Source organism: Thomasclavelia saccharogumia DSM 17460 (assembly GCF_000686665.1).
Taxonomy (GTDB): Bacteria; Bacillota_I; Bacilli_A; order Erysipelotrichales; family Coprobacillaceae; genus Thomasclavelia; species Thomasclavelia saccharogumia.
The window spans coordinates 115,343-163,247 of sequence record NZ_JMLH01000001.1 but is presented as its reverse complement, the minus strand read 5'-3'; the positions used below and the strand labels follow the sequence as shown (position 1 = coordinate 163,247).

Annotated in this window: 44 protein-coding genes (1 of these 44 only partly in view); 31 read left to right on the top strand and 13 right to left on the bottom strand. The window is 28.9% G+C overall.

Annotated features, from left to right (window positions below):
- The 5 genes from BR82_RS0100750 to BR82_RS0100730 all read left to right on the top strand — a co-directional run.
- On the top strand, positions 1-472 hold a 472-nt coding region (locus BR82_RS0100750; protein ID WP_027088580.1), incomplete at its 5' end, for an LPXTG cell wall anchor domain-containing protein.
- 621 nt (positions 473-1,093) lie between these two features.
- Positions 1,094-1,942, top strand: coding sequence for an RNase adapter RapZ (gene rapZ / locus BR82_RS0100745; protein WP_027088579.1), 849 nt, complete (start codon positions 1,094-1,096; stop codon positions 1,940-1,942).
- An 8-nt stretch (positions 1,943-1,950) separates the two neighbouring features.
- Positions 1,951-2,898: a DNA-binding protein WhiA gene (gene whiA, locus BR82_RS0100740; RefSeq protein ID WP_027088578.1), complete on the top strand. Its 948-nt coding sequence runs from the start codon at positions 1,951-1,953 to the stop codon at positions 2,896-2,898.
- A gap of 1 nt (position 2,899) precedes the next feature.
- Positions 2,900-3,112: a helix-turn-helix domain-containing protein gene (locus BR82_RS0100735; protein ID WP_027088577.1), complete on the top strand. Its 213-nt coding sequence runs from the start codon at positions 2,900-2,902 to the stop codon at positions 3,110-3,112.
- 28 nt (positions 3,113-3,140) lie between these two features.
- Positions 3,141-3,425, top strand: coding sequence for a hypothetical protein (locus BR82_RS0100730; protein WP_027088576.1), 285 nt, complete (start codon positions 3,141-3,143; stop codon positions 3,423-3,425).
- A 26-nt stretch (positions 3,426-3,451) separates the two neighbouring features.
- On the opposite strand, the gene BR82_RS0100725 is transcribed toward BR82_RS0100730, so the two are convergent.
- The gene (locus BR82_RS0100725) at positions 3,452-4,798 is read right to left on the bottom strand and encodes an MATE family efflux transporter (protein ID WP_027088575.1); all 1,347 of its coding nucleotides are present in this window, start codon (positions 4,796-4,798) and stop codon (positions 3,452-3,454) included.
- A 225-nt stretch (positions 4,799-5,023) separates the two neighbouring features.
- Here BR82_RS0100725 and rnmV point away from each other — a divergent pair, with 225 nt between their 5' ends.
- From rnmV to BR82_RS0100695, 6 genes are all read left to right on the top strand, one after another.
- Complete coding sequence (rnmV, locus tag BR82_RS0100720) at positions 5,024-5,545, top strand: ribonuclease M5 (protein WP_027088574.1); 522 nt, start codon at positions 5,024-5,026, stop codon at positions 5,543-5,545.
- Between the two features lie 10 nt (positions 5,546-5,555).
- Positions 5,556-6,362, top strand: a complete 807-nt coding sequence (gene rsmA / locus BR82_RS0100715) for a 16S rRNA (adenine(1518)-N(6)/adenine(1519)-N(6))-dimethyltransferase RsmA (RefSeq protein ID WP_027088573.1) — start codon at positions 5,556-5,558, stop codon at positions 6,360-6,362.
- Between the two features lie 27 nt (positions 6,363-6,389).
- Positions 6,390-7,133 (top strand): sporulation peptidase YabG, encoded by a 744-nt coding sequence (locus BR82_RS0100710; protein WP_027088572.1) that lies wholly within the window; start codon positions 6,390-6,392, stop codon positions 7,131-7,133.
- A gap of 4 nt (positions 7,134-7,137) precedes the next feature.
- Complete coding sequence (ispE, locus tag BR82_RS0100705; RefSeq protein ID WP_027088571.1) at positions 7,138-7,995, top strand: 4-(cytidine 5'-diphospho)-2-C-methyl-D-erythritol kinase; 858 nt, start codon at positions 7,138-7,140, stop codon at positions 7,993-7,995.
- Between the two features lie 94 nt (positions 7,996-8,089).
- Positions 8,090-9,469: a bifunctional UDP-N-acetylglucosamine diphosphorylase/glucosamine-1-phosphate N-acetyltransferase GlmU gene (gene glmU, locus BR82_RS0100700; RefSeq protein ID WP_027088570.1), complete on the top strand. Its 1,380-nt coding sequence runs from the start codon at positions 8,090-8,092 to the stop codon at positions 9,467-9,469.
- Between the two features lie 9 nt (positions 9,470-9,478).
- The gene (locus BR82_RS0100695; protein ID WP_027088569.1) at positions 9,479-10,435 is read left to right on the top strand and encodes a ribose-phosphate diphosphokinase; all 957 of its coding nucleotides are present in this window, start codon (positions 9,479-9,481) and stop codon (positions 10,433-10,435) included.
- Between the two features lie 269 nt (positions 10,436-10,704).
- On the opposite strand, the gene BR82_RS0100690 is transcribed toward BR82_RS0100695, so the two are convergent.
- Complete coding sequence (locus BR82_RS0100690; protein WP_027088568.1) at positions 10,705-11,463, bottom strand: AIM24 family protein; 759 nt, start codon at positions 11,461-11,463, stop codon at positions 10,705-10,707.
- 473 nt (positions 11,464-11,936) lie between these two features.
- On the opposite strand from BR82_RS0100690, the gene BR82_RS0100685 reads away from it, so the two are divergent.
- Entirely contained in the window at positions 11,937-15,608 is a 3,672-nt protein-coding gene (locus BR82_RS0100685) for a glycoside hydrolase family 3 C-terminal domain-containing protein (RefSeq protein ID WP_027088567.1), read from the top strand.
- Positions 15,609-15,832: 224 nt separating this feature from the next.
- Here the strand turns inward: BR82_RS0100685 and BR82_RS0100680 are convergent, their stop codons facing one another.
- The gene (locus BR82_RS0100680; protein ID WP_027088566.1) at positions 15,833-16,399 is read right to left on the bottom strand and encodes an NAD-dependent epimerase/dehydratase family protein; all 567 of its coding nucleotides are present in this window, start codon (positions 16,397-16,399) and stop codon (positions 15,833-15,835) included.
- A gap of 151 nt (positions 16,400-16,550) precedes the next feature.
- Between BR82_RS0100680 and BR82_RS0100675 the strand changes: the two genes are divergently transcribed.
- Positions 16,551-16,913 (top strand): winged helix-turn-helix transcriptional regulator, encoded by a 363-nt coding sequence (locus BR82_RS0100675; protein WP_027088565.1) that lies wholly within the window; start codon positions 16,551-16,553, stop codon positions 16,911-16,913.
- Positions 16,914-17,008: 95 nt separating this feature from the next.
- Here BR82_RS0100675 and BR82_RS0100670 read toward each other — a convergent pair whose 3' ends face one another.
- The 3 genes from BR82_RS0100670 to BR82_RS16235 form a co-directional block, all read right to left on the bottom strand.
- Complete coding sequence (locus BR82_RS0100670) at positions 17,009-18,694, bottom strand: sensor histidine kinase (RefSeq protein WP_027088564.1); 1,686 nt, start codon at positions 18,692-18,694, stop codon at positions 17,009-17,011.
- Positions 18,681-19,907, bottom strand: a complete 1,227-nt coding sequence (locus BR82_RS0100665; protein ID WP_027088563.1) for a response regulator transcription factor — start codon at positions 19,905-19,907, stop codon at positions 18,681-18,683. The genes BR82_RS0100670 and BR82_RS0100665 overlap by 14 nt, the downstream gene beginning before the upstream one ends.
- A 306-nt stretch (positions 19,908-20,213) precedes the next feature.
- Complete coding sequence (locus BR82_RS16235; protein ID WP_027088562.1) at positions 20,214-21,248, bottom strand: helix-turn-helix transcriptional regulator; 1,035 nt, start codon at positions 21,246-21,248, stop codon at positions 20,214-20,216.
- Positions 21,249-21,481: 233 nt separating this feature from the next.
- On the opposite strand from BR82_RS16235, the gene BR82_RS0100655 reads away from it, so the two are divergent.
- From BR82_RS0100655 to BR82_RS14920, 15 genes are all read left to right on the top strand, one after another.
- On the top strand, positions 21,482-22,294 hold the full coding sequence (locus BR82_RS0100655; protein ID WP_027088561.1) for a helix-turn-helix domain-containing protein: 813 nt from the start codon (positions 21,482-21,484) through the stop codon (positions 22,292-22,294).
- Positions 22,295-22,511: 217 nt separating this feature from the next.
- Positions 22,512-24,101: an NEAT domain-containing protein gene (locus tag BR82_RS0100650; RefSeq protein ID WP_027088560.1), complete on the top strand. Its 1,590-nt coding sequence runs from the start codon at positions 22,512-22,514 to the stop codon at positions 24,099-24,101.
- On the top strand, positions 24,092-25,000 hold the full coding sequence (locus BR82_RS0100645; protein WP_027088559.1) for a heme-binding Shp domain-containing protein: 909 nt from the start codon (positions 24,092-24,094) through the stop codon (positions 24,998-25,000). Before BR82_RS0100650 ends, BR82_RS0100645 begins: the two co-directional genes overlap by 10 nt.
- Positions 24,978-25,868, top strand: a complete 891-nt coding sequence (gene isdE / locus BR82_RS0100640; RefSeq protein WP_027088558.1) for a heme ABC transporter substrate-binding protein IsdE — start codon at positions 24,978-24,980, stop codon at positions 25,866-25,868. The genes BR82_RS0100645 and isdE overlap by 23 nt, the downstream gene beginning before the upstream one ends.
- Positions 25,855-26,838, top strand: a complete 984-nt coding sequence (locus tag BR82_RS0100635; protein WP_027088557.1) for a FecCD family ABC transporter permease — start codon at positions 25,855-25,857, stop codon at positions 26,836-26,838. The genes isdE and BR82_RS0100635 overlap by 14 nt, the downstream gene beginning before the upstream one ends.
- Positions 26,828-27,589, top strand: coding sequence for an ABC transporter ATP-binding protein (locus BR82_RS0100630; RefSeq protein WP_027088556.1), 762 nt, complete (start codon positions 26,828-26,830; stop codon positions 27,587-27,589). Before BR82_RS0100635 ends, BR82_RS0100630 begins: the two co-directional genes overlap by 11 nt.
- A gap of 295 nt (positions 27,590-27,884) precedes the next feature.
- Positions 27,885-28,334: a hypothetical protein gene (locus tag BR82_RS0100625; RefSeq protein ID WP_027088555.1), complete on the top strand. Its 450-nt coding sequence runs from the start codon at positions 27,885-27,887 to the stop codon at positions 28,332-28,334.
- A 290-nt stretch (positions 28,335-28,624) separates the two neighbouring features.
- Positions 28,625-29,308: an N-acetylmannosamine-6-phosphate 2-epimerase gene (locus BR82_RS0100620; RefSeq protein ID WP_027088554.1), complete on the top strand. Its 684-nt coding sequence runs from the start codon at positions 28,625-28,627 to the stop codon at positions 29,306-29,308.
- 296 nt (positions 29,309-29,604) lie between these two features.
- Positions 29,605-30,363, top strand: coding sequence for a TatD family hydrolase (locus BR82_RS0100615; protein WP_027088553.1), 759 nt, complete (start codon positions 29,605-29,607; stop codon positions 30,361-30,363).
- Positions 30,364-30,374: 11 nt separating this feature from the next.
- A complete protein-coding gene (locus BR82_RS0100610; RefSeq protein WP_027088552.1) occupies positions 30,375-31,304 on the top strand; it encodes a G5 domain-containing protein in 930 nt (309 codons plus the stop codon).
- 165 nt (positions 31,305-31,469) lie between these two features.
- Positions 31,470-31,943, top strand: coding sequence for a hypothetical protein (locus tag BR82_RS17395; RefSeq protein WP_051592708.1), 474 nt, complete (start codon positions 31,470-31,472; stop codon positions 31,941-31,943).
- Positions 31,944-32,126: 183 nt separating this feature from the next.
- Entirely contained in the window at positions 32,127-33,989 is a 1,863-nt protein-coding gene (gene mnmG, locus BR82_RS0100600; protein WP_027088551.1) for a tRNA uridine-5-carboxymethylaminomethyl(34) synthesis enzyme MnmG, read from the top strand.
- A gap of 3 nt (positions 33,990-33,992) precedes the next feature.
- Positions 33,993-34,694: a 16S rRNA (guanine(527)-N(7))-methyltransferase RsmG gene (gene rsmG, locus BR82_RS0100595; protein ID WP_027088550.1), complete on the top strand. Its 702-nt coding sequence runs from the start codon at positions 33,993-33,995 to the stop codon at positions 34,692-34,694.
- Positions 34,695-34,702: 8 nt separating this feature from the next.
- Positions 34,703-35,473 (top strand): nucleoid occlusion protein, encoded by a 771-nt coding sequence (gene noc, locus BR82_RS0100590; protein WP_027088549.1) that lies wholly within the window; start codon positions 34,703-34,705, stop codon positions 35,471-35,473.
- A gap of 61 nt (positions 35,474-35,534) precedes the next feature.
- A complete protein-coding gene (locus BR82_RS14920) occupies positions 35,535-35,930 on the top strand; it encodes a Spx/MgsR family RNA polymerase-binding regulatory protein (protein WP_084300631.1) in 396 nt (131 codons plus the stop codon).
- A 193-nt stretch (positions 35,931-36,123) separates the two neighbouring features.
- Here the strand turns inward: BR82_RS14920 and BR82_RS0100575 are convergent, their stop codons facing one another.
- Positions 36,124-36,945 (bottom strand): MerR family transcriptional regulator, encoded by an 822-nt coding sequence (locus BR82_RS0100575; protein ID WP_027088548.1) that lies wholly within the window; start codon positions 36,943-36,945, stop codon positions 36,124-36,126.
- 83 nt (positions 36,946-37,028) lie between these two features.
- Here BR82_RS0100575 and BR82_RS0100570 point away from each other — a divergent pair, with 83 nt between their 5' ends.
- Together BR82_RS0100570 and BR82_RS0100565 are read left to right on the top strand one after the other, a co-directional pair.
- Entirely contained in the window at positions 37,029-38,759 is a 1,731-nt protein-coding gene (locus tag BR82_RS0100570; protein WP_027088547.1) for an ABC transporter ATP-binding protein, read from the top strand.
- The gene (locus tag BR82_RS0100565) at positions 38,752-40,527 is read left to right on the top strand and encodes an ABC transporter ATP-binding protein (protein WP_027088546.1); all 1,776 of its coding nucleotides are present in this window, start codon (positions 38,752-38,754) and stop codon (positions 40,525-40,527) included. Before BR82_RS0100570 ends, BR82_RS0100565 begins: the two co-directional genes overlap by 8 nt.
- Positions 40,528-40,550: 23 nt before the next feature.
- Here the strand turns inward: BR82_RS0100565 and BR82_RS0100560 are convergent, their stop codons facing one another.
- From BR82_RS0100560 to BR82_RS0100550, 3 genes are read right to left on the bottom strand one after another with little or no spacing between them, the layout of a single operon-like run.
- A complete protein-coding gene (locus BR82_RS0100560; protein WP_027088545.1) occupies positions 40,551-42,221 on the bottom strand; it encodes an ATP-binding cassette domain-containing protein in 1,671 nt (556 codons plus the stop codon).
- A complete protein-coding gene (locus tag BR82_RS0100555; protein WP_027088544.1) occupies positions 42,214-44,193 on the bottom strand; it encodes an ATP-binding cassette domain-containing protein in 1,980 nt (659 codons plus the stop codon). Before BR82_RS0100555 ends, BR82_RS0100560 begins: the two co-directional genes overlap by 8 nt.
- A gap of 52 nt (positions 44,194-44,245) precedes the next feature.
- Positions 44,246-44,638 carry a hypothetical protein gene (locus tag BR82_RS0100550; RefSeq protein WP_027088543.1) on the bottom strand — a complete coding sequence of 131 codons (393 nt, stop codon included), beginning with the start codon at positions 44,636-44,638 and terminating at the stop codon, positions 44,246-44,248.
- Between the two features lie 195 nt (positions 44,639-44,833).
- Here BR82_RS0100550 and BR82_RS0100545 point away from each other — a divergent pair, with 195 nt between their 5' ends.
- Positions 44,834-45,529, top strand: a complete 696-nt coding sequence (locus BR82_RS0100545) for a LytTR family DNA-binding domain-containing protein (RefSeq protein WP_027088542.1) — start codon at positions 44,834-44,836, stop codon at positions 45,527-45,529.
- 194 nt (positions 45,530-45,723) lie between these two features.
- Here BR82_RS0100545 and BR82_RS0100540 read toward each other — a convergent pair whose 3' ends face one another.
- The 3 genes in view from BR82_RS0100540 to BR82_RS0100530 are tightly spaced (at most 40 nt apart) and all read right to left on the bottom strand, a layout consistent with a single transcriptional unit that may run on beyond the window.
- Positions 45,724-46,236, bottom strand: coding sequence for a dUTP diphosphatase (locus BR82_RS0100540; protein WP_024721360.1), 513 nt, complete (start codon positions 46,234-46,236; stop codon positions 45,724-45,726).
- A 40-nt stretch (positions 46,237-46,276) separates the two neighbouring features.
- Complete coding sequence (locus BR82_RS0100535) at positions 46,277-47,599, bottom strand: HAMP domain-containing sensor histidine kinase (RefSeq protein WP_027088541.1); 1,323 nt, start codon at positions 47,597-47,599, stop codon at positions 46,277-46,279.
- Positions 47,592-47,905 carry the final stretch of a response regulator transcription factor gene (locus BR82_RS0100530; RefSeq protein ID WP_024721358.1) on the bottom strand. The gene runs 388 nt beyond the window's last position, so 314 of the gene's 702 nt are visible here — the last part of the coding sequence; its start codon lies off the right edge, out of view — the gene reads right to left on this strand; the stop codon is at positions 47,592-47,594. The genes BR82_RS0100535 and BR82_RS0100530 overlap by 8 nt, the downstream gene beginning before the upstream one ends.

Below are 47,905 nucleotides of genomic sequence, written 5' to 3'. Positions count from 1 at the left end.
AGATGAAAATGCCTTCCAAGAAGAAGTAGATGAAGCATATGATGGATTAGCAAGAGCATATTTAAGCTTAAGATTAATTCCAAATAAAGACTTATTAAATGACCTAATTAATAAAGCAAACGGATTAAACAGTGCAAGCTACAGTCCAGAATCATGGGCAGCAGTAAGCTTAGCATTAGAAAATGCAAATGAAACAATGGCCAATGTTAATGCAACAGAAGAAGAAGTAAATGCAGCAGTAACAGCATTGAATAGTGCAATTGAAGGATTAGTAGCTAATACTGAAGCACCAGTAGAAACAGAAGTACCAAGTACAACAGTAAATGAAGGAGTAAGCAGTGCAGTAAAAGCTGGAGATACAACAGCAAGTATCAAGACAGGAGATAGTGCAAGCTTAGGATATTCATTAGCAGGATTAGCAATAGCTTCAGTGGTATTAGCAGCAAACAAAAAAAGAAGAGCACATAAATAATACTCTAGATATAGATTAATAAAATAGAAAAGCATGAATTTAATTTCATGCTTTTCATTTTAAAAAATGTGTTTTGTGGTATGTTTAATTCAAATTTTTAAAATAAATATTATTAGAGATAAAGGCAGTGATTAAAGTGGCAAGAATTAAGATTGTGATATAAGTTTGGTAAGGGAACACTTTATACTTTATCTTACATCTTTAGCTCATTGTCATTCTTTGCTAAATACTGCAGGGGTAAATAGCTAAAACAAGAAATATCGTTAGTTGAAAATGAGTTATATGTAATTATTAGAAGTTATGGTGTTAAAAGATTTTAATCAAAATTTTAAAGATTTGATAATCGATGATTAACCTTTATATGATAAAAAAGCTTATTTATCAAAGATGGTTTAAAGTCATCCAAAGTTTGAATTTGAAAAAGTTAAAGGATGATACATAAAGTTTTATTATGTTTATAAGTTATGATCATGGTTTAATTACTAAAGTTTTTAAAATTAGGCTAAAAAGTAGGCATAATAGTAAAAAATATTTATTAAAGTAGTTGAGAAAAATCTAAAAATAAAGTACACTTATCGTTGTAGATTTGATAAAATAATTATAGAAAGCGAAGTGAGGATGATGGATCAAGTAGAGATTGTAATTGTTACAGGAATGTCAGGTGCTGGAAAAACTAGAGCAATGGCTTGTTTTGAAAATTTAGCATTTCGTTGTATTGACAATTACCCAGTTTCTCTGTTAACAGAGTTTGCAGAATTGGTACAAGATGATTCTAAATATCAAAGAGTTGCTATGGCTGTAAGTTTAGATGATGCATTAAAAGCAATTAGATTATTATCTAATTTAGACTGGATTCATTTATCAGTGGTATTTTTAGATTGTGATGATGAGGTATTAGTTAAAAGATATAAAGAAACGAGAAGATCTCATCCATTGCTTATTTCTAATAAGGCATCATCTTTATTAGAAGCAATTGAATTTGAAAGAAGATTAGCGGAGCCGATTTCTAAATTAGCTAATTTATCAATTGATACTACAAAATTAAAAGGAAGTAGATTTCAAAATCTTCTAGAAGACTATTTTAGTAGTGGTAAAGTAGATCCATTTAGAATTACATTTGAATCATTTGGATATAAACATGGGGTACCTAAAGATGCCGATTTATTATTTGATGTCCGTTTTTTACCAAATCCATTTTATATTGAAGAATTGCGAACATTAACCGGAAATGATAAAGCGGTTTATGATTATGTTATAGAAAAAGAAGAAACAAAAATATTTATCAAGAAGATGACAGATTTATTTGATTATTTATTAAAAGAATATGAAAAAGAAGGCAAAATGCATTTAATTATTGGTATTGGCTGTACTGGAGGACAACATCGTTCAGTTACTTTAACAAATTATTTTGCTGATTATTATAGCAAATTTTATCAAGTACACCGTTTACATCGAGACGCTGACCATTAGGAGTTATTATGATATCTTTTTCGCGAATTGTAAAAGAAGAAGTAGTTTTTAATGATTTTGAATCATGTTGTCAAAAAGCAATGCTGTGTGCAGTAATTAAAATCAATGGTACATTATCACTATCAAGTTATGGGCTTTCTTTAACGATTAGAACAGAAAATGCTAAAATTGCATCTAAGATTCATAAAATGTTAAAGGAAGAGTACGACCCACAAATAGAGTTTTTGGTTTCACGGAAAATGAAATTAAAGAAAAATAATGTCTATATACTAAGGGTTACTAAAGCTAGAGAAATTTTAGATGATTTATCATTGATGGATGGTATGGGTTTTAATCTAATTCCTGATAAAAATATTCTTGCAAAAGAATGTTGTGTTAGAGCATATTTAGCAGGAGCATTTCTATCATGTGGAAGTGTTAATAATCCTGAAACTTCTAATTATCATTTAGAAATGAGTTTTAATGAAGAAGAGTTTGCTGTTTTTATTGCTAAGATAATGAATAATTTTGAATTAAATGCAAAAATAATAAAGCGTCGTAATAAATATGTAGTTTATTTAAAATCATCAGAGAAAATTGGAGATTTTTTAAGAGCAATAGGTGCAAGTCAATCAGTTATGAATTTTGAGAGCACTAGAATCGATCGAAATATGTCAAATACAGTCAATCGCTGGAATAACTGTGATATAGCTAATGAAATAAAATCATTGTCAACCGCTAATAAACAGATCGATGATATTAATATAATTGAAATGTTTATGGGACTTGATATGCTCGATGAAAAGACGCGTTCAGTTGCATTGATTAGGAGAAAATATCCAGAAATGACATTAAAGGAGTTAACGGAAGCCTATTATGAAGAAACAGGGCAGACTATTAGTAAGTCTGGGTTACACCATCGATTTAAAAAAATAAGTGAAGAGGCTAAACGATTAATTCAAATGGAGAATGATTGATATGGATAAAATTGAAATTAGATTTGGTCATCGGGTTAAAGAAATACGGGTAAAACAAAATATTTCTCAAGAGGAATTAGCTTTTCGTTGTGGTTTATCAAAAAATTATATTTCAGATGTTGAAAGAGGAACAAGAAATATTTCTTTGCGGTCAATTGAAAAGATTGCTGATGGTTTTGCTATTAGTATTAAGGAATTATTTGAGTTTAAGTAGTATATTAATAAATTAAGGAGCTGAGATCATGGGATTTTATTATGCTATATTAGTAATTTTAATTATAGTAATAGTATTAAGTTTACTTTTAAATCTTTTAACTAGTCCGATTACTTGGATTATTATAGCAGTATTAGTAATTTGGTCACTTATAAAAAGATATCTCTATCAAAAACGTTTAGAGGAATTTAATAAAGAATTTCAACGTAAAACTGAAGAAAAGCGTAAAGCTTATTATAGTCACGAAGAATATCAGCGTGGTAATGATGATGTTATTGATGTTGATTATAAAGAATATGAAGATGATAAATAGTCATCTTTTTATTTAGAATAAAAGACTCAACAGCGTTTTTTAAATTTTACTAATTGCTTTTTTAGTAAGATTATAGCTGTAATACTGGCAATAAATTCAGATATTACAAATGATAACCAAACACCATTTAAGCCTACCAGTGACAATAAAATATAGGCTAAAGGTAGAGTAATCACAAGTTGTCTTAACAATGAAATGATCAATGAATATTTACCGATTCCTAAAGATTCAAATACTCCAGAGATAACAATTCCAAAAGTCGAAATAATAAAAGCTAATGAGAAGATTCTTAACCCAATAACACCAATTTTAATTAATGAATCAGTTGCATTAAACCATGATAAAATAAATTTAGGGAAAAGGACAAAAATAAGAGCACCGCTACATAATATTATTGAAACAACGATTAAAGAAACTTTAATAATTTTTTTAACTCGTTCAAAATATTGAGCTCCATAATTATAACTAATCAGTGGACGCATTCCTTGAACCAATCCATTTGCTGGCATATAAACAAATGATTGTAATTTAAAATAGATACCAAAAAAAGCAATCGCAGTTTGACTAACAGTAGCCAAAAGACTATTCAACAATGCTACTAATATAGAAGGCATAGCAGTCATAATTCCTGAAGGAATAGCAATAGAATATATAGCTTTGATAGTTTGAAATTCTGGTTTAAAATTTTTAAAAGATATTTTTAAAATAGATTTTTTTCTAAATAGAAAAATTGCTAATAAACAGGCACTCATTTGACCAATAATAGTAGCAATTGCTGCTCCTGCGACACCTAATTCAAGAAAACCATTGATTCCAAAAATGAGAATAGGATCTAAAATGATATTAACTACAGCTCCAATTATTTGCAATATCATCGGAATCAACATATTTCCGGTAGCCTGAAACATTTTTTCAATAGCTATATGAATTATCGAGCCAAAAGTAAAAGTAATGACAATCCCGCCATATGTAATTGCATAATTCAATATTACTGAATCATTAGTAAACATCAAAAAGAATGGTTTTATCAAAAAAACACCAATAAAAACAAAAATCAAAGAATGGATCAAAGATAGAAAAATCCCATGATCACAAATATTATCTGCTCTTTTTTTATTATTAGCACCTAAATTTTGAGCAATTAAAGCATTAATGGCAACGCCTAAACCAACAGAAAAAGCTAATGATAAATTTTGTAAAGGAAATGCAAGTGATAATGCTGTTAAAGCCTTTTCTCCTAATTTAGCTACAAAAATACTATCAATAATGTTATACATTGATTGAATCAACATAGATATCATTGGTGGTATAGCCATTTTCATTAATAAAGGAAAGATTGGCTTATGAGCCATATTGTTATATTCTTGATTCATAAAGTCTCCTTTCATAAAAAAAGCTATAGCCGCTTGTTTATAAATCAGAAACAAGTAAAAGCTATAGCTTTATTAAAGCAAATTATTAATTTACAAGAAATAGGATACAAGAATAATCGATCACTGTCAACATAAATAGTTAAAAGCATATCTTTTATTTTATGATAAATAGGTTATAATTATAAATAACCAAATTATCTTGGTTAGAGTTGTGTGGGAGGAATAATGAAAAAAATAAAAGAAATAGTAATAGTTGAAGGTAAAACTGATACAGCTTTGTTAAAAGAATTATTTGTAGTAGATACAATTGAAACCCATGGGTTAGCACTAGATAAAAAAACATTAGAATTGATCAAAGAAGCCAGTAAAAATAGAGGAATTATTATCTTGACCGATCCTGATTATCCTGGGAAAAAAATTCGTGATCAAATTCAAGCCGCTGTACCAAATTGTAAGCATGCATTTGTATCAAAGAAGGATGCTACAGGTAAAAAGAAATTAGGGATTGCTGAAGCTAAAAAAGAAGCTGTTATTGCTGCGTTAGAAAATATGGTTAGTTTTGAAGCTGATAGACAAAGTATTACCTGGAAAGAATTTTTAGAGTTAGATATTATCGGTAATAAACAAAAAAGATTATTAGTTTATGAATTATTTAATCTTGGATATGGAAATGTTAAGACTTTATTCAAACGTTTAAATATGGTTGGAATCACAAAAGATGAAATATTAAAAAAACTAGAAAATTAAGGTGGATCGAATGAAAGATATTGCAACTCTTACAACAACAAAATATATATTAAATAAGTATAACTTAAATGCTCTAAAAAAATTTGGGCAAAATTTTTTGATTGATGCAAATATTGTAAATAAAATTGTTGCTCAAGCGAATATAAATAAGAATATTGCTGTAATTGAAGTAGGACCAGGAATAGGGGCTTTGACACAAATATTGGCACGTCATGCAGGAAAAGTAATCTGTTTTGAAATAGATGAAAGATTTAAACCAGTGTATGATGAATTTTTGAATATCGATAATGTTGAAATAATTTTTGGTGATTTTATTAAACAAGAGTTAGAACCAATTATTGAAAAATTAAAACAAGATTATTCTCAAGTCTATTTGGTGGCAAATTTACCTTATTATGTTACAACAGCGATAATCGAAAAAGTTATTTTTAGTAATGATAAAATAGATGAATTGATCATTATGGTACAAAAAGAAGTCGCATTAAAAATGACCAGCAAATATAAAAATCCATTATTATTAATGATCGAAGATATGGGGAAGATCGAATACTTATTTACAGTTAATAAAAATGTTTTTTTACCAGCTCCACATGTTGATTCTGCAATTATAAAAATTTCATTAATTAAAAAACCAGATTTAAAGTTATATAATATATTAAATATATGTTTTAAGCAGCGTAGAAAAACAATACTTAATAATTTAAAACAAGAATATGATAATGCTTATGAAATATTAGTAGCTTGTGGAATTGATACTAATAAAAGATGTGAGGAGTTATCATTAGATGATTTTAAAAATATCACCGATAAAGTTTAGAACGCATATAATATATTGGTGATATTGATGAAGATAGGTGATATTGTTTGCCGAAAAAAATATGGTAAAGATATTTGTTTTAGAATAACGGATATTAAAGATGGTATTTACTATTTGACGGGAATAGAATATCGCTTAGTTGCTGATAGCGATGAAAGTGATTTAGAACCAAGTGATTTTAATAGTGAAAAGAATGATATAATAGTAGAAAACAAACCATGTTTAAAAGGTAGTGTCTTGCATATTGATGGTGATAAAAATTATTTGGAAATGTGTTTAGCTAAATATAAAGAATTTAATATAAATGTATATGGGTATTATATGAAAGAACATGAAATCAAAGATAAAATTATTCCACTTTTAGAAAAACACAAACCAGATCTACTAGTTATTACAGGACATGATGCAATGAAAAAAAACGGTGATCGAAAAAATATAAATAGTTATTTGCATACAAAAGATTTTGTCGAAGCGATTCGTAAAGCTAGACTATATCAGGATGATAAAGATAGTTTGATTATTTTTGCAGGGGCTTGTCAGTCATACTATGAACTATTATTAGCTAGTGGAGCTAATTTTGCTTCTAGTCCAAGTCGTAAAAATATTCATGCTTTAGATCCAGTTTTTGTTGTTAGTCAAATTGCTAATGCAAGTATTAAAAATTATGTTGATTTAGAAAAAATTGTTGCTAAAACTTCTAATAAACATTTAGGAGTTGGGGGAATCGATACAAGGGGAGTAGCAAGAAAAATTTATCCGACAAGCAGGTGAAATAATGAAAGTAAAAGCATACGCAAAAATAAATCTAGCATTAGATGTAGTAAGAAAAAGAGAAGATGGGTATCATGAATTAGAAATGATCATGGCACCAGTTACTTTACATGATTTAATTTATATTAATACGATTGAAGAAGGAATTGAAATTGAGTCTAATAGTAAGATCATGCCTACTGATCAGCGTAATATTATGTATAAGGCAGTGTCATTGATCAAAGAACGTTATGGAATAAAAAAAGGAGTAAAGATTTATGTATATAAACACATTCCTACGCAGGCTGGTTTAGCGGGAGGAAGTGCTGATGGAGCAGCTGTTATAAAAGCTATGAATAAACTGTTTTATTTAAATTTAACTAATGAAGAAATGGCAGCTTTAGGCAAAGAAATAGGTGCTGATATTCCTTTTTGTATATATCAAAAATTGGCATTTGTTAGTGGAATCGGCGAAAAGCTGAGTTTTATAGATGTTCCATTTAAGTGTAAAGTATTGTTGGTCAAACCCCGAAAAGGTGTTTCTACAAAAAAATCATTTAATAGTTTAAATTTAAATAAAACAAGCCATCAAAATTGTAATTTAATGATAAAGGGAATTGAAGAGAATGATTATCAAGCTGTTATTGATAATTTACAAAACACTTTAGAAGCACCTTCTATTAAAATGGTTCCTGAAATTGCAAAAATAAAAGAAGAAATGTTAGCGATAGGATTCGATGGAGCATTAATGTCAGGTAGTGGATCATGTGTTTTTGGACTTACTAGAAGTGATTTAATATTAGAAAAAGGGTTTAAGTTTTTCAAAGGAAAATATTATTTTGTGAGAAAAACAGAAATATTGAATGAAAAAGAAATCATTTGAATGATTTCTTTTTGTATTATAAGCTTTTTTATCTTTTTTTTCTTTAATTAATGAGGATTTTTTGTTATTATGTTGTTGTTAAAGAGGTGTTAAGATGAAAACTTATGCGGTAGTGATGGCGGCTGGTAAAGGAACCAGAATGAAATCGGACAAACCTAAGGTTGTCCATGAAGTTTTATATAAGCCAATGATCAATCATATTGTAGATGAACTTAGACAAGTTGGGGTCGATGAAATCTATGTAATTGTAGGTCATAAGGCTGAAGAAGTTGAAAAATTGTTAGATGATGTAAACATTATCTATCAAAGAGAACAATTGGGAACTGGGCATGCTTTAATGCAATGTAAAGAAGCATTGGCTAATAGACCAGGAACAACAGTAGTACTAAATGGAGATGCACCATTAATTACAAGCGAAACATTAAAAGATTTAATTGCTTATCATAATGATAATCAATTAAAAGGAACGATCATGACTTGTGATTGTGATTTAGACAAAAAATTTGGCCGAGTAATTAGAGTAGATGATCAAGTTAAGGGAATCGTTGAATTCAAAGATTGTAATCCTGAGCAAATTAAGATCAGTGAAATGAATTGTGGTGAATATTGTTTTGATAATATTGCTCTATTTGAAGCATTAGAAAAGATAACTAATGATAATGCTCAAAATGAGTATTATATTACAGATGTCATTGGAATTATGAATGATGATAATCTAAAAGTTGGTGGTTATAAGATTCCTGATCTTGCTGAAGTAGGTGGAATTAATGACCGAGTGGAATTGGCTGAAGCCACAAAAACATTACAATTAAAGGTAAATAAAAAACATTTATTAAATGGCGTTAATATTATTGATATCGACAATACTTATATTGGTGTAGATGTTACTATTGCGCCTAATACAACTATTGAACCCGGATGTATTATTAAAGGAAAATCAAGTATTGGTGCTAATTGTCATATTGGTCCATACTGTGAATTTACAAATGTAGAAGTTAAGGATAATGTAGAAATCAAATTTTCTGTTATTTCTGATTCAATTATTGAAAATGGTGTTGATATTGGACCGTTTGCACGATTAAGAACAAATTGTCATATTTTAGAAAATGCTCACATGGGTAACTTCGTTGAAATGAAAAAAGCTGTTTTTGGAAAAGGTAGTAAGGCATCGCACTTAACATATGTTGGTGATGCTACAGTTGGAAGTAATGTTAATATGGGGTGTGGAACAATTACTTCAAATTATGATGGAAAAAATAAATTTCAAACAGTTATTGGTAATAATGCTTTTATTGGATGTAATAGTAATTTAGTAGCACCAGTAACAATAGGTGATAATGCATATATAGCTGCAGGTTCAACTATTACTGATCAAGTCGAAGATGATGCGTTTGCTATAGCTCGTGCACGTCAAGTTAATAAAGATGGATATGCTAAAGTATTAGAAGAAAAAAGAAATCAAAAAGGAAAATAGGAGAGAAAAATGAAAAATAAAATAACTGTCTTTGCATTGTCAGCTAGTGGTCAATTGGCTAATGATATTGCAGAAGAATTAGGAACTAAAGTAGGAAAAAGTAAGGTACATCATTTTGCGGATGGCGAAATTTTAGTTGAAATTGATGAATCAGTACGTGGTAAAGATGTTTTTATTGTTCAATCTACTTCTAATCCAGTTACTGAAAATTTAATGGAGATATTGGTTTTGGCTGATGCTTTAAAAAGAGCTTCGGCTAAGGAAATTACAGCAATTATTCCTTATTTTGGATATGCACGCCAAGATCGTAAAGCTAAACCACGACAACCAATTACTTCTAAACTAGTAGCTGATTTATTAACTGTAGCAGGTGTCACAAGAGTTGTTACAGTTGATTTACATGCAGCTCAAATTCAAGGATTCTTTGATATTCCTGTTGATGAAATGCAGGCGTTGCCATTAATTTCAAATTACTTTAAGAAAAAAAATTTAAAAGATATTTGTATAGTTTCACCTGATCATGGTGGAGCTACAAGGGCTCGTAAATTAGCAGTTGCTTTAGACGCTCCCGTAGCCATCATTGATAAAAGAAGACCTAAACCAAATGTTGCTGAAATAATGGGAGTTTTAGGAGATGTATCAGGTAAAAATTGTATTATGGTTGATGATATGATTGATACAGGAGGAACAATTATTGCGGGAATTGAGATGTTAAAGGAAAAAGGTGCTAAGTCTGTTTATGTAGCATGTACACATCCAGTATTTTCAGGACCAGCTGTAGAAAGACTACAAAATTCTTCAGCTGATGAAGTAGTTGTAACGGATACAATTAAATTACCGGAAGAAAAAATATTCCCTAAACTAAAGACAGTTTCTGTAGCCGGATTACTTGCTAAAACTATTGAAAATATTGAAAACTGTTTACCAGTTTCTGATGTATTCCAAATGTTTGATTTTGATAAATAGATATAAAATGTATTTTTAAACCAGAAGTCATATCATATAGGTATTGCTTTCTGGTTTTTAATTTGTACAAGTTAAAAAGATGTAGTCTTGAAACTACATTTGTTCAGTTAAAGTATACGATAATTTTAGTTTGACATGTCGCTTGTATTTTTTATCAAGGTAAATTAGTAGAATCAGATATTATATTGGTGGGTATTTCCCACTTTTTTATTAAAGCTAGATAATAAAAAAAGGCTATAGCACACAAACATGTGTTATAGCTTATTAAATTATGCTAATGGAGCAATTAATATTTTACCAGTTCCGCGATAAACATTTACCAATCCTTCACCAGAAACAGCTGAGCCAACAAGATTCTTAGTAGATTTTTCAACTTTGAATTCAAGATTTCCAGACCATGCAATTGCATAGTTGCCATCAATTCTAATTTCATCATCTTGTAAATCAATTTCAATTAATTCTTCACGAGGGACAGGACTTTCTAAGACAGCTAGACCATTGCCTGAAAGCATTAAATTAAAAAAACCTTCATTTCCCAAAACAGCACTAGATAGATTAGAACGAGATTTTATTTTTTGATTTATTTGAGATTGACAAGCTAAAAATAGTCCGTCATCTAAAACTAAGCCGCCTTGCCAGTTACTCACATCTTCAATAAATAAATATTTAAAAGTTGGTTCAAGCATTAAATATCCAGTTCCTTGATATCGAGGTTTTACTGCTGATTCTTTTGTGACTGCACCTTTAAGAGTTTTTCCAAAAAAATCCCCCACACCTTTTACATCAGCACTTGCTTTAACGTTACCAGCCATCCATTGCATTGCACCTTGTGAAATTGTGTACGAATCATTATTTAAAGTAATTAAAACTTGATGTTTATGAATATTCATTTTTGAAGCATAATAAGCATTTATGGCTGTATCTTCAGTTACACTCAAATCTTTGATATATTCAATAATCATAATTCCTTCTTTTTTATCTATAACACGAATATTGTCATTGTTTGTTAAATTATTAATTTTAATCATTACTATTTTTCCTTCTTTTTCTAATATTATAGCATGTTTCTATTAAATTTTTATAATATTATATTTTTGAATTTAAGTTGATTTTATCGTTGAAGAAATCAATGATGATTATTTAATCATGTGATAATATCCTTTCAATCGATAATATTTCTAGTAAAAGGTTTAAAGATCAAAATGATTTTCAGACAGTTATTAATGACTGGCATAGTAGGATTAATCATAATGGATAATTACATCAATTATAATTTATGTTTACTCTATAAAGAGTGATAAAGTTTAATAGTATTGTTATCGTTTTTTTAGGATAATAGAGATATCAATTTTTAGCTCTTATTTAAGAATAATTTAACTTAATTTTAATTAAAAAAGACAAGGTGCAAATTTGATTGTTATAAATATATGTGTCCCTTTTAGAATGTTGTCTTAGTTAGTACAATAATTACAGATAGAAAATTGTAAAGGAGGAAAAAAACATGAAAAAAGGCGGGGGAGTAAAAGCCTTGTCAGTAGTCGCAGCGACAGTAATGGCAGTTAGTTCAGTAAGTATGACAGGTTCATCTATATTGCAGGCAAGTGGAGATGATGAATCTTTAAAAGCAATTGCTAATGAAGTTGCTGATGAAAGTATGGTTTTATTGGAGAATAACAATGATGTTTTACCATTAAAAGCAGGATGTACTATTTCATTTTTTGCAAATGGAAGTTATTTAATGTCAGGAGGAGGATCTGGAACGACTTCAGCAAAAGATTCTGATAAAGTAACGATTGAAGAAGGATTAAATGCAAGCTTTGATGTTGTTAATACGATTAGTAATTACAACAATTTAACTGAAGAAAAAGTAGCAGAATACGCAGCTAATTCTACAGCAGCAGTTATTCAAATAACTCGTTCTTCTGGTGAGTCATCAGATCGTAGTGTAAAAGAAGGAGATTGGTATTTAAGCAGTTCAGAAAAAAATATGCTTTCTTTAGTTTCGAAAGCATTTGATAAAGTTATTGTTGTATTAAATACAGTTGGTCCAATTGATATGGCATGGGTAGATGAATATCAAATCGATGGTGTTATTTATGCTGGAACACCAGGTCAAGAAGGAGGAAATGCAGTAGCTGACGTTATTAGTGGTGTTGTTAACCCTTCAGGAAAGTTAACAGATACTTGGGCAACGATTGAAAGTTATCCATCTACTGAAAATATTGATTCATTTATTTTAGGAACAGAAACATATACATCAGGAAGTGATGATACAGAAAAGCATTTCCCTTATTGGGGTAGTGTTCCAAATCCTTCTACAGGATATGATGAAGGTGAATATACACGACCTATAGATGAATATATGTATTCAAAATATGAAGAAGGTGTTTATGTAGGTTATCGCTATTATGATACATTTGATACAATTATTGATGGTTTAGATGATCAAGTATACTATCCATTTGGTTATGGATTATCTTATACTGATTTTGAAATGACAGTGGTTGATATGGATTATGATACGGTAACACAAGATCTAACTAATAATGATGGTCAAATCACAGTTACTGTTACAGTAGAAAATACCGGTGACGTAGCTGGTAAAGAGGTTGTTCAGTTATATTATAATGCTCCAGATGTTGATTTAAGCAGTGGTGAAATAATTGAAAATCCCGATATTGAATTAGCAGCTTATAGTAAAACGGACTTATTAGAGCCAGGCGAAAAGCAGACGATAACATTGTCATATGATATTTGTGATATGGCATCATATTATGAAGCTATTGCAAGTTATGTTATGGGAGATGGTTCTTATACAGTATATGTTGGAAATGATGTTAAAGATGCTCAAGATAGAAAAGCAGGAACTTATAGTGTTCAAACATATGGTTCAAGCTTAGACTATAACATTGTTGAAGAATGTACAAATTTATCAGGATTAGATCAAGAAAATGGTACATATGCAAAATATTTGGAAGAATATCCTGAAATAGAATTAACAGAGTTATCTAAATATGATTATGAAAATACAAAACCAGATGCATCAGAAAGTTTACGTGCATCAGATTATCAATTATCATCAATTCTAAATGCTGGACAAGGAAATCGTTATAATAAATGGAGCAAATCATCTACATATAGCAATGTAGTTAATGAAGCTATTCAAGAATCTCTTGCTTTAGGTGATGCAGAATATAAATTAATTGATGTATATAATGGTACAGTAGATATGGATACATATCTTAATCAATGGACACCAATTGAATTAATCACATTTATTGAAGGGGCTGGAAATATTGGACAGCTTTATGGTGGAACAAGTGCTGGAGGTAGTTCAAGTAATACACAAGAAATTTCAAGATTAGGAATTACATCTTTTGGATTATCAGATGGTCCTGCTCAAGTTGGTGGAAGTGGAAGTAATGGTTATTCAATTGCTTGGCCAACAGCAACAAATATGGCAACGACTTGGAACGAAGAGTTAATTGAAAAAGTTGGAGAAGCAATTGGTCAAGAAGCAATTGAAAAAAATACTGATTACTGGCTTGGCCCATCATTAAATATTCATCGTACACCACTTTGTGGACGTAATTTTGAATATTTTTCTGAAGATCCAATAGTATCTGGAACAATGGCAGCTGCTTTAACAAGAGGAGCACAATCACAAGGTATTTCTGTGGCATTAAAACATTTTGCAGCTAATAACCAGGAAGTTGAAAGATGGAATCACTATGATTCAATAATGTCTGAAAGAACAATGCGTGAAATTTATTTAAAAGGTTTTGAAATCGTAGTTGAAACAGCTGATCCATGGGGAATCATGAGTGCTTATGGTCAATTAAATGGAGTACATTGTGCTAAATCAACGGAGTTATTTGAAATTGTTAGAGATGAATGGGGATTTGATGGTACCATCATGACAGACTGGGAAGGGGATTTTGGTAATGCCGTCAGATCAATAAATTCAGGAAATAACGGATTATTCCCATCATTTACAGGAATGACTAGTTATTTGTACAATGCATATATGATTACAACTACCGGAAAAACATTAGATGGTGAAGAAGTGGCTGCTGATGCTGATGGAAATTATACTTTAGATTATGCTAATGCAGCAACTGATGAAGAAATAGGAGCATCATTAACAAGAGAAGCTTTAGAAAATGCGGCAGCAGGTATGTTGGAAACAATGATGAAAATGTATAGTTTTGTTGATGATAACGGTATAGAGTATGTAAATCCATATAATCAGGAAGAACATAGTACTTGGTTTGAAACAGTAAAAGAAGATCCTGTTAATGATGGTGACGATGATACAGATGATTCAACAATTAGTGGTAAAACAGCGCTAAAAATTGCCGTAGAAGTAGCTAATGAAATTACTGATGAAGATTTAGCTAACGTTGTCCCTGCAGTTGTTACAGAATTTAAAGCAGCGTTAGAAGAAGCAACAACAGTATTAAATAATACGGAGGCAACACAAACTGAAATAGACGATGCATTTGATCGATTAGCAAATGCAATTCAGATGTTAGATTTTATTAAAGGAGATATAACTCAGTTACAAGCTTTTGTAAATAAGGTCAAAGATTTGAGTGAAAGTTCATATACTACAAGTACATGGCAAACATTTGCTACAGCCTTAAGTAATGCACAGGAAGTATTGAATAATGAAAATGTATTACAGGATGAAGTAGATGAAAGTTATGATACTATAGTTAGAGCATATCTAAGCTTAAGGTTGAAACCTAATAAAGATGCATTAAATGATTTAATTAATAAAGCTGGAAGCTTAGTTGCTGCAAATTATACAGAAGCATCATGGCAAGTATTAGAAGCAGCACTAGAAGAAGCTGAAGCAGTATACATGAATGAGGAAGCAACAAGTCAAGAAGTAACAGAAGTTCAAAATGCTTTATCAAAAGCAATTGATGAATTAGTAGAAAATACTGTTAATAATTCTTCTGTTGACTCAAATATATCTGATTCTGTTGATTCAAGTGTATCTGATAGTGATAAAACTACTACAAATAAAGTAGTAAAAACAGGAGATACAACAGCTAGTATAAAAACAGGAGATACTACTAATTTAGTATATCCAGTTGCAGGATTAGCACTTGCTTCAATGGTATTAGTTGTAAATAAAAAAAGAAAAGGTTTATTTAGTAAATAAGTATTTAATAAATTCTCTCTCAAAATATTATAAAATAAAATTTTCTCTCTCAAAAATAAAAGCTATTTTCAATTAATTTTGAAAATAGCTTTTTAGCATTATGAATAAAAACATCTAATGAAAAAAGTTTATTATATATAGATATTATTAAAAATATGCAAAATATTTAGTAGTAAAAATAAAAGGGTGATGATATTTTACACTTGATAACAATAAAATCATTATTAGTTTAAAAGTTTTGAAATTAATTCATCAGCTAAATCATCAACTTTAACGGGTTGCATTTTCTTAGAAAATATACCCATAAATTTTAATAATGGTACCATCTTAGATAAAAAATCATTGCGCCCATTTCCATATACAAGAGTAGGCTCTACGTAAGAAATTTTATGATTACTAGAACAGAGCATTTGAATAACAGAAGACTTACTATTTGTAAACTCTTTTGGACCCATTACGCCACCAATATATCCTAAGCCCTTAATAGATTTTTTCTCAGCTATTTTTAACATTACTTTTGCAGGTAAAACATTATATTTTTCAAGCTGTTTCTTATCTTTTGTATAAATACCAACACAATCAATAATATAATCTATGTATTCTGGAAGAACAAGCTGTACTTCTTCAAGATTAGTAACATCTGCTTTCAAATAATGAACGTTAGGTTTTGAAATTTGCCCTTTCCCTGAACGAGATAGAGAGAAAAATTCAGCGTGTTTATCTTTTTCTAACCATTTTTCAATAATTACATTTCCAATATATCCATTTCCACCAAAAACAACTATATTCATACTGTTATCTCCTTTACTAATATTTTTAATTTTCCGATAAACTTTTTCTTGACTACTTAGTAGTGTTATAATACCATCAATAAAAAAGATAAACAAGTACGCAGATTTAAACGACTTAGTAGTTTTAATGATACTAATGGAGGGAGTATTTATGAAATCAGACTTAAGTGCTGAACAATATCTAAAAAAAGTTTTATCGACAGAAGTTATTGATGAACAATGTCCGGTTCATCGGACATTAAATATTTTAAATGGGAAGTGGAAGACACATATAATTTTTGAACTATGTAAGCATGATTCTCTACGATTTGGAGAATTGAAGAAATTAATTCCTAAGATTACAAATTCTATGCTTACGTCTACGCTTAAAGATTTAGAAGAACTAGGAATAATTGATCGTGAGCAATTTAACGAAATTCCGCCACATGTAGAATATTCTTTAACATCAAAAGGAAAAGAATTAATTCCCATTTTTGTTGAGATATCTAAATGGGGAGAAACAAATTTAGATTAGTTAAAATTATTTTTTTAGTAAGATTTTTAAAAATCGTAATAGATTAAAGCTTATTTTAGATAAAAAAAGAATTCAATTTGTAATTGAACTCTTTTTTAAATATTATCGTCTTTTTTAAGCGGTAGACGAATTTTTATTTTTGTGCCTTTATCAACTTCACTAATAATAGTAACACCATATTCTTTACCAAAACATATTTGAATGCGGTCATTAACGTTGCGAATACCAACATGATTATTATTTTTATTATCATTTTTTAAAATTGATTCACATTTATCTTTTGTCATACCAATACCATTATCTTCAACCCATATATATAGGGCATCTTCTTTAGTAACACGGACAATGATTTTTCCTTTTTCAATTTCACTTTCCATACCATGATAAATAGCATTTTCTAAAAATGGCTGAATAATAATTCGACAACATAAGTAGTCCATTACATCTTCTTGAGCAATAATTTGCCAATCAAATTGACCGCTAAAGCGATATTCCTGCATTGACATATAACTGCTAGCATGTAGTAATTCTTCACGAATCGTAATTAATTCTTTTCCTCTGCTTAAACCAATCCGATAAAATTTTCCTAGAGTAGCAGTCATTTTTGCTGCTTCTTCATTTTTTCCGGTTTTACATAACCATTGGATCGAAGTTAAAGTATTATAAAGAAAATGAGGATTTATTTGTTCTTGAAGAACGTTTAATTCTGTTTTTCGTAAGATTTCATGGTCTTCGTTCATTTGTTTTACGAATTCTTGATTTTGTTTTGCCATATCAATAAATGCATCTTGAAGTGTATCTAGTTCTGAAATATACATAGGATCAAAGTTTAACAGTTTAAGGTCATCATTAACATTAAATTTTTCGATATTTTTAGCTAATTTAGTGACAGGACGTGAAAATAGCCAGCTAATTATCCAGCTGATACTAGCAATAACAACTAGCAGTAGTATTAAAACAAATAAAAAATATAATGTTATTTGTTTTAGTGGTGTTGCAACAGTCATTTTTAAATTTGTTACAGTAATTGTCTTAAAACTGGATTCATTGTTTGAAAAAATATGATACCAGTTCTCATTTTTTTTGGAAATACCATCAGGCTGTTTAATTGCCCAATCATTATAAGTTTCTAATTCTGATTGAATCGTTTCTTTTGAAGTATATAATAGTTCGCCCCATGAATCTACGACATAAGAATATCTATATTTACCACGACCAATACTTTCCACTAAATTTCGAATATAGCTATTGTTGCATTCTAGAATCATATAAATAGTTTTGTCTTGGTATGACCAGTCTGTTTTAAAAGGAAAATTGATATTATATGAGCCATTTGTTGAACCAATACAAAGATGATTTTTTGCTGCCGTTGATAGACGTGAAAGGTCAATACTTAACATATCAGTATCATTGTATGTAACTACTGCTCCGTTTTCGATTTTCCAGTAATTCCCATCTTCATTACAGAACCAAACAGTTAGAAGGTCTTCACGAATGTTATTTTGTTCTTCTATTAATTTCCATCCTTCATTAAGACCGGTTGTTGCAATAGTTTGATTGATTTCTGAAAGAATATTATATATTTCATTTGTGTAATAAGATAATTGAGTTGTAATTGTTCCTGTTACTGCCCAACTCATATCAGAAGCTGTTTCTTCTAAAGTAGATCTATAATTCTTAATGATGACAGCATACAATATTTCTAAAGATAATAATACTAATATAATACTAAAACTAAATAATAATTTACTAAAAGAAATTTTTTTATTATATTTTTTCATCATTGATCTCCCTAGCTTTTTTTGGTGAGATGCCATAATGACGCTTAAAACAGTAACTAAAATAATGTTGATCATTATACCCGCATAATTCAGAAATTTCTAAAATTTTTAAATTAGTATTTAAAAGATAGTTTTTTGCAATAGTCATTCTTTTTGCGGTCAATAATTTAACAAAACTAGAAGAATATATTTTTTTTAAAAGTATGCTTAAATAGCTGGTGCTAATATGTAATCTTTCGCTAATATCAATTACTGATAAAAAAGGATTGCTATATTCTTCTTCAATGATTTGAATTGCTTTTTTAGCAAGTATATCGGGAGTTTCGATATTAATATTTTCAGCATATACAATAGGGCTTTCAATTTCTGTTTTAAAAGCAGATAACATGCTGTTATAAGCTTTTATTAGTTCAGAAATATTAGAAAAGGGTTGACTTATACATATTCTAACGTTGATGTTTAATACTTTTTTTAGTCCTTGAAGTATTTCGTCAGCGATTAATTGTTTATAATGTTGAATGTTTTTGGGATCATCGTCAATAAAAATTAGAATTTTATTACTAATTGTAAATGAAATAAATTGACCATATCTTTTTAATATATCATTAATAATACTGTTAATTAATTGCTCATTAATTAAAATTTCAGAGCTATATGGTTTAATTAACATAAGAAGATAGTTATTATTTTTATCGTTTTGATAAAACTCAAGAAGGGTTAGCTTTTCATCGATGCTTTGATCATGATGATTAAAAAAAATATCTTTAAGAATATTTTTACGTTTTTCATAAAGAATTTCTGTTGGTGTATTAGGTAATTTAATATGTTGAGAATATTTTTCATCTAATTTATTTTTTATTTTCCATATTTCTTGTTCCAATTCTTCTTTAGATTGCGATTTTAAAATATAACTGATTACACTATATTGAATAGCTTTTTTTGCATACGTGAACTCCTCAAATGCAGTTAGAAAAGCAATATCCATAAAGGGATTGACTTCTCTTACTCTACGTGCTAATTCAATTCCAGATATATAAGGCATTTGGATATCTGTCAAAAGCAGGTCTGGCTGATATTCTTCAACTAATTCTAATGCTTCCATTCCATTTGCAGCTACACCTTTAACATTAAACCCTAGTTTATGCCAATTAAGCTCATTTTTTAAAAATTCTCTAATGATTTTTTCATCATCAGCAATTATCACATTATACATTTTTTCACCCCAAGTTCTTTTGTGCATTAAATTTATTATTCTATGTAAAAATTATATCAAATCAATTTTTCTTTTCAAGATTATATAATAACGAAAAATGCTTGAATAAATCAAAGAAAAATATTTTTATTAACATATTATAATTAAAGTAAAAGAAAGAATTAATTTTATTGATAAAACTAATTCTTCCAAAAATATTAATAATGTACAATGTATCCTTTTTATGGGTTTGGTTATGTATTTATTTGTATTACTAAGTTTTAATATTAAGATTCATTTTTAACTGTATTAATTATTTAATTTTGATCATGCAGTATGCATACAGCGATATTCACTAGGTGTGATACCGTAAGTTTGTTTAAAGGCTCTACGTAAATTTTTACTGTCAAGATAGCCGGATGTTTGAGCAATGTTTTCAATTGTTTCATTTGAATTTATAAGCAGATGACAAACATTTTTTAGTCTTACTTCTGATAAATATTGATTTACTGGCTTACCAGTTTCCTCTTTAAATACAGTACGCATATAAGATATACTAAGACCTAAATATTCTGCCATTTGATAGGAAGTCAAATTTTTATTTGAATAGTTTTTCCGAATATAGTGAATCAAAATAGAAGTATAATAGGAATAACTGGACATTTGTTCAGTGTCTTGGGTAAGTAAAATGTTTTTTTCAATAAGTAGTTTTGAAATATCTTGAAGTGTTTGTATTTTTTTCCACTCATCATTAGAAATAATAGAATTAAACATTTTATTTTCTTCTTTAGAAAAATGTTCATTTAAATACATGATCATAAGAGACAAACATTGAATATAATTTTTAGCTTCTTTTTTTATTTCCATACGATTAAATTCTTTTTCGAATTTATTACTATTATTTGGCTTTGTGAAAAGTGAAATAAATTTATAAGGAAATTGCTCTTTAACAGATTTTTCATTGTTTAAAGGAATATCTATTATACCAGTTTTTTCAAAAAAACGTTTAATAAAATGAGGATACAGATGAGTATATGTATTTAAAATTTTATCTGCTTTTACTTTTCCGATCATCCAGCCGCAAATTTGTTTTTGAGGGGCTTCAAGCATATCTAAAAAGTTATAAAAACTTTTTTTAAAATAAAATTCACTTTTTATATCATCAATAGATATTGGATATAATGCTAAAAATATATTTTCTTCAATACTGATTAATTGCCATTTATGAAATGAATCTAGGACATAAAAATTTTCATGATATATTTCTTTTTCAAAAAGTGAATGAATTTCGTCAAAAAAAACAATTGCCATATAATAGTTTTCGTTTTCAATTAATATTTTTTTAATTTCTTCTGTTTTCAAATTGCTCACCTCTAGTTTTTCTGAAAAAATTATATAATTGTTACTAATGAAAACGAATACAAATTTCTTTACACTTAGGTATAAATTTATTGAATATATGAAAAAGTATATTATTTTTATAGTATTATCACTTTATTTTAGAATAATGAAGATTTTGATTGAAAAAATAGTAAAAAATGTTATGATTGTTAGTTGTGACTAACTTTTTTATAACTTATAGATAAGGGGAAAATATGCAAATATCGAAGGAAAAATTGACATACTTATTATTTTTATATAAACAAAAGGACATGAATTATACTGCAACGAGAATGGCTAAAGAAGTTGGTGTTTCTAAATCGACGTTTAGTCGTGTTTTGAATAACTTTTATCAAGAAGGTTTAATCAATGAAAAAGGGAAAGGGGTATTATCATGTCAGGGATGTAAATTAGCTAGAAGTTATCTTAATGATATTAATAAACTTAGAGATTGGCTTAAAAATACTTCTAGTTTTAATGATGAAGAAGCTTATCAGGAAGCTTTAAATTTAGTATTGACGTTATCACCAGAATCACGTGCTAAGCTTGTTAGTAATTCAAGTAAAGAAAAATTATTTAAATTGATTGATAAAGTTAAAGAAATTAGTGGTGATATGTTAAGTGCAAATCTTGATGACGGGGAATATCCGTTTGCTTTTACTATTTATAAAGCAGATAAACTTGGAATTTCAATGGCAAATGATGGCTTTGTTCATCCCGGTATCTTGGAAATAAAAATGGGACATGGCAATCTTATATCACAACCAAAAGAAGTTGAACACGAATCGTTGATGGGGAAAATGATTTTAAAAGGGAAAGTTGAATCTTTAAAGTATGAAACTGAGCAAAAATACATTGCTTCACAAGTAATAATGGATAATTTTGTTATTCCAATATCTAAATTATATTTTTATTATTCTAAAGAGGAAAGAATCTTACAAACAAGTGTTAAAATAAAAGTTAAATCGAATGTAGGAATGATTCATATGCCTGAAAGTGTCGCCATTTTAACAATAATTTTAAAATAATATTTCATTATTGAAACATGGCATAAACTATTTGAATTAAAGGTAAAATTAAGAAAATACAGTTACTTTGTTGTGGGGGTAGCAACAAAATAAGTGCTTGTTTAAAATGTGGATATATGTAAAATGATCAATGTAAGTTAGCATTACCTAACCAGATGTTTAATTTTTTTAAAAATATAGTTAGATAGTTCTAACAAAAAATAAAGGGAGGAAAATGATGAAAAAAATATTTAAAGCAGTACTTGCATTAATGATGGCATTTGGAATTCAAGTGGCAACATTAAGCAATGTTAATGCTGCTAAAGTAGATTTATCACAACCAGGTACATATGAAGTACCAGTGAAAAGTTTAGTTAGTAAAGCACCATTACAACCTGTACAAGATGCTTTTGCTAAGGCTTTTGGTGACAGTATCGTTGTTACAGTGGATGATGAAGGAAATCAAGTTGCCACTATCACTTTACAACATATGATCGTAGATATGAGTACATGGGGAATGTCAAAATTCCATGCAAATATCAAAACAGTTGAAGGAGCAACAATTATTTCAACTAAGCAAGAATTATCATCTGAACCTGGAAAAGATAATGATGGGTATAATATTACATTAGCTCCTGTTGATACAAATACAGAAGTACCAAATGTTATTACACTACCTTTAAATTTAGATGCTGATGCTAAACAAGTCATTACACTTACTGTAGATTTTATGGATTATTTAATGGGTAGTGGTTCTAGCTATCCAACAGAAGTTACATTATCATTAGATGTTGAGAACATTACAGATGTTACTCCAGAACCAGAGCCAGAAGAACCTGAATATACTTTAGCTGATGGTACTTATACTGTTGCTAGTGATGTATTAAAAATTAACAGTGATGAACAATCAATGGCTGCACAAGCTGTTAAAAGTGCTGTTGTGACTTCAAAAAATGGTACTATCTTAGTAACATTACAAATGGGGGCTGTTAGTGTATATGGTCAAACTGCTTACATTGATAAAATGGAAGTTGAACAAGCTGATGGAACTTATAAAGAAGCTGATATTACAGGACATGATAGTGATGGAAATGTTAGTGAGTTACAATTTACATTAGCTAGAAATACAAAATTAACAAACGTAAAATTCTATTATGGTGGAAGTAATCGCGGAGCTGAAGCAAGAATATCTTTAGATTTAGAAAATCCAACATTAGTTAGTCCTGTTGAATCAAGTAAATTTGCTAAAGATGGAACTTACACAGTTGATGTTGCTTTGTGGAATGCAGATAGAGATCAAGCATCAATGGCAGCTAGTGCGTTAGATAAAGAAGCAACAGTAGTTGTAAAAAATGGTGCAGCTACAATGTATATCACAACTAAAGAAATGACTTTAGGTACGATCAAAGCTGGTTTACAGGAATTGTATATTGGGTCTATTAATGGCGATTATAAATCAAATCCTGCTAAAATAGAAGCTAAAGATGCTGCTGGTAATCCAATCTTGTGGTCATTTGAATTACCAAGTGAAGAAGAATATTTTGATGTAGTTGTTAATCCTCATGTTGAAATTATGGGGAATGCTGATATTGCTGCAAGAATGAAAGTTGATTATTCAACATTAAAATATGTTTCTGATCAAACTGATGCCCCAAAAGCACCAGAAACAAATGGATCAACTAGTAATAATACACCAACATCAGAAACAAATGGTAACGATGCAGTAGTAAAGACTGGTGATAATGCAAATGTGGAATTAATTGGAGGATTATTAGTTTCGTCACTTGCCATTGCTGGATATATAATTAGAAAAAGATTATGCAAATAAAAAAACTAGTTTTGGTATTAGTTACCATTTTTACAATGGTAATTATTCCTCAACCAGCTTTTGCCTTGGACGATGGAGCGTACTTAATTGGACGCTCCACGTCTTATGTTAATCCTCTAACTGGTAAAACCGAAGATGGTGGAACCAATATAGCATTAGGTGATAGCATGGTTTCTAGTATCGTTGAAAGTAATTTGTTATTAGAACAAACAGGTGGAAAATATTATATAACGATTGGTCTTGGATTGGCTTCAAATGTGTCAAATGTAAGATTTAAAATCATGAACAGCAGTGGTACATTTAGTGATGTTACAGCTACTAAAACAGGGAGCAGTAGTGCTAATGGTGATACGGTCGATCATTATCGGATTCAGATAAGTTCTTTAAATGTATATATAAGTCCAATTATGTATGTTGACCCAATGGGGCGGGATGTTCAATTTTTTATTGAACTTAATCCAGCCTCAGCTACCCCAGGAACTGGTGTGTATACTAGTCAAATGATCCCAGCTAATACAAATACGCAAGATGGCAGTGTAGCTAATAGAGATTCTGGTACAAGTTCTAATCAAAATACAAATTCAAATAGCAGTCAAAATAATACTGCTCCAGATACGCCAGTAGAAGAAATACCAGGAACTGCTCCAGTAACAACAGTAGGGACAGTAACTAAGGAAACTTTATTAGAAAATGTTTCTGGTCTTTCTAATTATATAATTGATGAAAATGGTAAAGTTGATAATAAGAAAGAGCTGACGGTAGAAAATTTAAAGAATGCAAGTAGCAGTGAAAGTAATGAATCTAATAGTAGTTTAGCTTTAATTATTGGTGGTATCATCATTGTTTTAATAATAATAGCTGGAGGAGGTTTTTATTATGTTAAAAAAATTAAAAAGTAGTCTTCTGATAGCTATAATTGCAGCTGTGTTGACAGGTTGTGTTGATCAAAGTGGTTCAAGTAGTAAAAGTGAAGAATTAACGATTGCAGCGACATCAGTAGCTGTTACGGAAATTCTTGAAAAATTAGAGGTTCCTGCTAGTCAGGTAGTTGGAATTCCAACTACTGAAGCATATAGTGTACCTGAAAAGTATCAGAACGCAACTGAGTTAGGTACAGCGATGACACCAGATGTTGAGATTTTATCAACATTAAAACCAGACTTGATTTTAAGTCCTAATTCTTTGGAAGGTGATTTAGCAGCTAAATATGAAAAAATTGGTATTAGTTCTTCTTTTTTAAATTTAAAAAACTTATCAGGAATGTTTAAAAGTATTGAAGAATTAGGAAAGCTTTTAGATAAAGAAAAAAATGCTGAAAAAATAGTAAATGAATTTGTTGATTACATGGTTTCATTTAGAGAAAAATATTCAAATAATGTAAGTCCTCGAGTATTGATTTTAATGGGACTTCCAGGAGGAAGTTATGTTGTTGCAACGGAATCTAGTTATGTCGGTGATTTAGTTAGATTAGCCGGAGCTACAAATATTTATGGTGATGGTGATGGACAAGATTTTATTAATGTCAATGCTGAAGATATGCTGCAACAAAACCCGGATATTATTTTAAGAACTAGTCATGCAATGCCTGAGCAGGTGATGGAAAGTTTTAAAAAAGAGTTTCAAGAAAATGATATTTGGAGTAAATTTAGTGCTGTTCAAAATAATAAAGTTTATGATTTAGATAATAATTATTTTGGGATGAGTGCAAATTTTAATTACCAAAAAGGTTTAGAAATGTTAGAAGGAATTTTGTATGGAACTAATTAAAAAACATCCTAAATTATTTATGATTATCTTGATCGTTATTTTGTTTTTATGTTTTTTTGTTGCCATAAATGTTGGCAGTATTCAAGTATCATTTCTAGAATTATTTAAAGGTCTATTTGTTGAATATAATGAAAATGTTGCTAGTATTTATAGCATTCGTTTTCCGCGAATCATTATTGCAATGCTAGTTGGTGGTGCGTTAGCTTTATCAGGTTTGTTGTTTCAGGTGGTTTTAAAAAATCCCCTTGCAGATCCTGGGATAATTGGCATTTCTAATGGCGCAAGTTTAGTAAGCATTCTAGCTGGTATATTTTTGCCACAGTTATATGCTGTAATTCCACTATTATCATTCTTTGGGGGACTTATAACATTTGCGATAATATACAGTTTATCATGGAAAGCTGGATTTAAGACAACACGAATTATTTTGATTGGTGTTGCTATCAATTATACAATTAGTGCATTAGTTACTTTAGCACAAAGTTCAACGGCTTCCATAACAAGTGGTGCCATGGGAACTATTTCACTTTACACATGGAATGATGTTCGCGTATTATTGATATATTTAGTACCGGTAATTGTAATAACTTTATTTATGACAAAGGCTTGTAATTTGTTAGGTCTCGAAGATAGAACCTTAATGTCATTAGGAATCAATGTTGATCTATATCGTTTTGGATTATCGCTAATTGCGGTATTATTATGCAGTATTAGTGTTGCAATAGTTGGGGTAATTGGTTTTATTGGTTTATTAGTTCCTCATATTTCACGTTTATTGGTAGGAAATGAACATAAACATTTAATTCCTGTTTGTTTATTAATGGGTGCAATTATTTTACTTGCAGCAGATACCTTAGGAAGGGTAATTATGGCACCGTATGAAATTTCATCAGCGATAATTATGGCAATAGTTGGGGGACCGTTATTTATTATTTTATTGAAACGGAGTATTGATATTGATGGAAGTTAAAAATATTAAATTTAGTTATCAAAACAATGCGTTTATCGAAGATTTATCGATTAGTTTTCCTAAAAATAAAATCACTTCAATTATTGGCCCTAATGGTAGTGGTAAATCAACTTTATTAATGTTGTTGAGTCGGATTTACAAAGTGAAAAGTGGAACAATATTATTAGATAATAAAAATATATGGGATTATAAAATAAAAGATTTTGCTAAAAAAGTAGCTGTTGTCCATCAAAAGAATCAAATTTATGGAGATTTAGATGTCAAAACAATTGTTGGTTATGGCCGCCTGCCATATCTAAATTATCATCAAAGTTTAAATGAAAAAGATTATCAAATGATAGATTGGGCTTTAGAAACAACAAATCTAAAAAAATACGAAAATCGCCTTCTCGCTAAACTTTCTGGAGGTCAACAGCAGCGTGTTTGGATTGCGATGGCTTTAGCACAAAAAACACCAATATTATTACTAGATGAACCAACTACATATTTAGATGTTAAGTATCAGATCGAAATTCTAAATTTAATAAAAGAAATTAATACTAAATATCAAATGACAATAATTATGGTTCATCATGATATTAATCAAGCCATTAATTATAGTGATGAAATCGTTGCTATGAAAAACGGTAAAATAATATTTCAGGGAGATCCCAATAAGATGATCACATCAGAATCATTAAAATCATTATATGACTATGATTTGACAGTTATTGATCATAACGGACAAAAAATCGTTCTAAATTACCAGTAACTATATGATATTTTTATAGGATAGGCGCTATAAATAAGTGCCTTTTTCTATATAAAAAATAAAACTTAATAAATGATTTAGTATTTACCATGATATAATAGGTGTGAAACTAATGCGTGCTTTGCATGGAGAATATCATATATTCGCACATGCGATGCAAAGGACGCATTAGTTTGATTGTACGAAATCGCAAGATTTTCGTGCAAGAAAACGTTAGTTTCACACCTATTGTACGAAAGAGTACCGTAGGTGCGATTTCGTACAATAAAATATAAAGAAATGAGGGATGCTTTTTATGATCGATAATAATTTATATGAAACAACGATTACTAACATTAAATGGATTGTTTATGATATTCCTGGGAATATCGGATGGATCAGTTACTTTATTGGTTTAACTCTTTGTTTTGTGAAAAAGCCGAATTTCATGCTGGATGAAATAATAACAAAAATCGTGCTTATATCCGTTATTCCTGCTATATTTATGTTAGTAGGAATTGTCGAATTAATAACTGAACGTATTTGCCGATTGGATAGGATCTTGCCTCAAAAAAGACTTCTAAGAGGCTTTGGGGCATTAACTTTAGGTGGTATAATAGGTATGCTAATTTCAATATTGGCTATTAGTTATAGTATGTTGATTGTAAGTGCTGGAGAGATAATTTATTTGATTATAATGTTTGTTGGGGCAACACTTTGTGCAGTCTTTGCAGGACTTTTATATAAGGGATATCATAGAATTTAAATATATTATTAGTTTAAGTAATTAGAGATTTTATATAGAGGATGGAAATAATAGGGATATCAAAAACATTATTATAGTTAAATATAAACATGATATGATTAGCAGTGATGAACAATTCTTAAGGATAATAACAAAAAGCTATTGACCTTGATGATATAAAATATTTTTTCAATAATACTAATAAAGATAAAAGGGTTTATGGGAAAGAAAAAATTTAAGAACTTTATGGTAGTAGAGATATTGTTTATAGATTATAATTATTAAAGTGATAATAGAAATTAGGAGGAAATATGAAAGAAATCAAAGATAGTTTAATCGTTTCTTGCCAAGCTTTAGAAAATGAACCATTGCATTCATCTTTTATTATGTCAAGAATGGCATTAGCTGCTAAAATGGGTGGTGCTAAAGGAATTAGAGCTAATAGTATTAGTGATATTCATGAAATTAAAAAAGTAGTAGATTTACCAATTATAGGGATTATAAAAAAAGATTATCCAGGAACTTCAGTTTATATTACGCCAACGATGAAAGAAGTTGATGATCTAGTAAAAGAAGGAGTAGATATCATTGCTATGGACGCTACTTTTTCTAAGCGTTTGAATAATGAATCGATCGATGAATTTTTTGAGAAAGTAAAAAATAAATATCCTCAGCAAATGTTTATGGCTGATTGCTCTACGGTAGCAGAAGCTATTCATGCTGATGCAATTGGTTTTGATTTTATAGGAACAACTTTAGTTGGTTATACCCCTCAAAGTAAAGGGGATAAAATCGAAGCAAATGATTTTGAAATTATGAGAGAAATTATTAAAGAAGTTAAACATCCAGTTATTGGTGAAGGAAACTTAAATACGCCTTTAAAAGCTAGACGTGCTCTAGAGTTAGGATGTTATAGTGTGGTGGTTGGATCAATAATAACAAGACCACAGGTCATTACGAAATCTTTTGTTGATGAAATTGAGAAGAAATTATAGAAAGGAGTGTTTGCTCCTTTTTATTTATTTAAATTAGTATAAAAATAATTATTTTGTCAAAGATTTGTATGTGAAATCATTTTAATGATTTTCTTCTTTTCTTTACAAAAGTTCTATCTTTATTTTAATAAATTTATCTTTTGTCTAAATTTGTATGTAAAAAAATGTATTAAAAAGAATACATTGATAAAAAAATATCGATATTTACATATTATTTTATCATCCAAAGTTAAAAATGCATTTAGATATTTGACAAATGTATTTGATTTTGTTAATATACAGCAGAGGTGAAATTTATGTACTTTGATACTCATTGTCATTTAAACAGTGACGATTTATATGAAAATCACGATATGTTTATTCAAAATGCCTTAGATAACAACGTTGATAATATGGTTGTTGTAGGCTACGATTTAAAGTCGTCTCAAATTGCAATCGAACTAGCTAAACAGTATGAATTTATATATGCAGCAGTTGGCATTGGGCCAAACGATTGCTTAAACACAACAAAAAAACAAATAGACATAATCGATAAGTACTTAGAAGAACCTTGCGTAGTAGCACTTGGTGAAATTGGTCTAGATTATTATTGGGATACTGTTACTAAAGAACAACAGATGAAAGTTTTTCAGTGGCAAATGGATCTAGCTAAAAAACATCATAAGCCGGTGATTATTCATTGTCGAGATGCTTATGAAGATACTTACGAAGTGTTAAAACGAAATGGACATCATGGAATAATGCATTGTTATAGTGGTTCTGTAGAAATGGCGGAAAGATTTATAGAACTTGGATTTTATATCTCTCTAGCGGGTCCAGTGACATTTAAGAATGCCAGAGTTCCAAAAGATGTGGCAGCGAATATTAGCATAGAGAATTTATTAATTGAAACTGACTGTCCTTATTTAACGCCTCATCCATTTAGGGGTAAGTTAAATGAGCCTGCAAATGTTGTGTATATTGCCCAGGAAATAGCTAAGCTAAAGAACATGGAGATAGAAAACGTTGCAAGTATGACAACGTTTAATGCCAAAAAAATTTTTGGTATTAAATAGGAGGAAAATTAATGAAAAAAATTAAAGAGGCTATTATTAAAACAGATCCTAGAATGAAAGGAATCTTGGTAGTGATGATTGCCTATATTGGAATTGTTGCAACAACTTTAAACGCTGGAGCAACAAACCAAATTGACAACTATGTTGAAACTATTGATGTAAAAGTTCAAGATGGTAATGAAGCACAAAAGGATTATCTAGTTAGACAAGCAACAGTGTCAACAGTCCTTGAAGATTTAAAAATTTCTTTGAATCCCCAAGATTCATTAAATTATGATATGAGTTATGTATTAAATAATGGAGATTTAGTTCAAATTACAAGAATTAATGAAGCAAATGTAGATGAAATAGATTCGATTAAATCAAATACTGTAAATACAAATGGATTAGAGCTGTTTACTACTAAAGTTACACAACAAGGGCAAGAAGGACAAGTAAAAAATACGTACCGTGTAACTTATCAAAATGGTAAAGAAGTTGGTAAAGAACTAATTGGAAGTACGGTTATTGTACCGGCAACTGATACAATAATCGAAACAGGTACAGTTCAGCCTGGAGCATATTTTACAGGCAGATTAACAACATATGGTGGTGACTGTGCAGGTGGAAATGGTACTTCATCAACAGGAATTAAATTAAGTCCGATTACTGGGGTACAAGGTTCTAATAGTCCGAAACTAACTTATAATGGGCGTTCGTATTATTGTTTAGCAGCTGATCCTTCTATACCTTTTGGAACGATTATTGAAATCTCTAATCATAATTTAAGTATTGAATCAACTGCATATGGGATAGTTGTTGATCGCGGTGGTGCCATCAAGGGTAATAAAATCGATATCTTTAATGGAACAGAAGCTGGTAAGTATTTTACAGGTGGAACTTCAAGTGATACGCAATTTAAAATCATTTCAGTTGGTAGTGGAAAGAATTTTTGGAAGTAAAGATCTAATTATTTAAATGAATATAAGTTTTTGATAAAGGCAGAGTTGAAAAACGCTGCTTTTATTTACTTTTTTATGGGTAACCATAGAATTCATAAATTATCACATGATTATTCGATAATTTTTGATTATGATATTAGTTATTAAAGAAAGGATATTGATTAAATGGAAAAAATAAAAAATTGGTTTTATAAACCGGTATTTACTTTAATATGTTATTTGTTAGCTATACTTTTATTGATATATGCATTGTTTACTATGAAGAACTCGTATGATTATATTAATTCTTTGGTTTTACAGGGAAGTGTTTCTTGGAGTGTCGATTTGACTGATATTATTTCATATTTTATTGGTAACTCGGTTAGTTATTTATTTTATGCATTTTCTTTTTTATTCTTTGGAAAAGTAATAAATTTATTAAGTCCTAAGCAAATAAAAGAAGAAATTATTGAAAATGAAATAATTGAAGATAACGAGCAAGCAATGGAAATAAACGATGATAAATTGATAGTAGAAGAAAATATTGATAACGTAGACGAAAAAGTAACAGCAGAAGAAAATATCGATAACGTAGACGAAAAAGTAACAGCAGAAGAAACTATCGATAACATAGATGAAAAAGTAATAGAAGAAGAGTAATCTAATAAAAAGAAGAAATGAGTTTATTTCTTCTTTTTTTGTGAAAAGAAATTGATTTAAATATTTTTATGAAGGGGAATAATAGTTATTAGATAATTTTATGATTTACTAATCTAAGTTGATAATTGTTTAAAAAAGGTAAAATTTGTAGTACAATAGATAACGATTAAGGAGGGAATATAAATGTATGATATTATAGTGGTAGGAGGCGGACATGCTGGAATTGAGGCAGCATTAGCACCAGCTAGAATGAATCAAAAAACATTATTAGTGACATCTAATTTTAATAATGTGGGAAGCCTTCCTTGTAATACTTCGATCGGTGGGCCAGCCAAGGGCATAATTGTCCGTGAAATAGATGCCTTGGGTGGTCAAATGGGTAAAAGTGCCGATAAAACATATTTACAAATGAAAATGTTAAATACTGCAAAAGGACCGGGGGTACAGTCATTAAGAGCTCAGGCAGATAAACAGGCTTATCCTCGATATATGCAAGAGGTATTAAAACAACAGAAAAATTTAGATATTTTAGAAGCTATGGTTGAAGATTTAATTGTTGAAAATGATTATGTAAAAGGTGTTATTTTAGCGGATGGGTCAAAAATTGCTGGTAAAATAGTTATTCTTACAACAGGAACATATTTAAGAGCTGAAATATTATGTGGTGATCAAAAACATGCTAGTGGTCCTGATCAGCAAAAAGAATCTAAATTTTTATCAACCCGATTAAAAGAATTAGGTTTTCGAATTCAGCGTTTAAAAACAGGAACACCACCACGAGTAGAAATCAATAGCGTTGATTATTCAAAAACGAGTTTACAACCAGGAACGGATGCAAAATTAGCTTTTAGTTATCAGACTAAAGAATTTATTCCTATTGAGAAGCAGTTACCATGTTATTTAACATATACTAATGAAAAAACACATCAGATAATAAATGATAATCTACATCGTTCAAGTATGTATGGGGGTTATGTCAGTGGTGTAGGGCCACGCTACTGTCCTTCAATTGAAGATAAAGTTGTTAAATTTTCAGATAAACCACAACATCAAATATTTTTAGAACCAGAGTCTAAAGAAATGAATACAATTTATGTTCAAGGATTTTCAACTTCATTGCCTCATGACGTTCAAGAAGAAATGATTAGAACTATACCAGGGTTAGAAAACTGTAAAATTTTAAAATATGCATATGCAATAGAATATGATGCAATCGATCCTTTACAATTATGGCCATCACTGGAAACAAAAATAATTAAGAATTTATATACTGCTGGTCAAATTAACGGTACAAGTGGTTATGAAGAAGCTGCAGGACAGGGATTGATTGCTGGAATTAATGCAACATTAAAGAATCAGCATAAGCAGCCTTTAATTTTAAAACGAGATGAAGCTTATATTGGGGTAATGATCGATGATCTAGTTACTAAGGGAACTGAGGAACCATATCGAATGTTAACAAGTCGTGCTGAATATCGTCTATTGATCCGGCATGATAATGCTGATCAGCGTTTGATGAAGTATGGACACGATGTAGGTTTAGTTAATAATGAAGTATATCAAGAATATTTAGATAAAATGAAAGGTATTTTTGATGAAATCGATCGCCTTGATACGATTCGGTTTACACCAAAACATCCAATCAACGAAGTTTTAGAACAGTTAGGTTCAACAAGATTGACAGAAGGAATCAGTGCTAAAGAGCTGATTAAACGTCCTGAACTTGATTATCAGAAAATTTTACCGTTTGTTGAAGGTCCAAAATTAAGTGAAGAGCAAACAAAAAGGGTTACGATTTTAATTAAATATAAAGGATATATTGATAAGGCTATGCGTCAAGCAGCTAAACAAAAGAAAATGGAAGAAAAGAGAATTCCTGATGATATTAATTATGAAGATATAAGCAATTTAGCGTTAGAGGCTAAGCAGAAATTAAGTATGATTCGTCCTTTAACGATTGGACAGGCATCAAGAATTTCGGGAATAAATCCTGCTGATATTTCAGTTTTATTGATATACTTAAAACAAAAATATAATGAGGAATAAAATATGTCTAAAGAGGATTTTATAAAATTATTGGAAAATAAAGGAATTGTTCTAAATAATAAGCAGATCAAACAATTTGAATCATATTATAAGATATTAGTAGATTGGAATGAAAAAATGAATTTAACAGCAATAACTGATGAAGAGGGTGTTTATTTAAAACATTTTTATGATTCAGTAACAATTGCTTTTGATTTTAAATTTAATAATCAAAGTATTGTTGATGTTGGGGCTGGAGCTGGATTTCCAAGTATTCCTTTAAAAATCATTTATCCTGATTTAAAAATCACGATCGTTGATTCGTTAACGAAAAGAATTACATTTTTAAATCATTTATTTAAAGAATTAGCATTAACTGATTGTAAAGCAATCAGTGTTAGAGCTGAAGATTATGCTAAAGATAATCGGGAAAAATGTGATATCGTAATGGCTAGAGCAGTAGCAAGATTGAATATTTTAGATGAATTATGTTTACCGTTAGTCAAAGTAGGAGGATATTTTTTAGCGTTAAAAGGACTTAAGGCAGATGAAGAGTTACAAGAAGCGAAAAGAGGAATTGATATGTTAGGTGGCAGTGTAGAAGAAATTATTGATTTTACACTAACTAATAATGATCATCGTAGTAATATAATTATAAAGAAAGTAAAATCAACACCTAATAAATTTCCGCGGATGTTCGCTAAAATAAAAAAACAACCATTATAGGAGAGAATATGTTAGAGAAGGTATATAAACAAATTGATATAAATAAAATAGAGGCAAATGAAAACCAGCCTCGTAAAGTATTTGATGATGAAAAAATCGAAGAATTAGCTGCTTCAATTAAGGAAAATGGTTTGATTCAACCTATTATTGTCCGTAAATATAATCGAAATTATCAAATAATAGCTGGTGAACGACGTTTTCGAGCATGTAAATTAGCTGGCTTAAAAACCGTACCCTGCATCATTAAAGATATAGATGATAAACAAGTCGATACATATGCAATAATTGAAAATATCCAACGTGAAAATCTTTCTCCAATTGAAGAAGCAAGAGCTTATAAAACTTTAATTGATACATACAATATGAATCAAACAGAGCTGGCAAACAAGATAGGTAAAAAGCAATCAACGATTGCTAATAAATTAAGACTATTAAAGTTATCAGATGATGTCAAAGAAGCACTAAAAACAAAACAAATTACTGAACGTCATGCCCGAGCAATGCTTTCTTTAGATGAAGAAAAACAGCATAGTGTATTACAAGAAGTAATAAAGAAATCATTAAATGTTAAACAAACTGAGTTATTAGTTAACAAACCACCAAAAAATAAAATCAAAACAAAAAAAGGTCCGCTTAAGGCAGTTTCACAAAACTTTAAAATAGCTATTAATACAATTAATCAAGCAACAGAACTGATCCAAAAATCAGGAATTGAAGTCATCAGTGAAACTGAAGAAGATGATGATGAATATATCATAACATTACGGGTAAAGAAATAATTAAATAAATACTCAAAATATCAAGGACTAATTATAGTCCTTATTTTAAAGTGAGGAAATTATGATAAGAGTATATACAGCTCCAGGCAGCCGCTCAGGACGTAATGTTATTAAATGGTTAAAAGAGCATAATTTAAGTTTTATTGAAAAAAATATCTTTTCATCAGATTTACATGTTTTTGAAATAAGAGAAATATTAGAAAGATGTGAAAATGGTACAGATGATATTATTTCTAAAAATAGTAAAATTATTAAAGGAACTAAGCTGGATCTTAATAGCATGAAAATGAATGATTTAATTGATTTTATCAAAACTAATCCTTCAGTATTAAAGAGACCGATCGTATTGGATGAACATCATTTTTTAGTTGGATATAATAGGTGTGAAACTAATGCGTGCTTTGCATGGAGAATATCATATATTCGCACATGCGATGCAAAGGACGCATTAGTTTGATTGTACGAAATCGCAAGATTTTCGTGCAAGAAAACGTTAGTTTCACACCTATTGTACGAAAGAGTACCGTAGGTGCGATTTCGTACAATGAAGAAGAGATAAGAGTTTTTATTCCGCGCGATCAAAGAAAAAATAATGAAAAAGATAAAAAGCTGTGATTTTATTATCTAAAATTACAGCTTTTTAGATTGAATTATTTATTTTTTGTAGTTATTATTTCAATTGTAATTCTAGTTAAATAATTATCTTTAGATCTTTCACAAATATCAGAAATAATATACTCTTCAAAAGCGTATTTACCTAAAGTAATATTATGATTTTTTGCATATTCTAACATTCGTGAATATGAATCATATAACTTATCTTCACTACCGTGATGATATCCACATAAATAATAACCAGCCTTTTTAACAAAAACTTGTTGTGAAGAATTATTTGTAGTAGTAAAAAGATAAGAATAATTATTAAGATTATTACTACGAATATTATCTAGTGTCATTATCACACCAACAAATTCACCAGTAATTATTTGATGTTTTTCAATAAAGGATGTGTAATCGTTCATGAATGAAGCAAAATCTCTAGATGTAGTATTTTCGAGATTAGCGGATAAGAGTAGTTTATTTTCTTTTAAATATTCGATTTTAATTTCTTCATAGTTAGAATTTAATGCATCAGTAGTAAAAGTTTGGTAACTTTTAATTAATTCATGAATATGCTGCATCTCATTAATATATTCTATTAATTTATTTTCCTGCTGTTTCAAGAGTTCTAAAAATAATTCAGGAGTACGTTCATTAAGGTAGATCTGAATATCTTTTAAGGACATCCCAAGCGTTTTTAAAGCTATGATTACTTTAAAAGTGTCGTATTGACGATATGAATAATAACGATAGCCTTTATCATTAACATAAATAGGCTTAAAAAGACCTATTTCATCATAATGAAATAAAACATGTTTTTGAACACCGCATATTTTAGCAAAAGTACCACAACTTAATAATTTCTCTTTCATTTACTGATCCTCCTTGACTATAAGGTTACCTTATAGTTTATCATTAAATTAGTTGCTTCACAATACAATGAAAGGAGAAAGAAATGAAATTAATTTTAAGATATCTAAAAAACTATAAATTACTGTTCTTTTTTAACGTGATTTCAGTTTTTGGATTTGTTTTAGTTGAATTAGGAATTCCGACCATTGTAGCAACAATGATAGATGTTGGAATTACTAATAAAGACACAAGCTTTATCTATATGATGGGTGGCTGCATTGCTTTAGTTTCTTTTATCGGTGTGGGTGGAACTATTGCTTTAGGTTATTGCTGTGCTAAAATTTCAACTTCAATTACACGTGATATTAGAAATGATGTTTTTAAAAAAGTACAACAATTTACAGCTAATGAATTTAATCAAATAGGAACATCTTCAATGATTACAAGAACGAATAACGATGCATTTCAGATACAGCAGTTTGTAAATGTATTGCTTAGAACAGCGTTAATGACGCCAATTATGTTCATTTTTAGTTTTATTATGACTGCTCAAGCATCGCTTCGCTTATCGTATATTATTGCTGCAACGATTCCTATCATTATTTTAGGAGTTTTTTTAGTTGCGAAAATAACTAAGCCTATTTCTGAAAATCAACAGCATTCATTAGATGATTTAAATCGCATTTCTAGAGAAAATCTTAGTGGAATCAGGGTAATTAGGGCATTTAACAATGATTCGTATGAACAAAAACGTTTTGAGGAAACTAATTATCATTTTACTAAATATTCAAAGAAATTATTTAAAATTATGATCATGACCCAGCCAATTTTCTTTATGCTGATGAATATTGCGGGGATGTCAATATATTGGGTAGCAGCACATCTGATTTCTAGTGGTTCTTTAGAAATTGGTCAGCTTGTTGCTTTTATGGATTATTTATTTCATGCGATGTTTTCAATTATGCTTTTTTGTACAGTTTTTATGATGTATCCACGAGCAGAAGTGTCAGCTAAGCGAATTGAAGAAGTGCTTAATTTGGAACCATCAATAAAAAATAATCCTGTTGATGATAACTCTAATGATGAAGTAAGTATCGAATTTGATCATGTTACTTTTGTATATCCTGATGGTGAGGAACCTGTATTATATGATGTGTCTTTTAAAGCTAAAAAAGGAGAAGTAGTGGCATTTATTGGCAGCACAGGTTCAGGTAAAAGTACGTTAGTTAATTTAATTCCAAGATTTTATGATGTAAGTAAAGGAAGAATAAAAATTAATGGAAAAGATATTCGAGATTATGATGTTTTACAACTACGTGATAAATTAGGGGTGATTCCCCAAAAAGCAGTACTTTTTAGTGGTAGTATTGCAGATAATATTCGCTTTGGTAAAAAAGATGCTACTGATGAAGAAGTTATTCATGCAGCTAAAGTAGCTCAGGCTTATTCATTTATTATGGATAAAAAAAATGGTTTTAATGAGCCTATAAGTGAAGGTGCTACTAATGTTTCAGGTGGTCAAAAACAGCGATTAAGTATTGCTAGAGCATTAGTGAGAAAAGCCCAAATTTATATTTTTGATGATTCCTTTTCGGCTTTAGATTTTAAAACGGATGCGGTTTTAAGAAAAGAATTGAAAAAAGAACTAAGTGAATCGATCATGTTAGTTGTGGCCCAGAGAATTTCCAGTATTATGGATGCTGATCAAATTATTGTTTTAAATGAAGGAAAAGTAGTTGGGCAGGGAACACATCATCAATTATTAAAAGAGTGTCAAATTTACTATGAGATTGCAACTTCTCAATTAAGTGAGGAGGAATTAAATTATGAATAATAAATATAGTTTGAAAAAGAGTTTAAAAGGACTCTTACCATATATTAGACCCTATAAATGGCAATTTGTTATTGCAATCATAATGATTTTTGCTTTTAATATTTCGATTGCTTTAGCTCCATCTTTTGAGGGAAAAATAACAACGCAATTAGCTAGTGATGTAGCTAAAAGCAGTAACTTGACAAATATAACAATTAGTTTTGATATAATTATTAAAATAATCATCACTCTAGCAATCATTTACATTATCAAGACTGTTTCACAAATGATATCAGCAGTATTTTTAACTAATGCAATTCAACATACAATGGAAGATCTTCGTAATGCTTTACAAAATAAAATTCGTAAATTACCAGTAAGATATTTTGATAATCATCATTATGGTGATGTTTTAAGTCGGATTACAAATGATGTCGATGCTATTTCAAATGCCTTACAACAAAGTTTTACGCAAATTGTCAGTGGGATATTAACGCTTATTTTAGCGTTGAGTATGATGTATATGCTTAATTTTAAAATGGCATTGATTGGAACGATGATCATTCCTTTATCGCTATTAGTAACAAAATTAATAGTTAGAAAAAGTCAAAAATTATTTAAAAATCAACAGGATGCTTTAGGTGAATTAAATAGTGCGATAACAGAAATGTATACGGGGTATAATGAAATTCTATTATATAATCAACAAATGGAATCGATTGAAAAATTTGAAAGTATTAATGAAAACTTGAAAGCAAATGCTTTTAAAGCACAATTTGTTTCATCAACTATTGCCCCACTAAATTCATTAGTTACATATTTAGCTATCGGAGCAATAGCCGTAGTTGGAACGATTGAGGTAATTGCAGGAACATTTCAAGTTGGGCAATTACAAGCATTTATTCGTTATATTTGGCAAATCAATGATCCCTTATCACAGATTTCTAGTTTATCATCACAAATTCAATCAGCTTTTGCAGCACTAGGAAGAGTTATTGAATTACTTGATGAAAATGAAGAAGTACCAGAGGCTGATTTGCCTAAACATCTTGATCAAGTACAGGGAGATGTAAGTTTTGAACATGTTCAATTTGGTTATTATGAAGAAAATTTGATGAAAGATTTAAATGTCCAGATAAAAAAAGGACAAATGGTAGCAATTGTTGGTCCTACAGGTGCTGGTAAAACGACGATTATCAATCTATTATTACGTTTTTATGATGTTAAAGGCGGTAGTATCAAGATTGATGGCATTGATATACGAGATTTACCACGAAATGAACTGCGGGCAATGTTTGGAATGGTGCTGCAAGATACTTGGTTATATTCGGGAACTATTTATGATAATATTCGCTATGGTCGTTTAGATGCCCGTAAAGATGAAATAATCAAAGCAGCTAAAATGGCGAATGTTCATCATTTTATTCGGACTTTACCTGATGGTTATAATGCATATATTAATGAAGAAGCAAATAACATTTCTCAGGGTGAAAAACAGTTATTGACGATTGCGCGAGCTATTTTAAAAGATCCTCAAATTTTAATTTTAGATGAGGCAACCTCATCAGTAGATACTCGCTTAGAAAAAATGCTACAAGAGGCAATGCAAACAGTTATGAAAGGTAGAACAAGTTTTGTTATCGCCCATCGGTTATCAACGATAAAAAGTGCGGATTTAATTTTAGTAATCAATAATGGCGATATTGTAGAACAAGGGACGCATGAGGAATTATTAGCTAAACAGGGGGTGTATGAAAAACTATATAATTCACAGTTTGTAAATAATTAATAAAAGACTCGAAATGAGTCTTTTTAGTTTCTTATTGTGGCTATTATTTTTTTATTAGTCAACTTATAAATTATAAAAATATGGGGAATTATTATTGTAATGATAAGACAAATACAAATTTTTAATAATGAATTTAAAAGGTTAGTAAAGAAAGATAAAATAAATAATGATATTATGGTAATTGATAAATATTGTAAAAATAAAATAATTATATGGATTAAATTAGATTGTTTAATTGATAAACCGTGTACTTTAAATAAAGTTAATCTTTTTTGGGTGTGATAAAGCAGTTGAAACTGAATAATGTATGATAATACTGTTGAAAGGGCATAAATTAAACCTAAAATCAAATTTAAATAAATACCAGTACTATGATAATGATGTAATAGACTATCTAAATTATTTAATAAAGGGGTACATTCATAAGTACTGTTTTTACAAACAGCTAATACATCTTCAGGATTTGTAAAGATAAGAAGGTGTTGATCATTGGTTAGATATTCATTGATTAGATTATTATCTAAGTAAATGATTTTATCTTGAGAAAATTGATATTTTTTTAAATTATTAATAACAATTGTTTTGTCATAGACATTAACTGTGAAAAATTTTTTATTCTTCATTTTATCATATACTTTAGATGTGGCGTAGAAACCATCAGTAAATCTATCTTGTTCAGGAAAATAGGGAATCAAAGTAACTGTGGTATTATCTTCGAGCGTTGTTTTTATTTTAGTATAGGGATAAGCTTTTAAATAACGATACTGTTTTTTAAATTTTAATAATTCAGAATTATTTATTTTAGAATTGTCGGATTTTGTTAAAAGACATTCATTACCGCCCATTAAAATAATATTTTCTAACTGTTTATTTTGTATGGATTCAAAATATGTTTGGAAAATTATACAAATATTAATAATCAATGTAATTGTAAGTAAAAGGATCATACATTGTTTACTTTTTAAGTGATTAATAATGTAATTTTTTAAAAAGGGAATAATTGATCCATTCTGATAAATTAAAGTAGAGGGGATTTCATTAACATGATTAAGACATTTTAAGTGTTGATCTTGAATTTGGTAAACTACATCACTATTATCAATTATCTGTTGATCATGACTGGCAATAACTACAATTAAATTATTTTTAATTGTGATTTCTTTTAGAATCTTGATAAAAAGTTTAGTATTTTCTTTATCAAGAGCACTTGTTGGTTCATCAAGAATTAATAATTTTGGTTTTTTTATTAGGGCAAATAAAAGATTAAGACGTTGTTTTTGCCCAGTAGAAAGATTTTTTATAAGAGTATTTAAGTTTATATCGAGATCAAGTTGTAAAAGTAAATTTGTAATCTCATCAGGATCGTATTTTTGGTTTGCTAATAAAGATAATGATTTAAGTACTTCATCTATTTTAAGATCATCAAGTAAATCAAATTCTTGAAGAACATTACTAATATAATATCTTCTTAATAAACTGTTATTCTGCTCATCTCGTAAATTAATTTTTTTATCATAGAAATAATAATCACACTGCCAATTAGTATTAATTAATCCAACTAAGTATAGTAATGTGGTTTTACCACAGCCGCTATTTCCGCTAAGCACAGTAATTTGTCCTTCATTTAATAATAATCGACCATCTTTGATTAATGTCTGGTCATAAGCAAGATCAATATTTTCAATTTTAATCATAAGTTTCCCTTAATAATGTTGTAATATCTTTTTTCAAGATTGTGCGAAGAACAAGATATGTTGGAGCGGTAAAGGAAAGAATAGCGACTATAATTAGAATTATTAGATCATATGTTGATAGACGAGCATATAAAGATAACTCTATTAATAGATTAGGAAATTTAATCTCTAAAAATAGATTTGGTAAAGAAATAAAAATATAGATGATCATTGTTATTGCTAGTACTTTTAAACTTTGAATCAATGATTCCTGACAAAAAGCCGATATTATTTTTTTATTAGAAATACCATTGGCTCTTAACATATTTAATTCGTTTTGACGATTTTTTAATTGAATATATTTAATAAGAGTCAATAACCCAATAATCATTACACTGACAGTAATTTCCACTAAGTATTCAGTACCCAATTGGTTTTGTTTCATTGTTTCCATTTCTTTATAAATTGGATAAGTATAAGCTATTTCACCTTCATTAAAGGTTTTTTTTAGATTATTTATAATTGTAGGAACATATTCATTTTTAGTTGCAAAAATAATATAAGATCCTGTCGGTGGTAATGTCGGGGTAAGCTGTTGATACAAATCATAAAATTGTTTATCACTGATTTTTAAATAGTAAGGGCTTAATAATAATACATGTTCTGAATTTTCACTTCTACTGACAATAGTAGTATCGTCTTTTTTAATTCCAATTACTTTTGTTTCCAAGATAATTTTATCTACAGAAGAATCAATATTTTGAGCAATTCCTGCTGTTAAAGGGATTTTGATAGTATCATTAACTTTAATATTAAAATCATCGGCAAATCTCTGACTTATATATATACCATCATCTCGATAATCATAACTGCTTTCATTTTGGTAATATGGTTGTAAAGAAACTATTGTATTTTCTGGAAAAATAAATGATTTATTATTTATATAGACTGTACCAATACGATATTCCAATTCATAATAAGGATAGATATTTTCAACGTTTTTAAGGTCTTCAATAGCTTGAATCTCTTTATCAGTTAACGTTGTCCATGATTCTCTAATGTAGGGAACATCATTTTCATAAGATTGCGGTGATTCTTCACGGTTTTTAAGCTCTTCTTCATTTAATTTAACGATACCAATTTTTTTAGGTGATAAAGTATCAAAAGTTTGGTTGAAATCAGTTTCGATGGCATGAAAGGTTGAGGTAATAGCACTGCACATTAATAATGCTAGAGCAATCAAAAAGGTTGAAATAAGATAGTTAAAATAATGTTTTTTCTGATATGCTTTTAAATATTTTTTAAGATCGTAGACATGATCTTTATTTTTTGAAACAGCTGGTTTTGATAATGAAACATGTCTTAATTCAATAATTTCTTGATTTCTAATTTCATAAAGATGATTACAATTATTGATGATCATATCATCATGAGAAGCAAGAACAACACAAATATTATTTTCTAAAGCATAATGTTTTAACTTTTGAAAAACATTATTTTTTTGCTCAGGATCTAGTGAAGCAGTTATTTCATCACCAATAAGAATTGCTGGTTCTTTAGCTAAGGCAATACATATTGATAAACGTCTTTTTTCACCAGTTGATAAATTTTTAGGATAAACATCTTTTTTAGTTATAAGATCAAAATATGATAATAACTCATTAGCTAATTTATTATCATTATTATGAAAAAAGATGTTATCAATCACTGATAAATCTTCAAGAATCGTATTATCTTGTAAAATGAAACCTATTTTATTTTGTCTGATTAATTCAATTTTCTTATTATCGTGAAGATCGATCAATTGATCATCGAGATAATAAGAATAATTTTGTTCTGTTGTAAGTAAGCCAATCAAATATAATAATGATGTTTTACCACAACCAGATTTACCGCTAATACAAGTAATTTCACCATTAAACAATGAGATGCTTCCTTGTTTGATAATAACATTGTTATTATACTTAATTTTTATATTATCTAATTTAATCATTAGAATCCCTCTTTCTAAGTATAGATACCCAATTATGAACAACTATTTAATTTTATTCAGTTTCTGTTACTGATTGATAATTTGGATTAGACCAATAAACTCTTAAAGATGTAGGTTCTTCATATACATGTTTTTTACCAATCTTGTCAGTACATGTTGCATAAAAAGTATATGAGATATAAGCTGATTTTCCGTCAGAAGATATTTTTGCACCTGATTTATTTTTAAATAAAGTTTCTATTGATAGTTCTTCTTTATAGCTGGCATTAGTAAACTTTGTTCCCCCAGAGGCTGTTAATGTCATTCTGGCAGTATGCAAAGCATCCCAAATAGCATGGAATTTTTCGGTTGATTTAGTTTGGGCATTTATTTGGCAAACATTAAATCCAGTAAATACTAATAATACTAAAATAGTTATAAAACAAATATTTTTAAATTTTTTCATAATATATCTTTATCCTTTCCCCATGATTTATAGTTGTTCATAATTAGTGTATTGTAGTGAATAAAAACTATTGTAATTATATGACATTTGTCACTTGTTAGATACTTGTATTATATTATAATTTTTATAAATTATATAATTATATGTTTAAAAAGAGAAAAATGATGTTTAAAAATATGGGAGAGGGCATTAAAAATGATAAATATCGCAGTATTATCAAAACTGATGAATCAAGCTATTCATAATTTTATTTCAAAAGAATTATTTAAAGAAAACTATGATTATCGAATTTTTAAAATATCTAAATTAGATGAATTAGTAGATGAAAAAAAGAATTATGAAATAGTAATAATCGATTTAGATGATTTTAGTTGTACAGGAGCTAATATCGCTAAAGAACTTTATTTTTTTAATAAAGAAATAATTATTATTTTTATTTCTAATGATAAATATAAAAGATACAATTCTTATTTTCTTAATGTTTATGATTTTATTGACATAAAAGATATTGATAAATTATTGCTTAAAGATATTAAAGATTGTTTCAAGCTTCTTATTAGGGAATATGTTAGTTTGAAAACAGCTGGAAATAATAGTACTTTATTTAAACAAAAAAATATTAAATATATTAAAATGCTTGATCGGAAAATATATCTATTTACCAATAAAGAAGAGCGATTAATGGAAAAGACATTAAAAGATATTTATAAGAAATTAAATTCATGTTTCATTATGGTTAATCGTGATAGTATCGTTAATTTAAAACATATATTAAGATATAATCATTATCAAATCGTGGTTAAAACCAATGAAACATATCAAACTTTTGAAATTGCTCATTCAAGATCAAAAGAAATTTATACATTTATTGATGAATATTTAAAGAAATAAACAGTAGGTTGATTTAAAGGTTCTTACTCGATAATGGGTAGTTAAAAAAAGAGATTTCAAAAAATGATCATATTTAATAATCATTTAAGAAATCTTTTTTTAATGTTTACCCTAAAGTAAGAAAGAACCGATTTAAAGAAGTCTATCCATTTTTTGTTTATAATAAAAAACAGTACTTAAATTGTACTGTTACATTATTTAGTTGTTGAACCGAAGCCACCATTACGCTGTTGATCAGTATCGTCATCTTCACAAATACCAAAAGGCATAAATATTCCTTGGGCAAATCCTTGTCCTTTTTTTATTTCCACCGTTTTATTTTCATTACTATCATTAGTGATCTTAATAAAAATATGACCTTCATTATCACTATAATAGTAGTCACTGTCAATTATCCCGACAGTGTTGTTTAATTGTAAACGATATTTAAAGCCTAAACCACTTCTTGGGAAGATTGCTAAAAACCAGCCTTCATTAATAGAAACTCTAATTCCAGTAGGAATTTTGATAGTTTCATTAGGTTTTAAAATAAAATCGATCGGAGTATAAAAATCATATCCGGCTGAGCCTACTGTAGCTCTTTTTGGCAATGTCAATGAATCATAAATTTCATTTATTGTTGTTTCATGATACTCAGGAAAACTGTCTTTAAAATCATTTAAAAACTGTTTAACTGATACTTTTTCAAATTTTGCGATTGTTTGCATATGTTCACCTCAATTAAAATATATCATCATTATACACTAATTATTTCATCAAAGGAATTGTAATCGTAACATTAAAAGTATTTTCATCATCAACAACCATAAAAGAACCATCATGAATTTTTAACATTTGCTGGACACTTCTTAATCCGATTTGATTACTTTCAATATAATTAGTCGTATTTTTCTTTTGATTTTTAAATACTAGTTTTAAATTATTTTCATCAGTGGTCATTTTTATATAAACCGGCTGATTAATATTTGCATATTTTAACAGATTTGAAAAAATATTATTAATAATTCTTTTGATCAAATTAATGTTACCACGAATAAATGCATCTCTTGGTTCTAAAGTTTTTTCAATAATAAAACCATGTTCATTTAATACATCAATATTTTCAATCATGTATTCATAAATCACACCTAAAGACATTTTTGTTAATTCTGCATCCTGTTCTTTACTAAAAACAAGAAAATACTCAAACATTTTATTTGCTAGTTCATTGATCTGATTAACTTTATCGATTGAATTATTAAGATATAAATTATACTGTTCATCATTTCTGTATTTTTTAAGTCTAATAATATCTAAATATCCCATCAATGATGTTAATGGTGTTCGAATGTCATGAGACAGAGCTGTTACGAGCTCATAATTAGCTTTGCGATTTGCTTCCTCAGTAGCAAAATTATCTTTTAAGATTAGACGAAGATTATTGATTTGCTCAGACAGCTCACCAATTTCATCATTACTATTTATCAAAATTGGATGATTAAGATCCCCTTGGGACATATATGTAACATCGTTTTTTAAATTCTCAATATAATGAACTTTTCGTTTTATAAATAAATATGTAGGAATTAAAAAAACAGCTAAGGCAATGATAATTGAAAATACAAGATAAGGGATAACAAGTTTTGCGATTGCATAAGAATACACATACATTTCAACATTACCATCTTTTAATTGAATATCAGTATGATATTCATCACCATCATAGATGATATCAGTGTCATAAACAGTATAACCAATAAATAAATTATCAAGCATAGTTGCAAAAGATCCCGTTATAGCAAGATTATCAGCTTTATTATAAAGATTTACACTATAAATCTCACTAGTACCAATAATTTTGTCTATTTCTTCAACATCATTGATCGATACATTATTATCAATTAGTTGATTTTCAATATTGATTGCATAAGCCTCAGTATTTTCAGAAATAATTCCCAAATCCTGAGTGAATTCAAAAAAATTTTCTCTTGCCATATACAACAAACAAAATACAACGATTGCAAGAGTACCTAATAAAATAATTACAGCACTTATTTGAATACTAAGTTTATTAAAAAAATGCTTAATCACAACGATAACCTTTACCCCAGATAGTTTTAATTATTTTAGGATTTTGAGGGTCGCTTTCGATCTTTTTTCGCAAATTACGAATATGGACCATGATAGTATTATTAGCACTGTAGTAATATGGTTCATTCCAAATTTTTTCATAAAGAGCCTGGGTAGAGTATATATGTTTGCGATTACTTAAAAGCAGATACAGAATTTGATATTCAATATATGTTAATTCGATTTGTTTATTATCTAAAAATACGGTTTCGTTATTAGGATCAATAACTATATTGTTGTATATGATTTTATTTTCAGTCATATTAT

What these genes read in the sequence shown, in the direction of transcription:
- BR82_RS0100730 (WP_027088576.1), top strand. Translation starts at nt 3,141, where the DNA reads ATGGGATTTTATTATGCTATATTAGTAATTTTAATTATAGTAATAGTA.
- BR82_RS0100655 (WP_027088561.1), top strand. Translation starts at nt 21,482, where the DNA reads ATGCAAATATCGAAGGAAAAATTGACATACTTATTATTTTTATATAAA.
- BR82_RS0100575 (WP_027088548.1), bottom strand. Translation starts at nt 36,945, where the DNA reads ATGAAAGAGAAATTATTAAGTTGTGGTACTTTTGCTAAAATATGCGGT.
- BR82_RS14920 (WP_084300631.1), top strand. Translation starts at nt 35,535, where the DNA reads ATGATAAGAGTATATACAGCTCCAGGCAGCCGCTCAGGACGTAATGTT.
- BR82_RS0100725 (WP_027088575.1), bottom strand. Translation starts at nt 4,798, where the DNA reads ATGAATCAAGAATATAACAATATGGCTCATAAGCCAATCTTTCCTTTA.
- BR82_RS0100545 (WP_027088542.1), top strand. Translation starts at nt 44,834, where the DNA reads ATGATAAATATCGCAGTATTATCAAAACTGATGAATCAAGCTATTCAT.
- BR82_RS0100620 (WP_027088554.1), top strand. Translation starts at nt 28,625, where the DNA reads ATGAAAGAAATCAAAGATAGTTTAATCGTTTCTTGCCAAGCTTTAGAA.
- BR82_RS0100665 (WP_027088563.1), bottom strand. Translation starts at nt 19,907, where the DNA reads ATGTATAATGTGATAATTGCTGATGATGAAAAAATCATTAGAGAATTT.
- rnmV (WP_027088574.1), top strand. Translation starts at nt 5,024, where the DNA reads ATGAAAAAAATAAAAGAAATAGTAATAGTTGAAGGTAAAACTGATACA.
- BR82_RS17395 (WP_051592708.1), top strand. Translation starts at nt 31,470, where the DNA reads ATGGAAAAAATAAAAAATTGGTTTTATAAACCGGTATTTACTTTAATA.
- BR82_RS0100670 (WP_027088564.1), bottom strand. Translation starts at nt 18,694, where the DNA reads ATGAAAAAATATAATAAAAAAATTTCTTTTAGTAAATTATTATTTAGT.
- BR82_RS0100685 (WP_027088567.1), top strand. Translation starts at nt 11,937, where the DNA reads ATGAAAAAAGGCGGGGGAGTAAAAGCCTTGTCAGTAGTCGCAGCGACA.
- whiA (WP_027088578.1), top strand. Translation starts at nt 1,951, where the DNA reads ATGATATCTTTTTCGCGAATTGTAAAAGAAGAAGTAGTTTTTAATGAT.
- BR82_RS0100565 (WP_027088546.1), top strand. Translation starts at nt 38,752, where the DNA reads ATGAATAATAAATATAGTTTGAAAAAGAGTTTAAAAGGACTCTTACCA.
- rsmG (WP_027088550.1), top strand. Translation starts at nt 33,993, where the DNA reads ATGTCTAAAGAGGATTTTATAAAATTATTGGAAAATAAAGGAATTGTT.
- BR82_RS0100680 (WP_027088566.1), bottom strand. Translation starts at nt 16,399, where the DNA reads ATGAATATAGTTGTTTTTGGTGGAAATGGATATATTGGAAATGTAATT.
- BR82_RS0100625 (WP_027088555.1), top strand. Translation starts at nt 27,885, where the DNA reads ATGATCGATAATAATTTATATGAAACAACGATTACTAACATTAAATGG.
- ispE (WP_027088571.1), top strand. Translation starts at nt 7,138, where the DNA reads ATGAAAGTAAAAGCATACGCAAAAATAAATCTAGCATTAGATGTAGTA.
- rapZ (WP_027088579.1), top strand. Translation starts at nt 1,094, where the DNA reads ATGGATCAAGTAGAGATTGTAATTGTTACAGGAATGTCAGGTGCTGGA.
- BR82_RS0100550 (WP_027088543.1), bottom strand. Translation starts at nt 44,638, where the DNA reads ATGAAAAAATTTAAAAATATTTGTTTTATAACTATTTTAGTATTATTA.
- BR82_RS0100635 (WP_027088557.1), top strand. Translation starts at nt 25,855, where the DNA reads ATGGAACTAATTAAAAAACATCCTAAATTATTTATGATTATCTTGATC.
- mnmG (WP_027088551.1), top strand. Translation starts at nt 32,127, where the DNA reads ATGTATGATATTATAGTGGTAGGAGGCGGACATGCTGGAATTGAGGCA.
- BR82_RS0100735 (WP_027088577.1), top strand. Translation starts at nt 2,900, where the DNA reads ATGGATAAAATTGAAATTAGATTTGGTCATCGGGTTAAAGAAATACGG.
- BR82_RS0100695 (WP_027088569.1), top strand. Translation starts at nt 9,479, where the DNA reads ATGAAAAATAAAATAACTGTCTTTGCATTGTCAGCTAGTGGTCAATTG.
- BR82_RS0100650 (WP_027088560.1), top strand. Translation starts at nt 22,512, where the DNA reads ATGAAAAAAATATTTAAAGCAGTACTTGCATTAATGATGGCATTTGGA.
- BR82_RS0100690 (WP_027088568.1), bottom strand. Translation starts at nt 11,463, where the DNA reads ATGATTAAAATTAATAATTTAACAAACAATGACAATATTCGTGTTATA.
- BR82_RS0100630 (WP_027088556.1), top strand. Translation starts at nt 26,828, where the DNA reads ATGGAAGTTAAAAATATTAAATTTAGTTATCAAAACAATGCGTTTATC.
- isdE (WP_027088558.1), top strand. Translation starts at nt 24,978, where the DNA reads ATGTTAAAAAAATTAAAAAGTAGTCTTCTGATAGCTATAATTGCAGCT.
- noc (WP_027088549.1), top strand. Translation starts at nt 34,703, where the DNA reads ATGTTAGAGAAGGTATATAAACAAATTGATATAAATAAAATAGAGGCA.
- BR82_RS0100615 (WP_027088553.1), top strand. Translation starts at nt 29,605, where the DNA reads ATGTACTTTGATACTCATTGTCATTTAAACAGTGACGATTTATATGAA.
- BR82_RS0100540 (WP_024721360.1), bottom strand. Translation starts at nt 46,236, where the DNA reads ATGCAAACAATCGCAAAATTTGAAAAAGTATCAGTTAAACAGTTTTTA.
- BR82_RS0100570 (WP_027088547.1), top strand. Translation starts at nt 37,029, where the DNA reads ATGAAATTAATTTTAAGATATCTAAAAAACTATAAATTACTGTTCTTT.
- BR82_RS0100710 (WP_027088572.1), top strand. Translation starts at nt 6,390, where the DNA reads ATGAAGATAGGTGATATTGTTTGCCGAAAAAAATATGGTAAAGATATT.
- BR82_RS0100645 (WP_027088559.1), top strand. Translation starts at nt 24,092, where the DNA reads ATGCAAATAAAAAAACTAGTTTTGGTATTAGTTACCATTTTTACAATG.
- BR82_RS0100675 (WP_027088565.1), top strand. Translation starts at nt 16,551, where the DNA reads ATGAAATCAGACTTAAGTGCTGAACAATATCTAAAAAAAGTTTTATCG.
- glmU (WP_027088570.1), top strand. Translation starts at nt 8,090, where the DNA reads ATGAAAACTTATGCGGTAGTGATGGCGGCTGGTAAAGGAACCAGAATG.
- BR82_RS0100610 (WP_027088552.1), top strand. Translation starts at nt 30,375, where the DNA reads ATGAAAAAAATTAAAGAGGCTATTATTAAAACAGATCCTAGAATGAAA.
- BR82_RS0100555 (WP_027088544.1), bottom strand. Translation starts at nt 44,193, where the DNA reads ATGATTAAATTAGATAATATAAAAATTAAGTATAATAACAATGTTATT.
- BR82_RS0100560 (WP_027088545.1), bottom strand. Translation starts at nt 42,221, where the DNA reads ATGATTAAAATTGAAAATATTGATCTTGCTTATGACCAGACATTAATC.
- rsmA (WP_027088573.1), top strand. Translation starts at nt 5,556, where the DNA reads ATGAAAGATATTGCAACTCTTACAACAACAAAATATATATTAAATAAG.